Consider the following 57,671-nt stretch of genomic DNA (forward strand, 5'->3'; position numbering starts at 1 on the left):
CGCGGCGGTCACGCCCACGGTGAACCCCGCGAGGGGTCCGTGTTCTGGTCGCTGTTCTTGCTCGTCCATGGCTCTCGTCCCGCACTTCAGTCGTGGTACCTGCGTGCCGTACGCCGTATCCGGGTGCCATACGGCGGTCACCTGCATGCCGATCGAGCCTGTCAACGGTGCGTGACAGGCTCGGTTCGGCTTCATGTCGTCGGTGTTACGTCACACCTCGGCATAGCTGAGCTGCGGCTTCGCCTCGGCGCTGGCCACGACCTGGCTCCGGGCGGCCGAGCGGCGAAGGTATACGGCCCAGGTCACGGCGAAGCAGACGCCGTAGTAGGCGAGGAAGGCGACGAACGCTCCGGTGCCGGAACCGTAGGAGAGGAACGACTGCCGGAAGGCGAGGTTGATGCCGACGCCGCCGAGCGCGCCGACGGCGCCGATGAGCCCCATGGAGGCACCCGACAGCCGCCGCCCGTAGGATGCCGCCGCCTCACCGGTGAGCCCCTTGGCGCGGGCCTTGGCCTGGAAGATGCCCGGGATCATCTTGAACGTCGAGCCGTTGCCGAGCCCGGTGAGGACGAAGAGGATCACGAAGGCGACGGTGAACAGCGCGAGCGACTTCTCCATGGAGGCGGCGATGAGGACGGCGGTCGCGACGCCCATGGCGACGTAGTTGTAGAGGGTGATCCGCGCGCCGCCGTAGCGGTCGGCGAGCCAGCCGCCCAGGGGACGGATGAGGGAGCCGAGCAGCGGGCCGATGAAGGTGACGTAGGCGGCCTGGAGCGGGGTGCGGCCGAACTGGTTGGTCAGCACCTGGCCGAAGGCGAAGCTGTAGCCGATGAACGAGCCGAAGGTGCCGATGTAGAGGAAGGACATGATCCAGGTGTGGGCGTCCTTCGCGGCGTCCTTGGCGGCGCCGGTGTCGTTCTTGACGTTCTCCAGGTTGTCCATGAACAGCGCGGAGAGGACGGCGGCGACGACGACGAGCGGGATGTAGATCCCGAGCAGCAGGCGCGGCCCGCCGCTCGCCCCGATGATCGCGAGGGCGACCAGCTGGATGACGGGCACGCCGATGTTGCCGCCGCCCGCGTTGAGGCCGAGCGCCCATCCCTTCTTACGGAGCGGGAAGAAGGCGTTGATGTTGGTCATCGAGGAGGCGAAGTTGCCGCCGCCGACGCCGGCGAGCGCGCCGACGAGCAGGAAGGTGGAGAACGAGGTCCCCGGCTCCATCACCAGGAACGCGGCGACCGTCGGGACGAGCAGCAGACTCGCCGAGATGATCGTCCAGTTCCGTCCGCCGAAGATCGCGACGGCGAAGGTGTAGGGCACGCGGACGACGGCCCCGACCAGCGTCACCATCGACGTCAGCATGAACTTGTCCGCCGGGGTCAGCCCGTACTCCGGGCCCATGAAGAGCACCAGCACGGACCACATGGTCCAGACCGAGAACCCGATGTGCTCGGAGAGCACGGAGAAGAAGAGGTTCCGCCGGGCGATCTTCTCGCCCGTCTCCTGCCAGAAGGTCTCGTTCTCCGGATCCCAGTGCTGAATCCAGCGACCGCCCCTGCTCGGGGGTGCGGGGGCCGGGCTCGGGGCTGTCATGACGCCTCCACGGTGCTCGGGGCTCGGTGGTTCGGTGAGCGGTATGAGTCCCGAAGGTAGGGAGGGCGCGTTTCCTGCCTGTGGCACCGAGTGACCGGAAAGGAACTTTGCTCTCACCTCGGGCGGGGGCGGGATGAGAGGTTCCCGGCGGGGGCGGGGCGGATCAGGGCTGTGGGGGCTGTGGGTAGTGGGGGTGCCGGGCGGGCGGCGGCTCGGGCTGTGGGGGGGCGTACGGCTGCTGGGGTGGGGTGGCGGGGGTGGCGTACGGGTCTGGGGTGGGGGCCTGCTGGACCGGGGGCCGCTGCGGAGGGCAGGGAGCGTCGGGCGCGGGAGGCGCGCCGTACGCGCCAGGGGCGTACGGCCCCGTTGCCTGCTGTAACCGGCCGGGGTGGCGGGCACGCCCGGGGCCGGGCCGGGGAACCCCGCGAACGCACCGACCGCCTGGCCCCGCAACCCGGTGGACGCACCCGGCGCCCCCGCGGCCGGAGCACGGCCCGGCCGCGAAGGGGGTGCCGTGGCCCGGCTGCCGCGTCCCCGACGGCAGGTACCGCACCCGTCCGCCCTCCTCCGTCACCGCGGCGCCGGGCCTCCCCTTCTGCGTCGGGAGCCGCCACGGGTCACGCCGTTCGGCCACAGGCGCAGGGGTCGCCGGGCTGCCAGGTCCTCCATCCAGCCCGTCGCGAGGATCACCAGGGCGATCAGGGGCCAGACGAGGACGAACATCCACACCATGTAGGTCGCGTCCAGGGCGGCCACCGCGTCCTCGCTCTGCATGAACGGGAGTTCGTACAGCAGGTCGAGGATCGGGATCGTGGCCATGATGAGCATGTTGTGCCAGAGGTAGATCGTGACGGCGCGGTTGTTGGAGAGCGTGACCAGTTTGTCCCAGGCGGCCAGGCGGCCCGGCAGGGTCTGCCAGGACGGCGAGTACTGGAGCAGGATCACCACGAAGCCGAACGACCAGGCCGCCTGCGCCAGCGGAATGTCGTTGAGGTCCCAGCCGTCGGGGCCCAGGTGGCCGGAGGCCCACCACAGGCCGAAGGCCATCAGCAGGGCCGCGCAGGAGATCGCCAGGTAGCGGGGGACGCGCCGGAGCAGCCCGTCGTGATGGGCGAAGCCCAGCACCCAGCAGCCGCCGTAGGCCGCGAAGTCGGTGACGGCGTTGCCGGTCTCGCCGGGGATGGTCACCAGGCCGGTGCCGACGACCGCCGTGAGGGCGAGCGGCGCCAGCAGCGTCGGCCACGGTGCCCGGCGGAACGCCCACAGCAGCAGCGGGGAGGCGACGACGAACCACAGGTAGGCGCGCAGGTACCACAGTGGACCCGCCGCCTGCACCGCCCAGGTGTCCTCCAGCAGGCCCGACTTCGAGCCGATGTGCCAGGGGAAGGGCGGGGCGCCGATCGGGACAACGTAGTTCACCAGGTCGGCCAGGGCCCAGGCGCCGCCCTGGTACGGATCCTTCGCGGGGTTCCAGCCGGCGGCGAACAGCAGGGTCAGGACCACCGCGCTGAACACCCACAGCGGAGGCAGCAGCCGGCGGATCCGGCCCCGGATCACGCCCCACGCCGGGCGGTTCAGCGAGCGCGCCATCAGCGAACCCGCCAGCGCGAACATCACGCCCATCGACGGGAACAGCACGGTCAGCCAGGCCCAGCCGAACAGGTGGTAGACGACGACCCGGACCAGGGCGATCGAGCGCAGCAGGTCGAGGTAGCGGTCACGGCCCGGCCGCCGCGCCGGGGAGGCGGGGTCGGGGACCGAGGTCGGCCCGGGGGCCGGGTCCAGCTCCGTCGTCCGCTGGTGCGGGAAGCCGTACTCCGCGCCCGGACGGCCGGACGCCGAGTGCGGGAAGTCGTACGTCGGCTCCCCGGGGGAGCCCGGGCCCGTCCCGGAAGGGTGTCCGTACGTCATGCGACCGGCCTCCGATCAGCGGTGTCGGCCGGCACCCTGCCCGGCGCCGCGCCACCGCCGGGCGTGTCCACCACGCCGGTGCGGCGCAGCTTCTGCCAGCGCAGACGGCCGCCGGTCAGGGCGGTGATCCAGGACTGGAGCAGGACGACGTACATCAGCTGGCGGTAGAGGAGCTGTTGCAGGGGCAGCGAGATCAGGTGGGTCATGCGTTCGCGGTCCAGGCGGAAGGCGTAGGCCGCGCAGACGGCCTGGATCGCCAGGACGCCCAGCCAGGCCATGACCGTCTTCTGTGTCGGGCCGAAGACCAGCCCGTAGAGGAGGAAGACGTCGATCAGGGGGGCCAGGAGCGGGGCCACGACCATGAACAGGGACACGAAGGGCAGGCCGACGCGGCCGAAGCGGCCCGACGGGCCCTTCTCGACCAGCGCGCGGCGGTGTTTCCAGATCGCCTGCATGGTGCCGTAGGACCAGCGGTAGCGCTGGGACCACAGCTGTTGCACCGTCTCGGGTGCCTCGGTCCAGGCGCGGGCGTTCTCCGCGTACACCACGCGCCAGCCGTCCCGGTGCAGGGCCATGGTGATGTCGGTGTCCTCGGCGAGGGTGTCGTCGCTCATGCCGCCGACCCGTTCCAGGGCGGCCCGCCGGAAGGCTCCGACCGCGCCGGGGATCGTGGGCATGCAGCGCAGGACGTCGTACATGCGGCGGTCGAGGTTGAAGCCCATCACGTACTCGATGTGCTGCCATGCGCCGATGAGGCTGTCCTTGTTGCCGACCTTGGCGTTGCCCGCGACCGCGCCGACGCGCGGGTCGGCGAAGGGCTGCACCAGTTCCCTGACCGTGGACGGTTCGAAGACCGTGTCGCCGTCCATCATCACGATCAGGTCGTACCGGGCGTTGGCCACACCGCGGTTGAGCGCGGCCGGCTTGCCCGCGTTGAGCTGGCGGATCACCCGGACGTTCGGCAGGCCCATCGCCTCGACGATGCGGGCCGTGCCGTCGGAGGAGCCGTCGTCGACGACGAGGACCTCGACGGGGTGGTCGCTCGCGGCAAGCGAACGGACCGTGTTCTCGATGCACTTGGCCTCGTTGTACGCCGGGACCAGCACCGACACCGGTTCGGTGACCGGCGGTCCCCAGCTGAAGTCACGGCGGCGCACCCGGCGCGCGTGCGCCCCGGAGAGCAGCAGCATGAGCACGAAGCGGGCGATGACGAGGGTGCCGACGATCGCGAGGCCGACGACCAGCCCGTCGGTGAGGTGCTCGGATGCCTGGACCAGGACGATCCACGCCGTGCCCTTCCACAGCTCCAGGCCCGTGACCTCGGTATGCGCGCTCGGGGCGCCCAGCGCCTCGGTGAGGTTGGCGAACGCATAGCCGCGCTTCTTCAGGTCCGGCAGCATCCGGTCCAGCGCCGCGACGGTCTGCGAGCGGTCGCCGCCGGAGTCGTGCATCAGCACGATCGCGCCCTTGCCGCCCTTCGGGGTGGCCTTGCGGATGATCTCCTCCACCCCGGGCCTGCGCCAGTCCTCGCTGTCGGTGTTGTTGACGACGGTGAGGTAGCCGTGGCTTCCGATGTACTCGGTGACCGGCCAGGACTTGTTGTCCATGGCGCCGGCGAAGGAGGAGTACGGCGGACGGAACAGGGACGTACGGATGCCCGCCGCGCCGGAGAGCGCGAGCTGGTTCTGGGACAGCTCCCAGTCGATGCGCTTCTTCGACTGGTAGGACAGGTCGGGGTGGTTGAAGGTGTGCAGGCCGACCTCGTGGCCCTCTTCGACCATGCGCCGGACGAGGTCCGGGTGGCGTGAGGTCATGGTGCCGGTGACGAAGAACACCGCGTGCGCGTCGTGCTTCCTCAGGACGTCCAGGACCCTCGGCGTCCAGGTCGGGTCCGGGCCGTCGTCGAAGGTGAGGACCACGTGGCGGTCCGGCATGCGCAGGGTCTCGGTGCGGCCGCCACGGGTGTCGATGACGGGGCCGCCTTCGAGGATCTTCTGCGGCACCTTGTCGGTGGCGGCGGGCGGCCGCACGCGGTGGTCGGCCAGGATCTCGCTGTGCACGAAGCCGCGCAGCATCAGCATCGCCATCAGGGCGACCAGGACGAGCACAGGCAGCAGCAGGCGCATGGGCAGGCGGCGCCGCGGGGAGCCGTCGCGGGCTACGTTCGCGGGCCCGGGACGGCGGGTGCGGGGTGGCATCAGAGGACGTGCTCCGAGGACGGTGCGGGGGACGGGGAGGACTGCTCCGGCTGCTCGGCGGGGCTGTCGGCGACGGGCTGCGCGGTGGCCTGGCCGTCGGCGACCGTGTCGGTTCCGCCGTCGCCGTCGCCGTCGTCGCCGCCGCCGTCGTCCGTGGGCTCGGTCGGGCCGGTCGTGGGCGGGTCCGTCGGCGTCGGGTCCGGGGGCTGCGTGGTCGGCGCGTCCGTCGGCGGGGCCGGGGTCGGGACGGTGCCGCCGGTGCCCGGCGGCTTCGGGGCCGCCCGGGTCGGCGTCGGCTTCGGGGCGGTGGACCCGTCCGGCTGCTCGGGCCGGGCGGTGGTGCCGGGCTCGGTGGCGCTGATGCCCGGCGACGATGCCGTGACCTGGTCGGCCGTGGGCGCGCTGCCCGGGACGGTGGTGGCGGCGCCGTCCGTCGGCGCCGGCTCGGCGGGGCGGGGCGAGGTGTCGACCTGGCCGGCGGGCCTGTCGTCCTGCTGGCCCGGTACGGGCAGCCAGGGCGCGTCGGAGTTGCCCGACAGCACGGTCGCGGCGATGACCACGGCGTAGCCGGCGCAGACCAGGCCGACGGCCATGCCGGCCCGGCGGAAGCGGCGGCTGCGGCGACCGGTCGCGTCCACGAAGACGGGCCCGTCGGAGGGGCCGTCGTGAGCCTGGTCCGGCCCGCCCCGCGCCTGCCGCAGGACTCCGTCACCGAACTGCACGGCGTCGAGCTGGACGGTCACCTCGTGCGGGTCGTGGGTGTGCTCGGTGACACCGGTGTGCTGCCGCCAGGGGTCGCGGACGACGAGGGGTTCGTCGGCCCCGCCCTGCGAGGAGAGGACCTCTCTCTCGGCCTCGCCCTCGCTCTGCCGGGGGATGCCGCGCAGCAGTCGCTCGTCGGCGGTGGCGCTCCGCGGGACGTCCCGCGTGACTCTTCGGCCCCGCTCATCGTTAGCAACCGGGATTTCCTTGGTCGCGGACGCGACCTCGGGCCAAACGGGTTGGGCGTCTTCTGGCCAATGTTTCACGCGCGCACTTCCCCCCCACGGGACCGTTCACGGGTGCGCAGTCGGCGTGAGCACCTGCCGTCGGACCGGGCCCCCACCCGGTTCGCGCGCCCCGTTTATCACACTGTGCTCGGGCGATGAATGTAGCGCACGCGGAGGTTGTGTGTTTTCACTGTGACGATTCGTGTCACTGGCGAGACACCATGAGGACATCGTCACTGGCCGGAATCCACCCGTCGACAGGCCGCCGCAGCCACCCCTCCTCGGCCGCGAGCCGGGCCGCCGCCCTGCGCAGCGCGTCCAGTGCGGGGTGGGTCAGCCCTCGTCGCCACACCAGCGACACCGGCGACAGGGGCACGGGGTCGACCAGCGGCCGCAGCACGGTCGACGGCAGGGGCGGGAAGTCCACCACGGCGAGGACCGGGTTCCGGGTGCGGGCCATGAGCCGCTGGAACTCCTCGTCCCCGACGGCCAGCGGGGCGGGCGGCGCGACCTCGATGCCCCGCCCCTCGAACAGCCGTCGCGCGAGGTCGGTCCACTCCGGGGTCCGCGGGTTCCCGGCGCCCGCGTACACGGCCTCGCCCGCCAGGGCGGCGAGCGGCACCGCCGCCAGGGACGCCAGCCGGTGGTCCTCGGGCAGCACGACGGCCATCGGCTCGTAGCGCACCGGCTGGTGGTCGAGACCGGCCCGCAGCGCGGGGGCCAGCCCGGCGAACCGCCCGAACGACGCGTCCAGCCGGCCCGCGAGCAGCTCGCCCGCCGCCCCGGTCAGGCCGCTCTCGAAGCGGGCCATCAGCTCGTGGTCGGGGGCCAGTTCCCGGGCCAGGTGCAGCACACGGCGGGGAGTGACCAGGCCCGGGGAGTTGAGATCCACCAGGAGCGGCCGGGCCTGCCCGAAGGCGGCGAGCAGCTCGTCCTGCGCCTGGAGCACACGCCGGGCGTACGGCAGCAGCCGCTCGCCGTCGGCGGTCAGCGTCACCTGCCGGGTGGTCCGGACGAACAGCTCGGCCCCAAGGTCCCGTTCGAGGCGCCGTACGTCGCGGCTGAGCGCCTGCTGGGCGACGTACAGGCGGGCCGCGGCGCGGGTGAAGTGCAGTTCCTCGGCGACGGTGACGAAGGCGCGCAGGAGGCGGGGGTCGAGGTGGGTCGGTATCGCGGGTGTCCCGGGCATCCGGCGAACTTACAACGGCGGTGCGTGAATCGGTACGGAGAAGGTGTTGGACCTCTTGATCCACCCGGGGTGACGGTGGACGCATGCCGCAACCGCCTTCCCGAGAAGCCCTGGTGCTCACCGTCACCGCCGACACCCTCGTCGCCGCCGACTTCCGCCCCCGTACCCGCGCCCGCCGCCGCCCGCCCGGCCCGTACCGGCGTCTCCTCGCGCTCCCGGGCGCCCGTGCCTTCACGGCCGGGAACCTGATCGCCCGGCTGCCGATGGGCATGTTCAGTGTGAGCGCGGTCATCATGATCGCCGGTGCGCGGGGCTCGTACGCCCTCGCCGGAGCCGTCACGGCGACCGGGCTGGCGGCGACCGCGGTGGTCGCGCCGTGGACCGCTCGGCTCGTCGACCGGTACGGCCAGGCCCGGATCGCGGTACCCGCCACGGCGATCGCCGTGCTCGGCTCGCTCGCGCTGCTGCTGTGCGTGCGCCACGGCGCCCCCGACTGGACGCTGTTCGCCGCGTACGCCGCCACCGCCACCACGCCCAACACCGGCGGCATGTCCCGCGCCCGCTGGGCCCACCTGCTGAAAGACGACCCCGAGGCCCCCGCCGCCCTGCACACCGCGAACTCCTTCGAACAGGCCGCGGACGAGTTGTGCTTCATGCTCGGGCCGGTGCTGGCGGCCTTCTTGTGCGGCACCTTCTTCCCGGAGGCGGGCACGCTGGCCGGCGCGGTGCTGCTGATGACCGGCGTCCTGCTCTTCGCCGCGCAACGCTCGACCGAACCGCCGGCGCGGGGACGTACGGACACCGCGGGCGCACCACTGCGCGCGCCCGGCATGCCGCCGCTGCTCGCGGTGTGCCTGGCGACGGGCGCGGTGTTCGGGGCGATGGAGGTCGTGACGATCGCCTTCGCGGACGCACAGGGTCACAAGGCGGCGGCGGGCGTCGTCCTCGCCCTGCAGGCGGCCGGCTCCTGTGCGGCGGGCCTGGTGTACGGGGCCGCCGCTCCGGCCGGTCCGGCCGAGTCCCGCCTGCCGTGGTGCGTGGCCGCGATGACGGCCCTGCTGACCCTGCCGCTGCTCGCGGCGGCGCTGTCCGGCTCGCTCCTGCTGCTCGCCGGCGCGCTGCTGGCCGCCGGGATGGCCACCGCCCCGACGATGGTCACCACCATGACGCTGGTCCAGCGGCGCACCCCCGCCGGCCGTCTGAACGAGGGCATGACCCTGGCCGTGACCGGTCTGCTGGGCGGTATCGCCTGCGGCAGCGCGGTCGGCGGCTGGACGGTGGAACGCGTGTCGGCGACGGCCGGGTACGGGGTGCCGGTGACGGCTGCCGCCGTGGCCCTGATGATCTGTCTAGCCCTGGTCTCACCGACGGCATAGTCGAATCGCTTCAACGATTCTCGTACCACCCATTGACGCCGTCCGGAGGCCGGACATACCGTCGCCCGTCGAAGCGCTTCGACGCCGCGCATCGAACCCTTCGACGACCCTGCGTGGCGCCCCGACCTACCCATCCGGCTCCCCCTGGAGGCACGGGATGTTGACGGAACGAAGGCGTGTGGTGGCGGCGGCGGTGGTCCTCGCGGGTTCTCTGCTCATGACCTCCTGCGGTGACTCGGACAGCGGCTCCTCCGACGGCAGGACCCTGAAGCTGTGGCACTACGAGGGCCCGGACAGCGCGATGGGCGCGGCCTGGAACGAGGCCATCAAGGAGTTCGAGAGGACGCACCCGGGCGTGCGGGTCGAGTTCGAGGAGAAGGGCTTCGAGCAGATCCAGAAGACCGCGCCCATGGTGCTCAACTCGAGCGACGCCCCCGACCTGATGGAGTACAACAAAGGCAACGCGACGGCGGGCCTGCTCTCCCAGCAGGGCCTGCTGACCGATCTGACCGCCGAGGCGACCGAGCGCGGCTGGGACAAGAAGCTCAGCCCGGGCGTACGCACCACCAGTGTCTACGACGCCGACGGCGTGATGGGCTCCGGCAAGTGGTACGGAGTCCCCAACTACGCCGAGTACACACTGGTCTACTACAACAAGGACCTGTTCGAGAAGTACGGCATCGCCGAGCCGAAGACCTTCGCCGAACTGACCGCCGCCATGGACAGGTTCGTCGAGGAGGGCGTCACCCCGCTGGCCAACGCGGGCGCCGAGTACATGGCCCAGCAGTACCTGTACCAGCTGGCCCTGTCGAAGGCCGACCGCTCCTGGGTCGACGCGTACGAGCAGTACGAGGGCGAGACCGACTTCCACGACGCGGCCTGGACGTACGGCGCCGAGACCTTCGCCGACTGGGTGCGGAAGGGATACATCGCCAAGACCTCGTCCAGCACCAAGGCGGAGGACGCCGGTGTCTCCTTCATGCGGGGCAAGGCGCCGATCATGTTCTCGGGCAGTTGGTGGTTCGGCCGGGTCGAGGCGGAGGCGGCGTTCGACTGGGGCACGTTCCTGTGGCCCGACGCCCACCTCACCCTCGGCTCCGGCGGCAACCTGTGGGTGGTCCCCCAGGGGGCCGGGAACAAGGAGCTCGCCTACGACTTCATCGACATCACCATGTCGAAGAAGATCCAGAACCTGCTCGGCAACAAGGGCGGCGTCCCGGTCGCGGCCGACGCGCACGCCATCACCGACCCGCGGGCCAAGACGCTCATCGCCGACTTCAACGCCCTCTCCCGCCAGGACGGCCTGGCCTTCTACCCCGACTGGCCCGTCCCCGGCTTCTACGACGTCCTGGTCTCCGAGACGCAGAAGCTGATCACCGGCAGCGCGCAGCCGGACGCGTACCTCGACGCGCTGCAGGAGGCGTACGACAAGGGCGCGCCGAAGCGATGACGGTCACCGTCGACAAGCGGGTGACCGGTGGGCAGGCACCCGCCGGTCGTCCGCGCCGCCGCCCCCGCGACTCCTACGCCCTGTTCCTGCTCCCCGGTGTCCTCGCCTTCCTCGCCGTCGTCGTCGTGCCGTTCCTGATGAACACGGGCGTGAGCTTCACCGACTGGCAGGGCGTGGGCAGCCCGAGCTGGTCGGGCCTCGCCAACTACCGCGAACTGATGGACGACAGCGAGTTCTGGGCGTCCTTCCGGCACAGCCTGTTCATGGTCGTGGCGATGGCCCTCGTCCCGACGGCGATCGGCCTGGTCCTGGCCGCGGCCCTGTTCGACTACGTCGGCAAGCACGCCGGCAGCGGGTGGGCGGCCGTTCTGCGCGCCTGCTTCTACCTCCCCCAGGTGCTGCCCATCGCGGTCGCCGGCATCGTCTGGAGCTGGATCCTCGCCCCCGAGAACGGCTCCCTCAACGCCCTGTTGCGGGCCGTGGGCCTGTCGTCCTGGCAGCAGGACTGGCTCGGCGACCCCGACCTCGCGCTCTACAGCGTCATGGGCGTCATGGTCTGGGTCCAGATCGGCTTCCCGCTGGTCGTCTTCATGGCGGGCCTGCAGCGCGTCGACCCGCAGCTGTACGAGGCGGCCGAGCTGGACGGCGCCGGCTGGTGGCGCCGCTTCTGGCACATCACGCTGCCGCAGATCCGGCCGGAGACGTACGTGGTGCTCACCTGGTGCTCGATCGCCGCGCTCAAGGTGTTCGGCGCGGTGTACGTGCTGACCAAGGGCGGCCCCGGAGGCGCCACCGACGTGCCCTCCTACTTCTCCTTCACCACGTTCTTCGAGAAGACCCAGGTCGGCTACGGCGCCGCGATCTCCACCGTGCTGACCATGATCATCCTCGCCCTGGCGCTGGTCGGGCTGAAGCTCCAGACGCGGGCCGAGGACGCGGAGGAGGGGACCCGCGCATGACCGCCGTACGCCGGTACCCGGTGCTCGTCGCCCTGTGCATCGCCGCGCTCTTCATGATCGTCCCGTTCCTGATCGTGGCGGTCAACGCGGTCAAGTCCCCCGCCGAGTACGCCCGCAACGGCCCGCTCAGCCTGCCCGACGGCCTCTACCTGGACGGCCTGAAGGACTTCTGGGAGCGCGTCGACTACGGGCAGAAACTCCTCAACTCCGTGCTGATCAGCGGCGGGGTGGCCGTGTTCGCGGCGGTCCTGTCCGTCCTCAACGCGTACGCGATCGGCATCGGCCGGATCAAGGGCCGCACCTGGGTGCTGGCGTTCTTCGTGCTGGCGAACATGCTCCCGCAGGAGGCGCTGGTCTACCCGATCTACTACCTGAGCAAGGAGGTCGGCCTCTACGACACCCGGCTCAGCGTGATCATCGTGTTCACGGTGATCCAGGCGGCCTTCGGCACGTATCTGCTGTCGTCGGTGCTGGGCCGGTTCCCGCGCGAGATCATCGAGGCCGCCCGCATCGACGGGGCGGGCAGGTGGCAGGTGCTGTGGCGGATCGTGGTCCCCGTCAGCCGCCCGACCCTCGGCGTGCTCCTGGTCTTCTTCTTCATCTGGACCTGGAACGAGTTCCTGCTCCCCCTGGTCATGCTGATCTCCAACGACAACCAGACGGTGTCGGTGGCCCTCGGCGTCCTCCAGGGCCAGCGTCTGATGGACGCCACCATGACCAACGCGGCCGCCCTGCTCGGCGTCCTGCCCGCCCTCGTGTTCTTCCTCGTCTTCCAGCGGACGCTGACCCGCGGCATCGCCGTGGGCGCCGTGAAGTAAGGACCCCCCACATGAAGTTCACCGACGGTTACTGGTTGCTGCGCGAGGGCGTCACCGCGGCCCATCCGGTGCAGGTGCTCGACGTCACCGCGCAGGACGGCGCGCTGGAGATCCACGCGCCGACCCAGCCCATCCGCCATCGCGGCGACCTGCTGAAGGGACCGGTCGTGACGATCAGCGCGCACGCCCCGATGCCCGACGTCATCGGCGTCACCTTCACCCACTTCGACGGCGAGCAGCCGCGCGGCCCGGAGTTCGAGGTACACGAGGAGGACGTCCCGCCGCAGATCGCGTACGACGACGAGCACGCGACCCTGACCTCGGGCGCGCTGTCGGTCCGGGTGGCCCGCACCGGCTCCTGGCACGTCGACTTCCTCGCGCACGGCCGCACGCTCACCTCCAGCTCCACCAAGGGCATGGGCATCATGCGCGACGGGGCGGGCGCCCACTACCTGCGGGAGCAGCTCGACCTCGGCGTGGGGACGAGCGTCTACGGCCTCGGTGAGCGCTTCGGTCCGCTGGTCAAGAACGGCCAGGTCGTCGACATCTGGAACGCCGACGGCGGCACGGCCACCGAACAGGCCTACAAGAACGTCCCGTTCTACCTCACGGACGCGGGCTACGGCGTCTTCGTCGACCACCCGGGCAAGGTGTCCTTCGAGGTGGGCTCGGAGGTCGTCTCCCGGGTGCAGTTCAGCGCGGAGACCCAGCAGTTGACGTACTACGTCGTCTACGGGCCGACCCCGAAGGAGATCCTGCGCAAGTACACGGCCCTCACGGGCCGCCCGGCACTCCCGCCGCCCTGGTCCTTCGGCCTGTGGCTGTCGACGTCCTTCACCACCTCCTACGACGAGGAGACAGTCACTTCCTTCATCGAGGGCATGAAGCAGCGCGAACTCCCGCTCTCCGTCTTCCACTTCGACTGCTTCTGGATGCGCGAGTTCCACTGGTGCGACTTCCGGTGGGACCCGCGGGTCTTCCCGGACCCGGAGGGGATGCTGGCCCGGCTGAAGGCGAAGGGCCTGCGCATCTGTGTGTGGATCAACCCGTACATCGCCCAGCGCTCCCCGCTGTTCGCCGAGGGCAAGGCGCTCGGGCACCTGCTGAGGCGGCCGGACGGCAGCGTCTGGCAGTGGGACCTGTGGCAGCCCGGCATGGCGCTGGTCGACTTCACGTCGCCCGCGGCCCGCGACTGGTACGCGGCCAAGCTGGAGGCGGTGCTCGCGCAGGGCGTCGACTGCTTCAAGACCGACTTCGGCGAGCGGGTGCCTCTCGACGTGGCCTGGGCGGACGGCTCCGACCCGGAGCGGATGCACAACTACTACACGTACCTGTACAACCAGACCGTCTTCGACGTGCTGCGCAAGCACCGCGGTGAGGAGGAGGCCGTCGTCTTCGCCCGCTCGGCGACGGCCGGCAGCCAGAAGTTCCCGGTGCACTGGGGCGGCGACTGCGAGGCCACGTACGAGTCGATGGCCGAATCGCTGCGCGGCGGCCTGTCGCTCGGCCTGTCCGGCTTCGGCTACTGGAGCCATGACATCGGCGGGTTCGAGGGCACCCCCACCCCCGCGCTGTTCAAGAGGTGGATCGCCTTCGGCCTGCTGTCCTCGCACAGCCGCCTGCACGGGTCGTCGTCGTACCGCGTCCCCTGGCTGTTCGACGAGGAGGCCGTGGACGTGCTGCGGCTGTTCACCCGGCTGAAGCTGCGGCTCATGCCCTACCTCTACGGGGCCGCGCGCTCCGCCCACGCCGAGGGCGTTCCGATGATGCGGGCGATGGTGCTGGAGTTCCCGGACGACCCGGGCTGCGCGCACCTGGAACGACAGTACATGCTCGGACCGGACCTGCTGGTCGCGCCGGTGTTCTCCGACGAGGGGGACGTCACGTACTACGTGCCCGAGGGCACCTGGACCCACTTCCTGACCGGCGAGACGGTCACCGGGCCGCGCTGGGTGCGCGAGAAGCACGGCTTCCTGAGCGTGCCCCTGCTGGTCAGGCCCGGGGCCGTGCTTCCCGTCGGCGCGGTCGACGACCGTCCCGACTACGACCACGCCGACGGGGTCACCCTGCGGGCGTACGGCCTCAGGCGGGGCGAGCAGGTGACGGTGCCGGTCGGGGACGTGACCTTCACGGTCGTACGCGAAGGGGACACCCTGCGCGCCTCCTGCGGCGACCCGGCCAGGTCCTGGGGGCTGGCCGCCGGCGACCGCGAGGTGCGGGCTTCGGCCGGCACCGGGTTCCTGTCGCTGGAGCTGGGCTGATGGTGAAGATCACGGATGTGGCCCGGCGCGCCGGGGTCTCGCCCAGCACCGTGTCCTACGCGCTGAGCGGCAAGCGGCCCATCTCGGAGGAGACCCGGCGCCGTGTCGAGGCGGCCATCCGGGAACTGGGCTACCGCCCGCACGCCGGCGCCCGCGCCCTCGCCAGCAGCAAGTCCAACGTGCTGGCCCTGGTGATCCCCCTGCGGGCCGGGATCCACGTACCGGTGGCGATGCAGTTCGCGGTGTCGGTGGTGACGGCGGCCCGCCGGTACGACCACGACGTGCTGCTGCTCACCCAGGAGGAGGGCGAGGACGGGCTGCGCCGGGTGGCGGACACGGCCCTGGTGGACGCCCTGCTCGTCATGGACGTCCAGCTCCACGACCCGCGCCTGCCGCTGCTGCGCTCCCTGGACCGGCCGTCCGTACTGATCGGCTTCCCCGCCGAACCGGACGGCCTGACCTGCATCGACCTGGACTTCAAGGCGGCCGGTGAGGCGTGCGTGGAGCATCTGGTGCGGCTTGGTCACCGGGTGGTCGCCCTGGTCGGCTCGCCACCGGAGGTCTACGTCCGCCGCACCGCGTTCGCGCAGCGTCTCGTGCAGGGCTTCACCGCCGCCGCCGACCGGCACCGGCTGGCCTCCGCCGTGCACCCGTGCGAGACCGGTGCCGACGCGGCCCGCCGGATCGCCGAGCACCTGCTGCGCGAGCAGCCGGCGCTGACCGGCGTCGTGGTCCACAACGAACCCCTCCTGGAGCCACTGATCGACGCCTTCGAGGAGCTGGGCCTCCGGGTCCCCGGCGACCTGTCGGTGATCGCTCTGTGCCCCGACGAGGTCGCCGCGGCGCTGCGCGTTCCCGTCACGTCCGTGGCACTGCCGTCGGCGGAGGTGGGGGCGCGGGCGGTGGAGCTGCTGATGAAGAAACTGGACGGCGCGACCGTACCGGACGCAACCCTGCTGGCCCCACGTCTGACGGAGCGGGCGAGCACGGCACGGAGAGCGGTGGTCTGACGTGTTGACCCACCAGGTGCAACCCCGGCGCCTGGTGGTCATCAGGACACGGGCCCAGACCTGGCGCACGGACCGACGCCGGTCAGCTCGTACCTGTCGGGGTTGATGACCTCGGTCGCGAAGCATGCGAACCCCCATGTCCCGTTACCGGTGCAGAAGAGTGTCGTTCCAGCAGGGCCGTTCGGAGATGACGAAGGCCCCGCCGCTCCGAGCGGCGGGGCCTTCGCCCACATGGGTGAGGAGGTCCGGGGACCTCCCGATCGTGGAGATGGCGGGAATCGAACCCGCGTCCAACGGTGCAGAACCAGGGCTTCTCCGTGTGCAGTCCGCTGTGCTTTTCTCGGCCCCGGAGATCACGCGGACAAGTCTCCGACGGGCCCAGTCACTGTGTGGTTTCCCTCTTCACCCCGTGACCGGGATCGAGGTTTAGTTCCCTAGATGATGCCAGGACCCGGGTCGGGAACTTCCCCGGACTGACACTCCCTTTGGTAGGGGAGCTGCGCTCGCGGCCTTAGATCAGGCAGCGAGGGCGAGCTCGCCCTGGGAGAGCTTTGCCTTGGAATTGGCAGTTATTTTTTTCGGCCTGTGGTTTACGAGATCATGGCCGCTTCCTCGACACGCTTCCCCTGCTTCGACATCCGCTGTCGAAACCGATCATCCCCATGTTGATTTCTCAAGGTGCGCACCTCCTGGGAGGTGCCCGCGCACCGGCTGTGCGGTGCAGGTGCCATCGTACGAGATCAACGCCCGCGGACGCCACCGTATTCCTCGGCGGTCGCCCCGCCGGGGTACCGGGTTCCACGCGGCCCGGCACCGCAACCCTGCCCCGGCGGCCAGGGCCTGCCGGACGGCGACAGGCCCTACGCCCGGGCCTTGCGGCGTACGGCCGACATCACGCGCTCGGCCTCGCGCCGGTCCTGCTTCTCGCGGAGCGTCTGGCGCTTGTCGTACTCCTTCTTGCCCTTCGCCAGCGCGATCTCGATCTTGGCGCGGCCGTCCCTGAAGTAGAGGGACAGCGGCACGATCGTGTGGCCGGTCTCCTGCGCCTTCGCCTCCAGCTTGTCCAGCTCGGCGCGGTGCAGCAGCAGCTTCCGCTTGCGGCGGGCGCTGTGGTTGGTCCAGGTGCCCTGGCTGTACTCCGGCACGTGCACGTTGTGCAGCCACGCCTCGTGCCCGTCCATCTGGACGAAGCCCTCGACCAGCGACGCCCGCCCCTGGCGCAGCGACTTCACCTCGGTACCCGTGAGGACCAGTCCGGCCTCGTAGGTGTCGATGATGTGGTAGTCGTGCCGCGCCTTCTTGTTCTGCGCGATCAGCTTGCGCCCTTTTTCCTTAGCCATAGTGCCGCCCATTTTCGCACCACGGAGGGGGTGCGCGGGAAGTCGATTAACGGCGTGGTCGGCGGGGCTCGCCGAGGCCGCTCAGGACCGTCTCGGCCTGCCGCAGGGCTCCCTCGTCCGCCTCGAGGTCGGGCGTGATGCCTCGGCCGTCGACGCTGCGGCCGGAGGGGGTGCGGTAGTGCCCGACGGTCAGCTCGGCGACGGAGCCGTCGGGCAGCCGGCTCGGCATCTGCACCGAGCCCTTGCCGAAGGTGCGGGAGCCGACGACGACGGCCCGGCCGCGGTCCTGCAGGGCGCCGGTCAGCAGCTCGGCCGCGCTCATCGTGCCTCCGTCGACGAGCGCGACCAGGGGCCTGGCCGTGTCGCCGCCGGTCTCGGCGTGCAGGGCCCGCTGCTCGCCCTCGACGTCGTAGGTGGCGACCAGGCCGCCGTCGAGGAAGGCGGAGGCGGCGGTGACGGCCTCGCCGACCAGGCCGCCGGAGTTGCCGCGCAGGTCGAGGACGACGCCCGCGCCGTCCGGTGCCTGCCGTACGGCCTCGCGCACCTGGTCGCCGGCGCCCTTGGTGAACGCGGCGACCTCGATGACGGTGACGCCGCCGGCGAGTTCTCGAACAGTGACCGAGTCCGCGGACAGGCGCGCCCGGCGCAGTGTCTCGGTCCACGCGCGCGTGCCGCGCTCCAGGCCGAGGCGGACGGTCGTACCGGCCTGCGCGTCGGTCGCGTCGCCGCGCAGTAAGGAGACGACCTCGGTGACGGGCCGCCCGTCGACCCGGTGCCCGTCGACGCTGCGCAGCCGGTCGCCCGCGCGGATCCCGGCGTCGGCGGCGGGCGATCCGGCCCGCACCTTGGTCACCTCGATCCGGCCGTCGGTCTCGCGCCGCGCCCACAGCCCGACACCGGTGTACCGGCCGTCGAGGGCCTCCTCGAACTCCTCGTACTCACCCGGGGAGTAGACGGCGGCCCACCGGTCGCCGCTGCGGCTGACGGCGCGTCGAGCGGCCTCCATGGGGGACTTGCCGTCGGCCGCGGCCTCCTCGGCCGCCCTGGCGACGTCCGCGTGATGCCCGGCGGGAGCGGCCGAACGGGCGTCCTCCGCAGCGGTCTTGCGGTCGGTCCCGGGCAGGGACCCGGTGGCGGCACCTGCGGCGAGCACGCTCGCGAACACCAAGGTCAGGGCGGCCCCGCGGCGGATGCGACGGGGCTGACAGAACAGGTCACGACCTGACATGCCGGTGAGTCTAGGACAAGGCAAAGGGCCGTACGGTCCGTTGACCGCACGGCCCTCGTTGGTATGCGTCACACCTTCAAGTACTTGCGCAGCGCGAAGAACGCGGCCAACGCGGGCATCAGAAGGCTCGTGGCGAGGATGAGCGGCAGCTTCGTCAACACGGCGTCCCAGCCGATGAAGTTGATCAGTGTCAGCTGGTCGGCCAGGGCCAGTCCGTGGTCGATGAGGAAGTACCGGGCGATCAGCAGGAAGCCGCACGCGAGCGTGCCGCCGATGAGTCCGGCGACCGCTGCCTCCATGATGAACGGCGCCTGGATGTAGAAGCCCGAGGCGCCGACCAGGCGCATGATGCCCGTCTCGCGCCGCCGGCTGAACGCCGAGACGCGCACGGTGTTGACGATCAGCATCAGCGCGACGACCAGCATGAGTGCCATCACCGCCCGCGCGGCCCAGTTCATGCCGTTCAGCAGTTTGAAGAGGTTGTCCAGGATGCCCTTTTGGTCCTGCACGGACTGCACGCCGTCCCGGCCGTTGAAGGCGGTGGCGATGACCTGGTACTTCTCCGGGTCCTTCAGCTTGATGCGGTACGACTCCTGCATCTGGTCCGGCGTGAGGGAGGCGGCCAGCGGGGAGTCGCCGAACTGCTCCTTGTAGTGCTTGTAGGCCTCGTCCTGCGACTCGTACGTGACCTTCTGAACGACCGACATCTTCGCCAGGTCGGCCTTGATCTGTTTCTTCTGGTCGTCGGTGACCGCGCCCTTGGCGCAGTTGGGGTCGGACTCGGCGTCGCTCTTGTTGCAGAGGAAGATCGAGACGTTGACCTTGTCGTACCAGTAGCCCTTCATGGTGTTGACCTGGTCGCTCATCAGGAGCGACCCGCCGAACAGGGCGAGCGACAGGGCGACGGAGACGATGACGGCGAAGGTCATCGTCAGATTGCGGCGGAGACCCACACCGATCTCCGACAGGACGAACTGGGCACGCATGGCGTCTGGTCAAGCCTTTCCGTGGAGCGTCTGCAGACGGCGGTCAGTGCTGGTAGCCGTAGACGCCGCGTGCCTGGTCGCGGACGAGTCGGCCCTTCTCCAGCTCGATGACGCGCTTGCGCATCTGGTCCACGATGTTCTGGTCGTGCGTCGCCATCACCACGGTCGTGCCGGTCCGGTTGATGCGGTCCAGCAGCTTCATGATGCCGACGGAGGTCTGCGGGTCGAGGTTGCCGGTCGGCTCGTCGGCGATGAGCAGTTTGGGCCGGTTGACGAAGGCCCGCGCGATGGCGACGCGCTGCTGCTCGCCGCCGGACAGCTCGCCGGGCATCCGGTCCTCCTTTCCGCCGAGCCCGACGAGGTCGAGCACCTGGGGGACGGACTTGCGGATCTCGCCGCGCGACTTGCCGATGACCTCCTGCGCGAAGGCGACGTTCTCGGCGACCGTCTTGTTCGGCAGGAGACGGAAGTCCTGGAACACCGTCCCCAGCTGGCGCCGCATCTGCGGCACCTTCCAGTTGGAGAGGCGCGCGAGGTCCTTGCCCAGGACGTGCACCTGCCCGTGACTGCACCGCTCCTCGCGGAGGATCAGCCGCAGGAAGGTGGACTTTCCGGAGCCGGAGGACCCCACGAGGAACACGAACTCGCCCTTCTCGACCTCCAGGGAGACATCCCTGAGGGCGGGGCGGTTCTGCTTGGGGTAGACCTTGGAGACGTTGTCGAATCGGATCACGGATGCACCACGGGTCGCCGGGGGTAGATGAGCGTGACCTTACGCGAACCGGGTATGGGACCGCAGTCACCGGTTGGGGTTGCGTGAGGGTTGTGCGCATTTGTGTCAGGACAGACCGTCCCCGCGCTGGCTAAGCGCCCCTTGGACAGCGCCCCGCGCACCGTCCGGAGGAACCTGGCACAGTGGAGGGGGAACGTTCGCGGCGGCGTGAGCGTTGAGATACATGGAACCGGTGCGAGGAGGGCGAGCGCATGACGTACGACCGGCTGGTGTGCGCGAACTGCGCGGCGCCCGTGAGCGAGGGCCGGTGCCCTGTGTGCCGTGCGAACCGCGAGCGGCTGCAGCAGGAGAACTTCTTCTCGGGACTCACTCCGATGACGCTGATCGCGCTGCTGGCGGTGCTGATCGCGGCGGTGGCCCTGCTGGCGCACCAGACCGCGTAGAGCGCGTACGGCCCGCCCGACCAGGCGGCGTAGGGCCCCCGGCCCGCACCACCCACGAGCAGGCCTGGCGAGCCGGGCAGGCCCACGAGCAAGGGCCCGGAGCATGACGCTCCGGGCCCCTCGCCGTGTACCGCGGGTACGCGGACGGCTACCGTCAGGCGGCCGCTCCGCCGCTGCCGCCCATCAGGCGCGGAAGGACACGGAAGCCGATACCGCCGGCGATCATCGTGGCGGCGCCGACCAGCAGGAACGTGGTCTGCGCGGCACCGGTCTCGGCGAGCTCCTCGCCGCTGCCCTGGACGGACGGCGCCGGGGTGTTGTCCGAGCCGGTGTCGGTGAGGGCCGAGGAGCCCTGCTCCTGGGTGGAGGTACCGGAGCCGCCGTCGGGGTCGGCCGCGTTGCCGCCGCCGTTGCCGTTCCCGTTGCCATTGCCGTTCCCGTTGCCCGGGTTGGTGGGCTCCTCCGGGTTGGCGGTCGGGACCGGGTCCTCGGTGGGCTCGGTCGGCTCCAGCGTCGGCTCGGTGGGCTCCTCGGGCTCGGTCGGGATGCCCGGGTCCGTCGGCAGCGTGGGGTCGTTGGGCTCCGTCGGGATGCCCGGGTCCGTCGGGTCGGTCGGGACCGGCGGGTCGGTCGGGTCGTCGACGCACAGTACGCCGAGCAGGCAGTCGTCGGCCTCCGCGGCGGATGCGGCGCCCGCCGCGGTCAGCGAGGCACCGGCGGCGATCACGGCACCGGCCGCGATACGCGCGACGCGGATCCGCGTCTTCTTGGTCATGTGGTTGCTACCCCCAGTAGCTGAATCGTCAGTGTGGCGCGCTCGGGGCCGTGATCGACGGAGGTAGCTGCAGTGAAGCCCCCCGGTTCACATGCGCCCCAGAGATAACGCATGCCACGCTTCACCCTTCCGATTTTTCAAAGCAACGTCAAGGCCGTTCCATGCGCGATGTCCAAGTACGCACGTTTTACGGGAACTTGAAGCCTGTGAGTGTGATGTAAAACCCAGACATCCGGGACCGTGTGCAGGCGCGGAACGGAAACGCAAAAGGCAACTGCCGCCCGGGAGGCGGCAGTTGCCTTGTCGACAAAGCGCTGTTCGCGCCTCGCGTTACTTCTGCTGCTGCTTGCGCCAGCGAATCCCGGCCTCCAGGAAACCGTCGATCTCACCGTTGAACACGGCTTCCGGGTTGCCGACTTCGTAGTCCGTGCGCAGGTCCTTGACCATCTGGTACGGGTGCAGCACGTAGGAGCGCATCTGGTTGCCCCAGGAGTTGCCGCCGTCGCCCTTGAGGGCGTCCATCTTGGCCTGCTCCTCCTGACGACGCCGCTCCAGCAGCTTGGCCTGGAGGACGTTCATCGCCGTGGCCTTGTTCTGGATCTGCGAGCGCTCGTTCTGGCAGGAGACGACGATGCCGGTGGGGAGGTGGGTGATCCGCACGGCGGAGTCGGTGGTGTTGACGCCCTGGCCGCCGGGCCCGGAGGACCGGTAGACGTCGATCCGCAGATCGGACTCGTCGATGTCGACGTGATCGGACTGCTCGACGACGGGAAGGACTTCCACACCCGCGAAGGAGGTCTGCCGGCGCCCCTGGTTGTCGAAGGGGGAGATCCGCACGAGCCGGTGGGTGCCCTGCTCGACGGAGAGGGTCCCGTAGGCGTAGGGCGCCTGCACGGCGAAGGTGGTGGACTTGATCCCGGCCTCTTCGGCGTACGACGTCTCGTAGACCTCGGTCTTGTAACCGCGCTGCTCGGCCCACCGCAGGTACATGCGCTGGAGCTTCTCGGCGAAGTCGGCGGCGTCGACGCCGCCGGCCTCGGCGCGGATGTTCACGAGCGCCTCACGGGCGTCGTACTCCCCGCTGAGGAGGGTGCGCACCTCCATCTCGTCGAGCGCCTTCTTCACGGCGGTGAGCTCGGCCTCGGCCTCGGCCCGGGTGTCCGGGTCGTCCTCCTCCTCGGCCATCTCGAACAGCACGGCGAGATCGTCGATCCGCCCGCGCAGTGCCTCCGCCTTCCTGACCTCGGCCTGGAGGTGGGAGAGCTTGCTGGTGATCTTCTGCGCCTCGTCCGGGTTGTCCCACAGGGACGGCGCGGCCGCCTGCTCCTCGAGCACGGCGATGTCTGCCCTCATCCTGTCGAGGTCCAGAACGGCCTCGATCGACTCCATGGTCGAGGAGAGGGACTTGAGCTCTTCGGATACATCGACGACTGCCACGCATCCAGCGTAACGGCTCCGCCAAGCGGCGAACGCAGGGCGACCACGGTGACCGCTGTGGGGGCCACCACGCGGCGGGCGGGAGGGGCAAGCACCCGGAGTGCAGGGGCGGAGCCCCGGGGTAAACCCGGCCTCCCCCACCGAATCACGCGGGTGAGCCAGGCTCCGGGCCCTGGGCGCAGGGTGGGGGCCTCTTGGTCGGGCGAGTCCGGTGGGCGGGCGGGGCAAGCTTCTGGAGTGCAGGAACGGAGCCCCGGGCGGCCCCTTGGCCGGCTGCATCAGGCGGGCTGGAGGGGCAAGCCACCGGAGTGCAGGGGCGGAGCCCTGGGCGCAGGGTGGGGGCCTCTTGGTCGGGCGAGTCCGGTGGGCGGCGGGTGGGCAAAGGTCCGGGCCGTGGCAGACAGGCCGCGGTGGCGCAGGGCCGGGTCAGGGGTGCGGTGGGGCCGAGTTTTTCGTGTCCTGGGGGGTCGCGCCCGCGTCGTCCCCGGACGTGGCCAGCCATGTGCCGATGCCGACCGCGGCGACCAGCGCCAGCGCCCCGGCGCCCAGCGCCACCCGGCGTCGCCGCGCCGCCGCGCGGTTGCGTGCCGAGCCGGGGCGTGGCGCCCCCGCGGCCCGTGGCGCCCGGGCCGTGCCCCGTGCGCCCCCGGCCAGCTCGTCCGGCCCGGGCACCCGCATCGAGGTGTGGGTGTCACGGTTGGAGTCGGCCGGCTTGGCCCCCGGCACCAGCGGTACCGCCCCGCGCCGCCGTACCGGTTCCCCGGCCGGTGCCGGGCCGGCCGGGGCCTCCTGCCGGGCGGCCTCCTCCGCCGACTGCGTGTCCGGTTCGTCCACGTCCAGCGGCGGTATCCCCGCCAGCAGCGGCAGCAGCTCCCGCAGCCGCGCCGCCAGCTCCGAGGCCCGCAGCCGGGAGGCCGGTGCCTTCGCCAGGCACTGCACGAGCAGCTGCCACAGCTCGTCCGGGATGCCGGGCAGCGGGACGACCGTCTCGGTGACATGCCGCCGCAGCACCGCGCCGGGGTGCCCGCCACCGAACGGAGTGAAGCCCGCCAGCAGCTCGTACAGGACCGTGGCCAGCGCGTAGATGTCCACCGACGCCCGGGGCGGCAGGCCCTCGACGATCTCCGGCGCCAGATAGTCCGGCGTGCCGATGATCTTCGTCGCGCGGGTCCGCCTCGGCGTGTCGATGAGTTTCGCCACACCGAAGTCCGTCAGGAGCGCCCGGTGGGAGCCGCCGGGGCCCAGCGGGCCCTGCATGTCCAGCAGGACGTTCTCCGGCTTGACGTCCCGGTGCACGACCCCGGCCGCGTGCGCCGCCGCCAGCCCGTCCGCGACGTCCGCGACGATCGCCGCCGCCGCCTCGGGCGCGAGGCGCCGCTCCCGCTCCAGCCGGGTGCGCAGATCCGTACCGCGCACGAGGTCCATGACCAGCGCCAGGTCGTTGCCGTCGACCACGAGGTCGCGCACGGACACGACGTTGGGGTGCTCCAGGCCGAGCAGGGCCGTGCGCTCCTGGACGAAGCGTCCGACGAGTTCCTCGTCGGACGCGAGGTCCTCGCGCAGCAGCTTGATGGCGACGGGGCCCTCGGGTCCCTCGCCCAGCCACACCGTGCCGGCGCTGCCCCGCCCCAGGATCTGATGGGCGGTGTACCGGCTGCCGATCTTCCGTGCCAAGGCTGCTCCTACCGACGCGTGTTGTCGTTAAAACTACGCGTCCGGTGAGCCAACCTTCACCGCCGAGGCGGAAATCACCCGCCAGGTGTCGACAAATCAGCAGACCGGCAACGGCCTTCGGGCGGCCTCAGCCGGTGCCCGAGCTCCCGCCCAGCTGCTCGAACCAGTTGGTCACCTGGCCGAACCAGTCGCTGAGCTGCTGCCAGTAGCCCTTGGTCGTGCCGATCCACTCCTGCAGCGGGCTCAGTTCCCAGATCAGCCATCCCGCGACGAACAGGATGACGATCGTGAACAGACAGCCCTTCAGGCAGCCGAGCCCGGGGATCCGCATCGGGTTGGCGCTGCGCTGCCGCTGCCGGGGCTCACGCACCGGCCGCTGGGGCTCCGGCGGGGCCGGCGGGGCGTACCGCTGCGGCTGTTGGGGCCGCGGCGGCGCGTACGGCTGCGGCTGATGCTGCTGCGGGTGGCCGTACCCGGGGCCGGGAGGCGGGGGCTGCTGCCGCCGCTGCTGCTGGGGCTGGCGCGGCTGCTGCTGGGGCCGGGCGACCTGCCGCTGGGGGCGACGGCGCAGCGGGTCCTCGTTGGGGTCGAGGTACTGCACCTGAGTCTGCTCGTTGCGGTCGCGGGCCGCCCGCAGCTGGTTCTGCCAGGGGTGCGGGTCCTGCTGCCCCGGCGGGCCCTGCTGGCCGGGCTGTCCGGGCTGGCCCGGCGGTACCGGCGGCATGACGGCCGTCGGGTCGGCCGCTCCCCGATGGGGCAGCACCGCGGTCGGGTCGGCGGCGCCGGAGGTGTGCGGCAGGACGCTGGTCGCGGCGTTCGGGTCGTACGACCCCGCGCCCTGCGGCAGCACCTGCGTCGGGTCGGCGTCGCCGGACGCGCCCGGCGTGCCGGGCACGGGCGCGGGCGCCGGGTCGGGTACGAGGAGCGCGCCGACGCTCTCGGCGGCGGCGATCTGCGCGGAGTTCGCGTGCACGCCGATGCCCTCGGCGACGACCCTGAGGCCGCGGGCGAGGTTGACGGCGCTGGGCCGCTCGTCCGGGTTCTTGCGCAGGCAGCGCTCGATGACCGTCCACAGCGGGTCGGGAACGGTGGAGGGGCGGCGCGGTTCGGCGCTCAGGTGCTGGTGCAGGACTTCGAGGGCCGAGCCGCCGGAGAAGGGCGGGCGGCCGGTGACCAGCTCGTAGAGCAGGATGCCGGCGCCGTAGATGTCGACGGCCGAGGTCTGCGGGCGGCCTTCGGCCGACTCGGGGGCGACGTACGCGGGCGTGCCCACGAACTCGTGGGTGCGGGTGAGTCCCGGCGAGTCCGCCAGCCGGGCGATGCCGAAGTCGGTCAGCATCGGGTGCAGCTGGCCGCCGTCCTGCCTGAGCAGCACGTTGGCGGGCTTGAGGTCGCGGTGCACGACGCCGTCGGCGTGGCTGGCGGCCAGCGCGTCGGCGATCTGGGCGGTGAGCAGGGCGGCGGCGACAGGGGTGAAAGGCCCGTTCTCGCGCAGGTGGCGGTGCAGGTCGGGGCCCTCGACGAGATCCATGACAAGCGCCAGCAGATCGCCCTCGACGACCAGGTCGCGGACCCGGACGATGTTGGGGTGGGTGAGCCGCAGCAGCACGGACCGCTCCCGCAGGAAGCGCATCACGACGTCGGCGTCGTTGGCGAGCTCCTCCTTCAGGACCTTGATCGCCACGGTCTCGCCGGGCTGTCCGGGCACGGCCGCCTCGGCGCCCGCGGTCTCCCGCTGGCGGGCCCGCCAGACGGTGCCCGTGGCGCCGCGTCCGAGCGGCTCCTCGAGCAGGTACTTGCTGCCGACTGGCCGCACGTCACGCGCTCCCTGCTGCTTGCCTTGCCTGCTTGCCTGTGTTCCGACCCACTGTAGTGCCGCGTACCGAAGAGCGGACTGTCGTCTTTCTGTGGGTCCTACGTATGGGCTCCCGCACATGTTCGAAGGAAAGACGCTCGCCTCGGTCTCCAGGTTGCCGAATGCCGACGTGACCGATCTCAAGCGGTCGTCCGTGTGTCATCTGTCAGGCACTTTTGCGGGCAGAGCCGACCAATCAAGATCACTTGTCACCGAGTGGCGGGCGTGTTGTCGGTGACAGGTGCGAGGATGCCTGACGTACTGGCCGATGTGCTCGTGTGGGGTGGGGGGAAATCCGCGCCCGCGCAGAAGGGACCGCTGACGGCGATGCAGATCCGGCTGACCGTCGTAGACCCGCTGGGCCCGCCCGACCGGGCGCGGGACCGCGCCGCGAGCTGCGACGTGCTGGTGACGGCACCCGCCGGTACGGCTCTGGCCGCGGTGGCGAACGCCCTGGCCTCGGCGGTCGCCGGCGAAGGCGGCACCGGCCGCGACACCGGCTCGGGCTCGGCCGTGCTGTACGCCGGTGCCGAGCGCCTGGACGCCCAGCGCTGCACGCTCGGCGAGCCCCCGCTGACCGACGGTGCCGTGCTGTACGTGGGTGCCCCGGGCGAGCCCGAACCGCACCCCGAGCTGGACGACGCACCGGCCCAGCTCCAGGTCGTCGCCGGCCCCGACGCGGGCGGCGTCCATCTTCTGCACGGCGGCGAGATCCGTATCGGCCGCTCCGCCGAGGCCGACGTCCCCCTCGACGACCCGGACGTCTCGCGGGTGCACTGCGCGGTGACGGTGGCCGCCGACGGCCGCGTCTCTGTCGCCGACCTGGACTCCACCAACGGCACGACACTGGACGGCAGGCGCGTCGGCCCCCGCCCGGTCCGCTTCGCCCCGGGCGCGCTGCTGCGGATCGGCGAGTCGGCCCTGCGGCTGGCCCCGGCCGGTGGCCCCGGGGCCCGGGTCGAGACGGCCCCGGACGGCGAGGGCCACGTACGCGTGCCGGACCCCGGCGGCCAGGCGGCCCCCATACCCGCCGGCTCCTCCGGGGCCACCCACCACTCCTACGGCTCGGCGGCCCGGGACGGCACCGGCAGGGGCCACGACTCGGGCGAACCGGCCCTGGTGCCCGAGCAGGGCGGGGCACCGCGGATCGAGAGCCGGGGCGCCGGGGACGCACAGGGGGGTTCCCTCCGGGACAAGGGGCCGCGTACGGCTTCCCCCGGGGGCACGGCTCCCCGGGCGGATTCCCCTCAGCACACGGCACCGGGAGACGCGGCCTCGCGCACGGGCTCCCCCAGGGACGCGGCACCCGCGACCGCACACGAGGCCGTGCGCCGTGTCCCCCGCGGGCACGGCGGGCCCCCGCCGGTCTCGGGGGACGGTGACACACACGCGGGGCGTTCGGGAGTCGGGGTCCCGGGCGGAGCCGTCGGCGGCGGAGGCCCGGATCGAACGGCCGCGCCCGCCTGGCCGGCCGACGGGACAGCGCCTCGCACGGCGCCCCCCGGCGTTCCGGCCGCCCGTGCCCACGAAAACATCGCCGGCACCGTCCCCGACGGCATCCCTGACGACGGCGTGGTTCCCTCGGCCACGGCCTTCGACGACCGGTCCTCTCCCACCGGCCTGGAGACCAGCCGCAAGGGCACCCCGCTGCGCGGCACCGACCTGCCGCAGGGCGGTGGTCGTCGGCGGGGCGGGCTCACCGCGTGGGCGCGGCGGCTGGCCGGGGGGCGTGGCGAGCCGGGGGCGGCCGGGCGGAGCGCGGGGTACGAGGGGGAACCGGCCGGTGCGGTGGCCGGGCCCCCGGCCGTCACGGCGCCGGTGCGGGAGACCTGGCCGGACGCGGCCACACTGCTGCTGACGGCGCTCGGCCCGGGGCCACGGCTGTGGGAGCGCGGGCCGGGGCACCCGGAGGCGCTGGCGGTGCGGCTCGGCACGGCCGACCGGCCCGCGCCGGACGGCTCGGGCCTGCTGCCCGCCGTCCCGGTGACCGCCGGACTGCGCGAGGTCGGGGCGCTGGGCCTGGCCGGTCCGCGTGACCGGCTCGCCGGGCTGGCCCGCGCGGTGCTGGCGCAGCTTACGGCGCTGCACTCCCCCGACACCCTGGAGATCGTGCTGCTCAGCGCGGACCGCTCCCGCCCCCTTGAGGAGCGCACCGCCGAGTGGTCCTGGCTGGGCTGGCTGCCGCACGTCCGCCCGGGGCACGGCCAGGACTGCCGTCTCCTGCTCGCCTACGACCGCGAACAGGCCACCGCCCGCACCGACGAACTGCTGCGCCGTCTGGAGGACTTCGCGTCGGACGCGGGTGCCGGTGCGCGGCCGGCCCCCGTGCGGGCGCCGCGCGACCAGGGCCCCGCCCGGCGTCCCTCCTGGGCCCTCGACGACGACGGCACCGACGCGGAGGACGGCTTCGCGGGTCCGTACACCGTGCTCGTCGTGGACGGGGACCCCGGTGGTGCGGGCGTGCGCGAGGCGGTGGCACGGCTGGCCTCGGAGGGGTCGCGGGCCGGGATCCACGTGGTGTGCCTCGCCGAGACGCCGGCCGCCTCCCCGGTGTCCCCGGTGACGGTGACGTACGAGGCGGCCTGCGCGGTGTCACCGACGTTCCGGGAGTGCGGTGCCGTCGCGCTGCTCAGCGGTGACGTGGCGACGGCCCTGCGGCTGATGCGCGTGGCCCGCACCGCGCCCGGCGCCGACCCGGGCACCGGGGTGGGAGTCACCGTCCCCGGCCCGATCAACCACGGCACCGTCGCCACCGTCGACGCCGTCTCCCTGCCCTGGGCGGAGCGGTTCGCCCGGGCCCTGGCGCCGCTGCGCCCGGACAGCGCCGCCGGGGAGCGGCACACGCGCGTGTCCGCCCCGCTGCCCCAGGCGGCACGGCTGCTCGACGAGCTCGGGCTCGCCCGGGCCACCCCGGCGTCGCTGATGGCGCGCTGGGCGGACGCCGCCGACGACCCGGAGGCGCTCGGCGGGCGGGTGTGCGCCGTGCTGGGGGCCGGGCCGCGCGGCCCGGTCGGCGTGGACCTCGCGGCCGACGGACCGCATCTGCTGATCGAGGGACCGGCGGGCAGCGGCCGCACGGAGCTGCTGCGGGCGATCGTCGCCTCGCTGGCCGCGGCCGAGCGGCCCGACCGGCTCGGCCTCGTGCTGGTGGACGGCCGGGGCGGCACCGGCGCGGGCGGCGGGGCCGGGGACGGCCTGCGGGTGTGCACGGACGTGCCGCACGTGACGACCCATCTCACCACCAACGACCCCGTGCGCATGCGGGAGTTCGCGCAGTCCCTGAGCGCCGAGCTGAAGCGGCGTGCCGAGCTGCTGGGCCGGTCCGACTTCGCCGAGTGGCACACCGGCCGGGAGCTGTCGGGCCGTATGGTCACGCAGCGCACGGCGGCGGCGCGCGGCACCGCGACGGCCGCGGACCACACCGGTGACCTGGACGCCCCGCCGAGTGCGACGATCCGGCTCCGGCCGGGGGCGTCGCGCCGGAAGACCGAGGCCGCGCCGCCGCTGCCCCGGCTCGTCGTGGTCGTGGACGACCTGGACGCGCTGGTCTCCCCCGCGCTCGGCTCACCCGGACGGCCCGCGGCCGGATCGGTGATGCGGGCACTGGAAGCGGTGGCCCGGGAGGGTGAGCGGCTGGGCGTGCATCTGGTGGCGGCCGGCGGGCCGTGCGCCCGTACGGCGCAGACCGAGCCGGTGCGGCGGGCCACCCTGCGCGTCGTCCTCGACGCGCCCGCGCCCGGCCCGGACGAACCGGCCCCCGGCCGGGGGCGGCTGACCTACGCGGACGGGCGGGTCACCCCGTTCCAGGGCGGGCGGGTCACCGGCCGTATCCCGCGGACGGCGACCCTGCGTCCCACGGTGGTGCCGTTGGAGTGGCACCGCATGGGCGATCCGCCCACCCGCCGCCCGGTGCGGGAGCTCGGCAACGGGCCCACGGACCTGGCGTTGCTCGCCAGTGCGCTGGAGCGCGCGGCGCGCGAGGTCTCGGCGGTCAAGGTGCCGTCGCTGCTGTAGTGCAGAAGACTGTGGCCGGGGAGACGGTCGCGCACGGCTGCTCCCGGCCGGCCGCGTCACGACGCGGTCACGATCTCCGCCTTGACAGCCGACGCGCTCTTGCCGACCCGACCCCCCAGGCGTAGACCAGATCGCACGGGACAGCGCTCGACGTTCGACGAGGAACGAAGAACGGGGCAGTGATGCGCAGGACGAGCAGCACCATCCGGAAACGCAGGTCTCCCAGGCACCCGAGGACGGGCAGAGCCGCGGCCGCCCTTGCCGCGGGCGCACTGGCGCTCTCGCTCTCCGCCTGCGGCGGGGGCGGCGACGGCGGCGGGAACGACCCGGGCGGCGGCACCCAGGGAACCGGCTCCACCGTCACCCTCCCCGAGCTGAACGGTCAGAGCATCGAGGTCGCCGCCGTGTGGACCGGCACCGAGCAGGCCAACTTCAAGAAGGTCCTCGCCGAGTTCGAGAAGCGCACGGGCGCCAAGGTGACGTTCGTGCCCGCCCAGGACCCGATCATCAACTTCCTCGGCTCGAAGATCGCGGGCGGCCAGCCGCCGGACGTCGCGCTGCTGCCGCAGCCGGGCGCGATCAAGCAGGCCGTGGACCGCAAGTGGGCCAAGCCGCTGGGCGCGGAGGCCGTCAAGGAACTCCAGGAGAACTACTCGCAGGGCTGGCAGGACATCGGCAAGGTCGACGGCCGGCAGTACGGCGCCTACTACAAGGCCGCCAACAAGTCGCTGATCTGGTACAACGCCCAGGTCTTCGAGAACGCCGGGGCGAGCGAGCCCAAGACCTGGAAGGAACTGCTGACCACCGCGCAGACGGTGTACGACTCCGGCGTGACCCCGTTCTCGATCGGCGGCGCCGACGGCTGGACGCTGACCGACTGGTTCGAGAACGTCTACCTGTCCCAGGCGGGCCCGGAGAAGTACGACCAGCTGGCCCAGCACGAGATCAAGTGGACGGACCAGTCCGTCGCGGACGCACTGAAGACCCTGGCGGAGATCTGGGGCAAGAAGGACTACATCGCGGGCGGCGCGAACGGCGCGCTGCAGACCGAGTTCCCGGCCTCCGTGACGCAGACCTTCACCGGCGGCGACCAGCCGAAGGCGGCCATGGTCTTCGAGGGCGACTTCGTCCAGGTCAACATCGGTGAGACCGAGGCGAAGGTGGGGACGGAGGCCAAGGTGTTCCCGTTCCCGGCGGTGGGTGAGACCGCGCCGGTGGTCTCCGGCGGCGACGCGGCGGTGATCCTGGAGGACTCCGAGGCGGCGCAGGCCCTGGTCACCTTCCTCGCCTCCCCGGACGCGGCGACGATCCAGGCCAAGCTGGGCGGTTACCTCTCGCCGAACAAGAACGTGGAGAACTCCGCGTACCCCAACGACGTGCAGCGCAAGATCGCCAAGGCGCTGGTCGACGCCGGGGACGACTTCCGCTTCGACATGTCCGACCAGGCCCCGCAGGCCTTCGGCGGCACGCCCGGCAAGGGCGAGTGGAAGATCCTGCAGGACTTCCTGAAGAACCCGCAGGACGTCGCGGGCACGCAACGGAAGCTGGAGGCCGAAGCGGCCGCCGCGTACGGAGGCTGACGTCATGGCGTCGGCCACGGCGGGAGGGGTCCCTTCGGTCCCTCCCGCTCCCAAGTCGCGCAAGAGTGTGACGGGCACCCGCAAGACGGTGGCGGCGCTGTTCCTGCTGCCCGCCCTGGTGCTGCTCGGCGCGCTCGTGGTGTACCCGATCGGGTACTCGGTCGTGCGCAGCTTCTACGACCAATCCGGCGACGGCCTCGCCGGATTCGACAACTACGAGGCCCTGTTCACCGACGAGGGCATCCGCACCGCCCTGAAGAACAACGTCATCTGGGTGGTGTTCGCGCCGACGGTGGCCACCGCGCTCGGCCTGATCTTCGCGGTGCTGACCGAACGGGTGCGCTGGGGCACCGCGTTCAAGCTGGTCGTCTTCATGCCGATGGCGATCTCGATGCTGGCGGCGGGCATCATCTTCCGCCTGGTCTACGACCAGGACCCGGACAAGGGCGTCGCCAACGCGGTGTGGGTCGGCGTCCACGACACCTTCGCTCAGGCGTCGGCGTTCCCGAAGGCGCACCCGGGCCGCGAGTCGCCGCTCCAGGCGGCCGGCGGCGGCGCCTTCGTCACCAAGTCGCCGGTCCGCGCGGGCGAGGTCGTCAACCTGCCCCTGGTGGGCGTGGCCCCCGACCAGATGCCCGGTGACGCGAAGAACGCCGCGGCGGCGAAGCCCGAACCGGACAAGATCACCGGCACGACGTGGCAGGACTTCACACGCGGCAAGGGCGTCGGCAGGCTCAACGAGGTCGACGCCTCGGAGCTGGGCTACGCCGGCATGAGGATCGAGGCCGTCAAGGACGGCAGGGTCGTGGAGACGGCCACGGCCGGCGACGACGGCACCTTCACCCTCTCCGCCAAGGCCGACGGGGCCCAACTGCGGCTGCCCCCGAGCAACTTCAAGGAGCCCTACAACGGCCTGGACTGGCTCGGCCCGTCCCTGGTGACGCCCGCGATCATCGGCGCGTACATCTGGATGTGGGCGGGTTTCGCGATGGTGCTGATCGCGGCCGGACTCGCGGGCGTGCCCCGGGAGTTGCTGGAGGCCGCCCGGGTCGACGGGGCGAACGAGTGGCAGGTGTTCAGACGGGTCACGGTGCCGCTCCTGGCGCCGGTCCTCGCGGTCGTCACCGTCACCCTGATGATCAACGTGCTGAAGATCTTCGACCTGGTCTTCATCATCGCGCCGGGCTCCTCCCAGGACGACGCGAACGTCCTCGCGCTGGAGCTGTACCGCAAGGGCTTCTCCGAGAACCAGCCGGGCATCGCGAGCGCGATCGCGGTGTTCCTGCTTCTGCTGGTGATTCCCGTGATGTGGTTCAACGTCCGTAGGCTCAGGCGGGAGGTGCGGCGATGACCGCGGACGCCGCAGGTGTCACCAAGGCGGCACCGCCGCCCGTCACCACCGTCAGGGCCAGGCAGTCGCTGGGCTCCCGGCTCGCCGAGGGCGTCAGCGGCGGTCTGGTCCGCGTGTTCCTGATCGTCGTCGGCCTGTTCTGGCTGGTGCCGACGGTCGGTCTGCTGCTGGCCAGTCTGCGCACCCCGGAGGACATGGCGGCGGACGGCTGGTGGAACGTGCTCGCCGAGCCGTCGCAGCTCACCTTCGACGCCTACCGGAGGCTGCTGGAGAACGACGACATCACCGGCTCCCTGCTGAACACGGTCTACATCACCGTCCCGGCGACCGTCCTGGTCGTGGTGATCGGCTCCCTGGCGGGGTATGCCTTCGCCTGGATGGAGTTCCCGGGCCGCGACTGGTGGTTCCTGGGCGTGGTCGGGCTGCTGGTGGTGCCGGTGCAGGTGGCGCTGATCCCGATCGCGGAACTCTTCGGCACGATCGGCATCTTCGGGTCGCTGGTCGGCGTGGTCCTCTTCCACGTCGGCTTCGGCCTGCCCTTCGCGGTGTTCCTGCTGCGGAACTTCTTCGCGGAGATCCCCCGGGAGCTGCTGGAGGCGGCCCGGCTGGACGGGGCCGGTGAACTGCGGCTGTTCGCGCGGGTCGTGATGCCGCTGGCCGCACCGGCGATCGCCTCGCTCGCCATCTTCCAGTTCCTGTGGGTGTGGAACGACATGCTGGTGGCTCTGATCTTCACCGACTCCGGGAGCCAGCCGATCACGGTCGCCCTGCAGACGCAGGTACGGCAGTTCGGCAACAACATCGACGTGCTGGCCCCGGGCGCGTTCATCTCCATGGTGATCCCGCTGGCCGTGTTCTTCGCGTTCCAACGGCAGTTCGTGTCCGGCGTGATGGCGGGCGCGGTGAAGTAGCCCGTGCGACACGGGCATTGAGGGGGCGGACCCGGGCCGGGTCCGCCCCTTCGGCGTTCCCCCGGATGCAGCAGCCGCCGTAACCGGGACGGCGCATCGGCCGTTCCCGGGCCGAACGCCCGCGCCGACCGATGGATGCCTCTTGCCCAGGTTCAGTGTCATTGTCCCCGCGTACCAGGTTCAGGCGTACCTGCACGAGTGCCTGGAGTCGGTGCTCAACCAGTCGTATCCCGATCTCGAACTGATCGCGGTGGACGACCGCTCGCCGGACGCCTGCGGCGCGATCATCGACGAGTTCGCCGCCCGTGACGCGCGGGTCCGGGCCGTGCACCTGCCGAAGAACGTCGGGCTCGGTCCCGCCCGCAACGCCGGCATGGCCGAGGCCACGGGCGACTACCTGCTCTTCCTCGACAGCGACGACACCCTCACCCCGGACGCGCTGCGCTGCCTCGCCGACCGGCTGAAGGAGACCGGCGAACCGGACGTCCTGGTCTACGACTACGCGCGCACGTACTGGTCGGGCGAGGCCGTGCGCAACCAGGCCGCCGCGCAGCTCACCGAGCGGGGCCCGGCACCGTTCCGCCTGGAGGACCGGCCCGGCCTGCTGCGGCTGCTCATGGTGGCCTGGAACAAGGCCTACCGGCGGGAGTTCGTCGAACGGGAGGGCTTCGCCTTCCCGCCCGGCTACTACGAGGACACGCCGTGGACGTATCCGGTCCTGATGACGGCGGAGTCGATCGCGACCCTGGACCGGGTGTGCGTGCACTACCGGCAGCGCCGGCGGGGCGGCATCCTGCGCACCACCACCGACCGGCACTTCGACGTCTTCGAGCAGTACGACCGGGTCTTCGCGTTCCTGGCGGAGCGGCCCGAACTGGTCCGGTGGAAGCCGGTGTTGTTCGGCCGCATGGTCGACCACCTGGTGACGGTGTACACCCGGCCGGACCGGTTGCCGCGCGGCTCCCGCGCCGCCTTCCTGCGCCGGGCCCGCGCCCACTACCGCCGCTACCGTGCCCCGGGCGCGTCCGTCGCGCCGCGCGCCCGCGTCCACCACACCCTGATCCGCTGCGGCCTGCACCGGACCTACGAGGCCCTCCGGCTGGCGTCGGCCCTGCGGCGCCGGGTGGCCCGGTACGGCCGGCAACTCCTGCGGGGCGTCCGCCGCGTGCTGCTGCGGTCCCACTACCGGCTCCAGCGGTGTCTGCCCCTGCGCGCCGACCACGCCGTGTTCGCCGCGTACGGGGGCCGGGGCCACGGCTGCAACCCGGGCGCGCTGGAGCAGGCGTTCCGCACGTTCGCCCCGCACGTCCGCACGGCGTGGGCGGCGCGCCCCGAGCACCACCACACGATCCCGCCGGGCCCCCGCCGCCTGACGCCGGGAACCGCCGCGTACTGGACGGCCCTGGCCCGCTCCAAGTACCTGGTGCACAACACCGACTTCGACCCCCGCCTGGTCAAGCGCCCCGGCCAGGTCCTCGTCCAGACGCAGCACGGCACCCCGCTCAAGCACATGGGCCTCGACCTCCAGGAGCGCCCGGCGGCCGGCGGCGGCACCGACTTCGCGCGGCTGCTCCAGGGCGTCGACCAGTGGGACTACGTGCTGTCCGCCAACCGCCACTCGACCCTGACCTGGGAGCGGGTGTACCCGGGCCGCTACACGACGCTGGAGTACGGCCATCCCCGCAACGACGTGTTCCACACGGCGGGCCCGCGGGACGTGGCCAGGCTGCGCGAGTCGCTCGGCATCCCCGAGGGCACGGTGGCGATCCTGTACGCGCCGACCCACCGTGACTACCGCCGCGGCCAGTCCCCCGCCCTGGACCTGCAACGCGTGGTGCGCCGCCTGGGCCCGCGCTTCGTCGTCCTGGCCCGCGCCCACCACCGGCACGGCGGCCCGCTGACCGTCACCTCCGGCCGGGTCGTCGACGTCAGCGACCACCCGAGCGTCGAGTCGCTGTGCCTGGCCTCGGACGCCCTGGTCACCGACTACTCGTCCCTGATGTTCGACTACGCCAGCCTCGACCGGCCGATCGTGATCCACGCCGACGACTGGGAGGCGTACGAGGCGGCCCGCGGCACCTACTTCGACCTGCGTGCCTGCCCGCCGGGCGCGGTCGCGCGCAGCGAGGACGAGCTGATCGACATCTTCGCCACCGGCCACTGGCGCGGCTCGCGCTCCACCCAGCTGCGCACGGCGTTCCGCCGCCGGTTCTGCCCGTACGACGACGGGCACGCCGCCGAGCGCGTCGTCCGTCATGTCGTGCTCGGCGAGCGGGACGTGCCACCGGTCGTGCCGCTCGACGAACGGCGTCCGGTGCCGTCGTGCGACGCCTCGCGGGAGCATCCGCCGCTCGCGACCGTGGCCCAGCAGCCCGGCGGCGCCCTCACCGGCCCCGACCTGAACTGACACCGCCGTATCCACTTCCGGGAGTTCGTATGCCACCCAGCTCGTCGCGGCCCACGCCGACCCGGCCGCCCACCTTGCGGCCGGCGGGGCGGCCCGGCCGCCTTCCCCTGGCCTGAGAGCAGCCGTACGACACGGAGAGAGCAGAATGCCCCGCTTCAGCATCATCGTCCCGTCGCATGGGGTCGCGGGCCGGCTGTCCCAGGCGCTGGACTCGGTCCTCGTGCAGTCCTTCGGCGATTTCGAGCTGATCCCGGTCTGCGACAGCCCCGACTGTCCCGCGGCGGACGTGGCCGCGCGGTACGCCGAGCGGGACTGCCGGGTGGCTCCCGTGCACGCGCCGCCGTCGGCCGGTCTGGCCGGGGCGCGCAACACCGGGACGCGGGCCGCGACCGGCGCGTATCTGTTGTTCCTCGACGGCGACGACGTCCTGGTCCCGGGCGCGCTCGCGGCACTGGACGCGCGCCTGAGGCGGACGGGTGACGTCGACGTGCTGCACTTCGAGCACGAGCGCACCCCCTGGTGGGAGGGCGAGCCGTCCAACCCGGCCGCTCCCCTGCTGGCGGGGGCACCCGACGGGGCGTTCGGCCCGGACCGGGCGCCCCGGCTGACGGGCGTGCGGCTGCCGGCGTGGAGCGCGGCCTGTCGCCGGGCGTTCGTCGCCGAGCACCGTCTCGCCTTCCCCGACGGCCACTTCACCGACGTCGGCTGGGGCGGTCTGGCCGTGCTGCGGGCCGAGCGGATGGCGGTGCTGCGCTCGGTGGTCGTACGGCATCTGGTGCGCCGGCAGGGCAGCCGGCTGCACCAGCCGGGCGAGCACCACACCGAACTGCTGGACCAGGCCGAACTGGTGCTCACCCGTGCCGCCGAGCAGGGACTGTCGCCGGAACGGTCGCACCCGCTGTTCGAGCAGCTGTTCGCCGTGATCCTGAGGACGGCCGCCCACCCGCAGTGGCTGCCCGCCGGACACCGGGACTTCTTCCGCCGGGCCGGCGCGCTGTACCGCCGCCACCGCCCGGCCGGCTTCCAGCCCCCCGGCGGCAGGCTCGGCGTGCAGCACCGGCTGCTGGCGGCCGGCTCGTACGCGGCGTTCCGCGCCCTGCGCGAGGCCAACCGGACCGTGTCGAGGGCCGTCGAGCGGCTGCCCGGCACCCACGGGGCGCGCACCCGCCTGCGGTACCGGGCCCAGCTGCGCCGCCCTCTCGACCCGAACCTCGCCGTGTACTGCGCGTACTGGGGCCGCGGCTACGCCTGCAACCCGGCGGCCATCCACGCCAAGGCCCGTGAACTCGCCCCCCACATCCGGTCCATGTTCCTCGTGGAGCCCGGCCAGGCGCACACCGTGCCGCCGGACGTCGAGTACGCCGTGATCGGCAGCCGCCGGTACTGGGAGGTGCTGGCCCGCGCGAAGTACCTGGTCAACAACGCCAACTTCGCGGAGGGCGTGGTCAAGCGCCCCGGCAGCGTGCACCTGCAGACCCAGCACGGCACGCCGCTGAAGACGATGGGCGTCGACCAGTCGACGTACCCGGTGGTAGCCGCCACGACCGGCAGCTTCGCCAGACTGCTGGGCCGCGTGGACCGCTGGGACTACAACCTCTCCGCCAACCGCCACTCCACCCAGATGTGGGAGCGCGCCTTCCCGGGGTCGTACGAGCACCTGGAGTACGGCTATCCGCGCAACGACGTGTACTACACGGCGACCGCCGACGACGTGGCCCGCGTCCGCAGAAAGCTGGGCGTCCCGCCGGGCGCGACGGCCGTCCTGTACGCCCCCACCCACCGCGACTACCGCACCGGCTTCGAGACCGGCGGCCTGGACCTGGAGGCGTTCTGCGAGGAGGCCGGCGACGACGTCGTGGTGCTGCTGCGCGCCCACTACTTCTACGACCGGGGCGGGCGCGCGAGCAGCGGCCGGGTCATCGACGTGACCGGGCACCGCTCCTCGGAGGACGTGTGCCTGGCCGCCGACGCGCTGGTCACCGACTACTCGTCGATCATGTTCGACTACGCCAACCTGGACCGGCCGATCGTGGTGTACGCCGACGACTGGGACGTCTACCGGGAGACGAGGGGCGTCTACTTCGACCTGATGGCGCAGCCGCCGGGCCCGGTGGCGCGGACGCCGGAAGAGCTGGCGCGGGTGTTCCGCGACGGGGCGTACGCGGGCGGCGAGTCCCGGCGGCTGAGAGCCGCCTTCCGCGAACGGTTCTGCGAGTTCGACGACGGGCGGGCCGCCGAGCGCGTCGTGCGCCGGGTGTTCCTCGGCGAGCCGCCCGAGGCGATCGAGCCGGTGATCCCCCTGGCCGAGCGGGTCCCCGCACCCGCCGCGACGACCCTCGTGAGGAGCTGACGTGCCGCGCTTCAGCGTCATCATCCCCTGCTTCCGGGTGCAGGGCTTCCTGCGGGAGTGCGTGGACTCGGTGCTGGAGCAGTCGTACCGGGACATCGAGGTGATCGCCGTGGACGACTGCTCGCCGGACGGCTGCGGGGCGATCCTCGACGAGTACGGGGCGCGCGACGAGCGGGTGCGCGTGCTGCACCTGACGGAGAACGTCGGCCTGGGCCGGGCCCGCAACGCCGGCCTGCCGCACGCCACCGGCGACTACGTCCTCTTCCTGGACAGTGACGACACCCTCACCCCGGGCGCGCTGCGCGCGATGGCCGACCGCCTCGACGAGACCGGGGACCCGGACGTGCTGGTCTTCGACTACGCCCGCACGTACTGGTGGGGCGGCACGAGAAGGAACGTCCTCGCGCACGTGCTCGCCGAGGCGGGCGAGGGCACGTTCACCGCCGCCGAACGTCCGGAGATCCTCGACCTGCTGATGGTCGTGTGGAACAAGGCCTACCGGCGTGACTTCGTCGAACGGGAGGGCTTCGCCTTCCCGCCCGGCTACTACGAGGACACGCCGTGGACGTTCCCGGTGCTGCTCAGCGCCGGGCGCATCGCCACGCTGGACCGGATCTGCCTGTACTACCGCCAGCGCCGGCAGGGCAACATCCTGTCCACCACCAGCCGCAAGCACTTCGACATCCACGCGCAGTACGAGCGGGTGTTCGCGTTCGTCGACTCCCGCCCGGCGCTGGCGGGCTGGCGGCCGTATCTGCACGCCAAGATGGGCGAGCACTGTCTGGACATCCTCGCCAAGCCGGACCGGCTGCCCCCGTCCGCCAAGGGCGAGTTCTTCCGCCGTACCGCCGAGATGTTCCGCGCATACCGGCCGGAGGGTGCCGAGGTGCCCGCCGAACTGCGGGTGCTGGAGGGCGCTTACGCGGCCTACGTCGTCCGGCGGCAGGCGGGTCGGGCGGCCCGGGAGCTGGGACGGCGGGCACAGCGGGCGCGGGGCGCAGCGGTCGCGCGCGCCGGCCGGGCCCGCTCGGCGCTCACCCTGTGCCGCCCGCTGGACGAGAACCTCGCCGTGTACTCGGCGTTCTCGCACCGGGGCGTGCTCGGCGACCCGGCGGCGATCTACCACAAGGCGCGCGAACTCGCCCCGCACATCCGGGGGGTGTGGGTGCTGGCCGACCAGGAGCAGGCGGCGGGCCTGCCGGCGGACGTGGAGCACGTGATCCTGGGCTCCGCCGCCTACCGCCGGGTCACGGAGCGGGCCACGTTCTTCGTCAACAACGTCAACTGGCCCGGCACGCTGGTCAAACGCCCCGGCAGCGTGCACGTCCACACCCACCAGGGCACCCCGCTGAAGTACATGGGCGCCGACCTGCTGGACAAGCCCGGCGCCCGGCACGGCCTGGACGTGCCGCAGATGCTGCGCCGCGCCGACCGCTGGGACTACAGCCTGGTCGCCAACCGGTACTCCGAGCTGGTGTGGGAGCGGGCGTACCCCTGCCACTTCAGCTCGCTGCGGACCGGCAGCCCGCGCAACGACGTCCTGGTCGACGCGGCGCCCGGGCACGGGGCGGCGGTCCGGGCCCGGCTGGGCATCCCCGGGGACCACACGGTCGTGCTGTACGCGCCGACCCGCCGGGACCACCGCAGGGGCGGGTACGTGGAGCGGATCGACCTGGCGCGGTTCGCGGCGGACCTGGGCGAGGGCCACACCCTCGTCGTCCGGCTGCACCCGTCGCTGGCCACCGGCCCGGCGCGCGGCCTGGGCCTGAGCGAGCTGCACCGGCGGGGCGTGCTCGTCGACGCGACGGACGAGCCGCACGTGGAGGACGTGCTGCTCGCCTCCGACGTGCTGGTCACCGACTATTCGGCCCTGATGTTCGACTACGCCAACCTGGACCGGCCGATCGTCGTGCACGCCGACGACTGGGGCGCGTACGCCGCCGCCCGGGGAGCCTACTTCGACGTCACGGCCGAGCCGCCGGGCCATGTCTCGCGCTCCTACCGGGAGCTGGCCTGGCTGTTCGCCTCGGGAACGTGGCGGGACGAGGAGGCGGCGCGGCTGCGGTCCGCCTTCCGGGACCGGTTCTGCGAGTTCGACGACGGGCGGGCCGCCGAGCGGGTCGTCCGTCTTCTCCTGCTGGGGGAACGGGAGCGCGTGCCGCTGCCGGCGCCCCGCCGGTCCCCTGCGGTGCGCACCCGGTCCGAGGAGCTGATCCAGCGATGACGACGCCCGCCACGCCAGGGACCGCGCCCGCCCTGCCGGCCCAGCGGGGCCCGTGGCAGCGGCTGCCGGCCTCCGCCGGGCGGCTGCGCCGGACCGCGCGGTGGTGGCCCGCGGCGCTGGTCGCCGTGCCCACCGCGGTGCTGTTCGCGCTGGGCTACCGGCGTCGCTGGATCTGCGACGACGGCCTCATCTACCTGCGCCCCGTCCGGCAGATCGTGGCGGGCAACGGACCGGTGTTCAACGTCGGTGAGCGCGCGGAGAGTTCGACGGGCACGCTGTGGCAGTGGCTGCTCGCGCTCGTCACCTGGGTCACCGGCGCGGATCCCGCGTTCCTCGCGGTCGGGTCGGGGCTGCTGCTGAGCACGGCGGGTTTCGCGTGCGCGCTGTACGCCACCTGCCGTCTGCACCGTGGCGGGCGGCTGCTGCTCCCGGCGGGCGTGCTGGTGCTGACGGCCGTGCCGCCGGTGTGGTCGTACATGACGTCGGGCCTGGAGAGCGGGCTCGGCACGTGCTGGACGGGCCTGTCGTGGTGGCTGCTGACGCGCGTCCGACGGGGGCAGCGGGCCCGCGCCGCGTACGGCGCCGCCTTCGTGTTCGGGCTGGGTCCGCTGGTGCGTCCGGACCTGACGGTCGTCACGGTGTGCTTCCTGGCCGCGCAATGGTGGGTGCTGCGCCCGCCCGCGCGGGGCTGCGTGAGGGCGATCGCGGCGGCCGGGGCGCTTCCCCTCGCGTACGAGGTCTTCCGGGCGGGGTACTACGGGGTCCTCGTGCCCCTGCCCGGCATCGCCAAGGAGGCGGGCGCCAGCGCCTGGGCCCGGGGCGCCGGATACGTGCAGGAGACACTCGGCCCCTACTGGCTGTGGCCGGCGCTCCTGGTGCTCGCCGGGGTGACCGGCCTGCTGGCGCGGGGCGTCCGCCGGCAGCGGCGGGCCGGGGAGCCCGGGCGGGTCTCGCTCGCGGTGCTGCTGGCACCGTGCGTCGCGGGCCTGCTGCTGGCCTGCTACGTGATGCGCGTCGGCGGTGACTACATGCACGCGCGGATGATCCTGCCCGCCCTGCTGCTGGTGCTGCTGCCGGTCCTCGTCGTCCCCGCGAGCCGGGTGACCGCGGCCGCGAGCGGACTGCTCCTGGTGTGGCTGTGCGCGGCGGTCAGCCCGCTGCGGCAACCGTTCGACGTGCGGAGCACGCCCATGTCCTTCAACGTGCGCAGTTCCGACGTGGCCAGTCTCGGCGACCACAACCCGGTGCGCACCGCCGCCTGGGTGGAGAACTGGCCGGCGCTTCCCGAGGCGCGCGGGATGCTGGCCGAGGCCGTGGACGCACCGCGGCCCACGCTGCTGTACTTCGACGGCGAACGGCGGCTGCACGCCACGCCGATGCGCGCCGACGCGCCCTACCATGTGGTGATGGTGGGACGCCATCTCGGGGTCACGGGGGCCGCGGCGCCGCTCGACACGTACGTCAACGACGCCTGGGGACTGGCCAGCCCCGTCGGTGCGCATCTGGCGCTGGAGCGGTGGAGCTGGCCCGGTCACGAGAAGTTCCTGCGCAACCACTGGATCTTCGCCGAGTGGGCGGTGCAGGAACCGCCCGAGGCCGACCTGCTGCGGGCCGGGACCTCACGGGAGGACGTCGCGGCGGCCCGTGCCGCCCTGGAGTGCGGCCGGCTCGCCGAGCTGAGGGAGTCGGTCCGGGCTCCCCTGACCGCCGAGCGCTTCTGGCGGAACCTGACAGGGGCCCTGGAGCGCACCGCGTTCCGGTTCCCCCGCTCGCCCGCCGCCGCGGAGCGCGAACTCTGCGGCAAATGAGGCCGGCCCTCAACCGCGAGGGACCCTCCCTGGCGTACCGCCTCACTCGATGAAGTGGCGCCCGGTCATGGCGTCGCCGTGGGCGGGAACAGTCGGCCCATGGCCAAGACGCTTCCTCTGCCCACCGCACGATGACCGCCGGGCTCCTCCCCCGGCTGTCGTCGGGCGGCGTGACGGCGCTGCGCGGCGGCCGGACCCGGCGCCCCACCCCGTACCTGGTCCTCGGTCTCGCCTTCTGGCTGCTGATGTGCCTGGCGTACTGGCGTGTGCCGCTGTGCTGTGACGCCGGCCAGCACGCGGCGGTCGTCGAACGCCTCAGGGCGGACCTGCTCCACCCACGCCACCCGACGGCGGACCTGCCGGGAGCGGGCAGCCCCTACTACTCGCCGTACGCCGTCGCGCAGGGCGTGTTCGCCCGGCTGACGGGGCTGACCGGCTGGGAGGTCGTGAGACTCGCCGGGCCGGTGAACCTGCTGGTGCTGCTGACGGGCCTGGGCCGCTTCGTCCGCGTGCTGACCCCGCGGCCGTGGGCGCCGGTGCTCGCGCTGGGCGCGATGACGCTGCTGTGGGGCACCGAACGGGCCTGGTGGAGCGGCTATCTGGGCCTGATGTCGATGACGGGCACGCTCGGCTATCCGTCGGCGTGCGCGATCGGGCTCACCCTGTGGGCGTGGGCGCTGACGGGCGCGCGGGCGCGGGACGCGGGACCGGTGCGGTACGTGGGGCCGAGCGGGCTGCGGGGGCTGGCCGGGTACGCGGGGCTCGGCGCGCTCTACGGGCTGATCCTGCTGGTCCATCCGATCACGGCGGTGGCGGCGGGGCTGGGAGCCCTCGCCCTGGTCGCCGGGTGGCAGCGCGGCTGGCGGACCGCGGTCGCCGGGCGCTGGGCGGTGACGGCCCTGTCGGCCCTGCTGGTGGCCGGGTCGTGGCCGTACTTCGACGTGTTCGCCCTGGCCGGGGACGGCAGCGTCGACGCGATGCACCGGCGGCTGTACGAGGATTTCGGCGGGCGGTTCTGGCTGGTCCTGCTGGGGCTGCCGGCGCTGTGGCTGCGGGCCCGGCGCGGCGCGTGGCGGGACCCGCTCGTGCTGATGTTCGCCCTGTTCTGCTTGGTGGTGGCGTACGGCTGGGTCAGCGGGCACTACACCTACGGCCGGATGCTCGGGCTCGCGGTGCTGCCGCCGCAGTGCGCGCTGGCGGTGGAGCTGGCCGCGCCCCGGCCGTGGCCCCGCTGGCGGCGGCTGCTGGGCGGGGCCGCGGCGGCGGGCGCCTGCGCCGGGTTCCTCACGGTCCACGCGGGGGCGGTGGTGCCGCGCCCGCTGGACCCGGTGGGCTTCGAGCAGCCGCCGCGGTGGCCGTCGTACGACTGGGCGGCGCGGTACGTCCGGCCCGGCGAGGTGGTGATCACCGACGGCTACTACGCCGTCCACGCGATCGCCGGGCACGGCCCGAACCTGGCCGCGCCCGCCTGGCCGGACCCGGCGCTGGACGAGCGGGAGCGGCAGCGCCGGCTCGCCGACGTCCGCGCCTACCTGGCCCCGGAGTCGACCCGCGCCGAGCGCGCCGCCATCGCCCGCCGGTACCGCGTGCGCTGGCTGCTGCTGACGCGCTGGCACCCGGTGCCCGAGGAGGCGGTGGTGGTGGCGTGGAGCCGGCGGACGGGGGAGGTGCTGGCGCGGGTCGGGGGGTGACCCCGCTCGTCGGTTCGGATGAGCCCGGCGCCTACTCGATGACGAGGTCGACGGGGATGTTGCCGCGCGTGGCGTGGGAGTACGGGCAGACCTGGTGGGCCTGCTCGACCAGCTTGCGGCCGGTGGCCTCGTCGACGCTGTCGGGCAGTTCGACGCGGAGGGTGACGGCGAGCGCGAAGCCCTCGCCCTGCTTGCCTATGCCGACCTCGGCGGTCACGGCGGCGTCGCTGACGTCGACCTTCGCCTGCCGGCCGACCAGGCCGAGGGCGCTGCCGAAGCAGGCGGCGTACCCGGCGGCGAACAGCTGCTCCGGGTTGGTGCCCTGGCCGTTGCCGCCCAGCTCCACGGGCATGCCCAGGGCGAGGTCCAGGGTGCCGTCGGAGCTGACGGCGCGGCCCTCGCGGCCGTGGGTGGCGGTGGCGACAGCGGTGTAGAGCGCGTCCATGGAAAACCATCCCTGTGTGAGGAGACGAGTCGTTGACGCCGACGATTAGAGCACACAATTAAGTTGTGCACAACTAGATAGCGAGCGCAGCGCTATCCTGGAGGCATGACCACGCCCACAGCGGACTGGCTCCGGCTGGACCAGCAGATCTGCTTCTCACTGAACGCCGCTTCGCGGGCCTTCGGCGGCGTCTACCGAGTGATCCTCAAGGACCTGGGGCTCACGTACCCGCAGTACCTGGTGATGCTGGTGCTCTGGGAGCACGGCACGCTGCCCGTGAAGAAGCTGGGCGAACACCTGCGTCTCGACTCCGGCACGCTGTCCCCGCTGCTCAAGCGGCTGGAGGCGGCCGGCCTGGTGCGCCGGGAGCGCAGCGCGCGCGACGAGCGCTCGGTGGAGGTCCGGCTGACCGAGGAGGGCACCGCCCTGCGGGAGCGGGCCCTGGAGGTGCCGCGCCGGATAGCCGCCGCGACCGGCTTCGACCTGGACGAGATCCGCGCACTGCGCGCCCGCCTGGACCAGCTCACCAGGGCACTGGACGCGGCCGCGTCGGAGCAGGCGTAGGCACGACCCGCGGCCGACGGCAACCGGGAAGGACCGATCGGCCCCTGTAGGCGAGCTCTTACCGTCCTATGGCGGTGTATTAGCGCTCTGACGGCATTCGTCCGACTTACGATCCGCCGTGATGAGACGTCGCTTCCTCGCCCTCGCCGCCGCCTGGCTGACGACCCGCGCCCTGATGCTGGTGCTGCTCGCGTTCAGCGGCCTCCCCCTGCTCGGCGGCGGCGCGGCGGCGCGCGAGGTGTGGCACCTCTACCACCACTGGTACGGCGTCCTGGCCGACGGCGCCTTTCCGGCGCAGGACCCTCGGTGGCAGTACCCGCCGGGCGCGGGACCGGTGCTGCTGTCGCCCGCGCTGCTGCCGTGGCTGACGTACTTCCAGGCGTTCGTCGTCCTCACCCTCCTCGCCGACGCCGCGGTCACCGCCGCGCTCGCCCGCGCGGGGACCCGCCCCGGTCACAGCCTGCGGGGCGCCGCCCTGTGGACGGGCGGCCTCCCGCTGCTGCTGCACGTCCCGCTCGTCCGCTACGACGTACAGGTCACGGCGCTCGCGGTGTTCTCCCTGCTGGCGACGTCCCGCCGGCCCCGCGCCGGTGGCGTGTTCGCGGCGCTGGGCGCGCTGGTGAAGGTGTGGCCCGCGCTGGTGCTGCTGGGCACGCCCAGGGGAGGCGTGACGCGCTCGGCGTGGACGTGGGCGGCGGCCACCGGGGCGCTGACCGTGCTACTGCTGTCGGCCGTCTTCGCCGACCCCCTCTCCTTCCTGCGCCAGCAGGGCCGCCGGGGCGTGCAGATCGAGTCGCTCGGCGGGACGGTGCTCTCCTTCGCCACACACGCCGGCTGGCCCGGGACGGTCGGCTACCGCTACGGGGCGCTGGAGTTCACCGGGCCCCACGTACGGACCGTCGCGGACGTCTCCCTCGTGCTCACGGTGGTCGCCTTCGGGCTGCTGGCGCTGTGGCGGCTGCGGGCGCGGCACTGGACGCCGGCGACACCGTACGACGCCGCGCTGAGCGCGGTGCTGCTGTTCACCGTCACCAGCCGGGTGATCAGCCCGCAGTACATGATCTGGCTGCTGGGGCTGGCCGCGGTGTGCCTGACCTCGCGGCACACCGCGCAGCGGCCGGTCGTGGTGCTGGTCGTGGCGGCGACGGCGGTCAGCGCCGTGGTGTACCCGCTGCTGTACCACGAGGTCCAGGACCGCACCTGGACGGGCTGCGCGCTGATGCTGCTGCGCAACGGGCTGCTGGTCGCGGCCGCCGTGCTGTCCTTCTCCCGCCTGTGGCGTGCGAGCAGACCCCGGCCGGGAAACACGGCCGCCGGGAGTGAACCGGAGCCCGGCGGGGACCGTCTTCCCCAAGGGGTACCAAGTACCTCGTAACGGGGCTAACCATGAACACCTCTGTCAATCCGGCACATGGACGCACATGAACGATCCTCTGGACCAGGTCGCCGCCGTGGCCGTCGTCGTCATCGGCTACGACGACGCCGCCCATGTGACGGACGCCGTGCGCTCGGCGCTGGCGCAGGGCCCCGCCGTGCGCGAGGTCGTCGCCGTCGACGACTGCTCGACGGACGGCAGCGCCGGCCTCCTCGCCCGCCTGGCCGCGACCGAGCCGCGCCTGACGGTGGTCCGGCGCCGGGTCAACAGCGGCGGCTGCGGCAGCCCGCGCAACACCGGGCTCGACGCGGTGTCCGCGCCGTACGTGATGTTCCTGGACAGCGACGACGTGCTGCCGCCGGGCGCGGTGGACGCGCTGCTCGGGGCGGCCGAGCGGGAGCGGGCGCAGGTCGCGAGCGGGCTGTGCGTGCGCCGGGAGCTGCCCTCGGGGCGCGAGACGCCGTGGGAGGAGCGCCTGTACGCGGAGCACGCCGTCATCGCACAACCCGCGCTGCGCCCACGCCTGGTCCACGACACGCTGTGCGTCAACAAGCTCTACCGCACCGGCTTCCTGCGCGAGCACGGCATCCGCTTCCCCGAGGGGCGGTTCCGCTACGAGGACGTGGTCTTCACCGCCCGGGTGCTGGCCGCCGGGCCGCGCATCGCGCTCGTCCCCGACCGGGTGTACGTATGGCACGTGCGCCGGTCCGCCGAACGGCTGTCGATCTCGCTGGACCGCGCGGGCGTCGACAACTGGCGGGCACGCACCCACGCGTGCCGACTGGCGTACGACACCCTGCTGGCTGCCGGGCAGAAGCAGCTCGCGCGGGCGGCGCGCGCCAAGTTCCTCGACCACGACCTGCGCATGTACGCGCGCGAGCTGGGGCTGCGCGACGCGCCCTACCGGCGCTCCTGGTGGGAGCTCACGCGGGCGCACCTCGCGGAGTACGACGCGGCCGACTGGGCGCGGAACCCGGTCGCGCCCGGCCGCCTGATCGGCCGGGTCGTCCTGGCCTCCCCCGAGCCACGCGACCTGCCCCGGCTGCGCGACCTCGCGGCGCGCCCGGCCCGCCTGCTGCCGCCCTACGCGCGGACCGCCGACGGCACGCCCGTCTGGTCGGACGACCTGCCCCGGATCACCCTGGACGCCCTGCTGACCCGCCCGGTCCGCCTGCTGCCCCTGGCCGTCGACGCGGAACTGCGGCACCGGGCGGGGGGCGCCCGGCTGCGGCTGCGCCTGCACGAGCTGTACGGCCGGCTGGCGGAGGCGGGCCCCCGGGCGGTGGACGTGGAGTGGCGCCGACGGGAGGACGGGCGGGCGGGACCCCGCCGCACGACGGCGCTCGTACGGACCGACGGCACGGATGACACCGACGGTATGGCTGACGTCGGCCGCACGGATGACACCGGCCGCACAGATGGCACCGGCCGCACAGATGGCACCGGCCGCACGGATGGGGCCGACGGCTGCGAGGGCACCTGGTCGGCCGAGACGACCGTGGACCTCGCCGAGCTGGCCGCCGCCGGCAGCGGCACGTGGGACCTGCGGCTGCACGTCCGCTTCCGCGACGGCGCGAGCCGCGAGGTCACGGCGCACGCGCGGGCGGGCGCCGGGCTGCTGCGCCGCCGCGCCGTCCCGAGCGCCCGGCACGGGGTGGTCCTCGTGCAGCCGTACGCCACTCACTCCGGCTCCCTGGCGCTCCGTGTGGCGTCCGGCGTGCGCGGAGTGCTGTCCGTCGCACGCGGAAGGCTGCGGCGCCTGCTTCACTGATATCCGGGACACTCCCGGCACGCACCCGCACGCAGCAGCACCAGCACCGGCACCCGCACCACCCGGCCACCTGACGAGGGGACGACCGCACATGACCTGGTTGATCACCGGCGGCGCCGGCTACATCGGGGCGCACGTCGTACGGGCGATGACCGAGGCGGGGGAACGGGCGGTGGTGTACGACGACCTGTCCACCGGCATCGCGGAGCGCGTGCCGGACGGGGTGCCGCTGGTGGTGGGCTCGACCCTGGACGGCGACCGGATCGCCCGCGCCCTCACGGACCACGGCGTCACCGGCGTCGTCCACCTCGCGGCGAAGAAGCAGGTGGGCGAGTCGGTGGACCTGCCGCTGCACTACTACCGGGAGAACGTCGAGGGCCTGCGCGTTCTGCTGGAGGAGGTGACGGCGGCCGAGGTCCCGTCCTTCGTCTTCTCGTCCTCGGCGGCGGTGTACGGCATGCCGGACGTGGACCTGGTGACGGAGGACACGCCGTGCGTGCCGATGTCGCCGTACGGCGAGACAAAGCTGGCCGGCGAGTGGCTGGTCCGCGCCACGGGCCGGGCGACGGGCCTGTCCACGGCGTCCCTGCGCTACTTCAACGTGGCGGGCGCGGCACGTCCGGAGCTGGCGGACGTCGGCGTCTTCAACCTCATCCCCATGGTCTTCGAGAAGCTGACGGAGAACGCGCCCCCGCGCATCTTCGGCGACGACTACCCGACCCCGGACGGCACCTGCGTACGGGACTACATCCACGTCGTCGACCTGGCCGAGGCCCATGTGGCCGCGGCCCGCGCGCTGCGCGCCGCCCCCGGCCGCGACCTGACCCTGAACATCGGCCGGGGCGAGGGCGTCTCCGTCCGCGAGATGATCGACCGCATCAACGCGATCACCGGCCACGACCGACCGCCCACCATCACCCCGCGCCGCCCCGGCGACCCGGCCCGCGTCGTCGCCTCCGCCGACCGGGCCGCCACGGAACTGGGCTGGAAGGTCCGCCACGACGTCCAGGACATGATCACCTCGGCCTGGGAGGGCTGGCTCCGCCTCCACCCGGAGGCGGCCCGGGCCTAGGGCCTGTTCTGACGGGATCACGGGAGGGCTGGCAGGCTGCGTAACCAGAGGACGGATCCGCGCAGGTGGAGCCCGGCGGCGTAGCTCTCGGGTGTCTTGTCGTAGCGGGTGGCCAGCCCCCGCCGCTCCTTGAACTTGTTGATGGCTCGCTCGACGGTGTTGCGATCTTTGTAGAGCGTGGCGTCGTGGCTGACCGGGCGGCCGCCGGAGTGTCCCTTCTTCTTGCGGTTGGCGGCCTGGTCGGCCTTCTGCGGGATCACCGCCTTGATGTTGCGTCTGCGCAGGTGGGCGCGGTTGGCGCGGGAGGAGTAAGCCTTGTCGCCGGCCACTGCGTCCGGCCTGGTCCTGGGACGGCCGACCCGGCCGCGGACCTTGATCTTCTTGAGGACGGGGATGAAGCGCGGGCTGTCCGCGGCCTGACCGGGGGTGAGGATGATGGACAGCGGACGGCAGCGCCGCTCCACGGCGAGGTGGACCTTGCTGGTCAGCCCGCCCCGGGAGCGGCCCAGTTCGGCGGCCCGCAGCCGGGCCCTGCGGCGTCGGCGCACGGCCCAACGCTGGTCCCGCTCGGGATCCTCCATGTCCGCGGACCCCTCTCCTACGGGGTCGTTTTGCCCCTTTGCTGCAGCCCCTTTTCCTCCGCCACGGCCTTCTCCAGATCCTCAAGGAGTTCCGGGTCGACCACCATGCCCGCCGCATGGTGATGCGCGCGGACAACCGTCGAGTCCACACTGGCCAGGCTGAGATCGACATCGTCGCGGAACGCCCCCAGCGGCAGGTGCGGCTCGATCAACTCCCACTCGGCATCGGTCAGGTCACCACGAGTCACGCGACCGGTCTACCGCAGCCAGCACCCTCCTGGAGCGGGAATGTGCGGGGAACTGCGCGAGCGGCCACGACGCGGGCGCACTCGTACGAACAAGGCGAACCCCAGGCAGCTGGGCGGGAGGCCGGGCCTACTGGAGCATGCCCCAGATGAGTTCGGTGTCGGCGTCGGTCACACCGGTCGTGGTGACGCCGGACGACGTGCCGGGGAAGCGCAGCGAGCCGTTGATGGCGCCGACGTAGAGGTCGGCCTTGCCGTCGCGGTTGGTGTCGCGGAGGCGGACCGGCTCGCCGAAGCAGTCGTTCCATGCGACGTCGCCGGGGACGCCGGCGGTGTTGCGGGCGAGCCACTGGGAGTTGGTGCCGGTGATCCCGCCCGCGCTGCCGCGCAGGACGTGGACGCCGCCCTCGGTCGTCTCCTGGCTGATCTTCTCTCCGTAGACGCCGATCGCGAGGTCCTTGTAGCCGTCGCCGTTGATGTCGGCGGCCGAGACGGAGGAGCCGAACAGGTCGCCGGACTCTGGGGTGCCGGCGACGTTGGTGGTGGCCTGCGTGATACGGACGGCGGTAGCGGGGCCGGTGGAGGAGCCGTACCAGATGGACACCCGGCCCTGGTTGTCGTTGTACATCTGGCTGCCCGCCGCGAGGTCCCCGTAGCCGTCCTTGTTGAAGTCGGCGATCACCGCCTCGCTGGGGTCGCCGTAGTTCGTGACGAGGCGCAGGGTCTTGCCCGCGCTGAGCGGGGAGCCGCCCTTGATGAACCACGCGTCCGTGCCGAAGTTGTCGGGCCCGTCGGTGATTCCGATGATCACCAGATCGGTCTTGGAGTCCCCGTTCATGTTGCCCGAGACCAGGGACGTGGGCGCGAATTTCGTCGTCTTGTCGTGGCTGGTGACCGAGCCTGCCACACCGGTGCGCGTGATGCTGCGGTAGACGTAGGCCTTGCTCCCGCTGATCGCGGCCAGGTCCTTCTTGCCGTCCCCGTTGAAATCCCCGGCGGCGAGGTCGCGGCCGAAGCGGGCGTTCGACACCTTGGCGCCGGCGTTGGGGATCGCGGTGCCACCCGAGAGGCCGGCCGCGCTTCCCCACAGGATGACGACGCCGCCCTCGTCCGTGCGTCCGTCGACGTCCTCGCGCGACACCGACACGGCGAGGTCCCCGTATCCGTCGGCGTTGAAGTCGGCGGGCACCCGGACATCGCCGAACTGGTCCTCCGTCTCGTCGGCGCCGGGGACACCGGGGCTGTCCTGGGTGATCAACTGGGTCTGGGTGCCGGGTCCGGAGGCGGTACCGAAGGTGATTTGGACGCCGCCGCCCTTGCTGTACTGCTCGTAGGTGTAGCTGGCGTAGTCGCGGTAGCCGTCGCCGTTGAAGTCGTCCGCGTACCTGGCCGCCGCCGCGCTGGCGGGAGGTGCCGTGAGGACCGGGGCGAGGGACGCCACGAGGAGTGCCGCGCAGGCTGCGGGGCGAATGCGCATGAAGTGTCTCCTGATGATTCTGTGCGACCGCTCCTGTGCCGATCGATTTCTCAGGGACCACAGAGACAGGAGCGGTTGATGATCAGGAGACAGTCGGACGGGGGCAAAGGTTGCAGGCGGATAGCTACGGAGGTCAGGGATCGGTCCGAACGCCCCCAGCGGCAGGGCTCGATCAACTCCACTCGGGCGGCCAGGGACCGTCGCCCTCCTCGGCGACGATCCGGCCGGGGCCGTACGGCCGGGAGGATTGAGCACGCGACCTTCCGCCGATCTCCTCGGAATCAGGAGCCCCCTCGATGCGCGCTCGCCGCCGCGCCATCCTCGCCGCCTCCCTCACCCTCGCCCTGGCCCCCGGCGCGCCGGCCGCCCCCGCCTTCGCCTCGCCCGCCCCGGCGGCCGGCGCGCACCGCCCGGAGGGGCCGAACGCCACCACGCTGGGCGAGGCGCTCGCCGGGCTGCCCGACGCGGAGGCGACGGCCGCGCTCGTCCGGGTCGGCGGCACCGCCGGCACCTGGCACGGCAGCGCGGGCGTGCACCACCTGGACAGCGGCCGGGCGGCGGACCCGCACGCCCGCTTCCGGGCCGGTTCGACGACGAAGGCGGTGACGGCGGCGGTCGTCCTGCAACTCACCGCGGAAGGCCGAGTCGGCCTGGACACACCGGTGCAGCGCTATCTGCCCGGACTGCTCGGCCGGGACTTCCGGCCCGTCACCGTAGGGCAGTTGCTGAACCACACCAGCGGCATCCCGGCGGGCGACGGCTTCGGGAACTCCTTCGAGGAGCAGTACGCCCACCGCTTCGACCCCGTCCACGACGGCTCGGGACCGCCGCCAGGGCCACGAGGCGGGTGGCTTGCCGGAAGGACCTACGGAGCCGACTGGACCGAAGGGGTTAAGCCGCCGCCCAGCGGAGCCGGACCGATGGGGCGAAGCCGCGGCCCGGCGAAGCCGATGAGGACCACAGGACCCACGGGGCCACGAAGCCCGGGGCCAGCCGAACGGGCCGAGCGGGCCGCCCGGGCCCACCGCGCCGACGGCGGCAGTTTCCAGCCCAGCGTCGTAGACCGCACCGGAGCACCACAGAAACCCACCCCGTCACCCACCCCCCTCACACCGCCTTGAGCGCCTCCGCCGTAGCCCGCGCCAGTGCTCCCAGATAGCCCTTCGGCAGCCTCGGGCTGCGGATGACCACCGAGCGCCAGTACAGGGGGCCCGAGATCAGGTCGAGAGCCAGGTCGTGGTCGATTCCCGGCCGCACCTCGCCACGCCGTTCCGCCGCCGTCACGATGCCGCTCGCAACCCCGTCCTGCCCCTCCCGCAGGGCCTTCTGCAGCGCCTCGGCGATGTCGGGGTTACGGGCCGCCTCGGCCTGGAGGTCCGGGATGATCTGCGAGGCGACGGGGTGGCGCAGGGCGCGGGAGGTCACCTCGTACAGCAGCCGCAGATCGCCCTCCAGGGAGCCGGTGTCCGGCGCGGGCAGCCCCTGCACCGCGAGCGCCGAGACGATGTCCAGGACCAGGTGCAGCTTGGACCGCCAGCGGCGGTACACCGCCGTCTTGCCGACGCCCGCCCGGCGCGCGATGCCCTCGATGGACATCCGCGCGTAGCCGACGGCCGCGAGCTCCTCGAAGACGGCCGCGCGAATGGCCTCCGTCACGTCCTCCCGCAGCACCGCCGCCCCGGCGGGGGCCCGGCGGCGCGGACGCGGCTGGGGCTCGTCGGCGTTCGTCGTCATGCCGACCAGCATAGGCCGTAAGGACGAAACGGTTGCGTCCCGACGTGGATCCGGCTTACGCTCGCGTTGCGACGATACGGTCCCGTCCCGACGTAAGAAGACGTGAGGAGTCGCGTAAGACACCGCGAAGGAAACGCCGGACGACGGGCGCGGAAGCCGCGCACCCCCCTCCCCCCGAACGAAAGCAGCGGATGTGAGCCAGGTCCTCCACACACCGCCCCCGACGACGGTCCCGGCCGACGACGACCTCGCGACCCTCGCCGCCCGCCACGGCCTGACGGTCAGCGGCGCCCGCCCCTCGCTGCCCGAGTACGTCCGCCGACTGTGGGCACGACGCCACTTCATCAGCGCGTTCGCCACCGCCAAGCTCACCGCCCAGTACAGCCAGGCCAAGCTCGGCCAGGTCTGGCAGGTGATGACGCCGCTGCTGAACGCGGCGGTCTACTACTTCATCTTCGGCGTGCTGCTCGGCACCAAGCACGGCGTCCCGGACTACATCCCGTTCCTGGTCACGGGCGTGTTCATCTGGACGTTCACGCAGAGCTCGATCATGGCCGGCACGCGCGCGATCTCCGGCAACCTCGGTCTCGTACGGGCCCTGCACTTCCCGCGCGCCGCGCTGCCGATCTCCTTCTGCCTCCAGCAGCTCCAGCAGCTGATGTTCTCGATGGGCGCCCTGGTGGTGATCCTGCTGTGCTTCGGGGTGCCGGTCGGCGTGTCCTGGCTGCTGGCGGTGCCCGCGCTGGTGCTCCAGTTCACCTTCAACGCGGGCGTGTCGATGGTCATGGCCCGGCTGGGCGCGAAGACACCGGACATCGCCCAGCTGATGCCGTTCGTGCTGCGCACCTGGATGTACGTCTCGGGCGTCATGTGGAGCATCGACAAGCTGGCCGAGAAGGACAGCCTGCCCCACGTCGTGACGGTCGCCCTGGAGACCAACCCGGCCGCCGTCTACATCGACCTGATGCGCTTCGCCCTGATCGACAGCTTCCACGCGAGCCAGCTCCCGGCCCACGTGTGGGCGATCGCCACCGGCTGGGCGCTGCTCGCCGGCGTCGGCGGCTTCATCTACTTCTGGAAGGCTGAGGAGACGTACGGCCGTGGCTGACACCAACGACCTCACGAGCGAGAAGATCCCCACCGTCGTCGCCGACGGCGTCGACATCGTCTACCGGGTCAACGGCACCGGCGCCGGCCCGGGTTCCGCGACCGCCGCCCTCAACCGCATCCTGCGCCGCAGGCAGACCGAGAAGGCGGCCGGCGTGCGCCGGGTGCACGCCGTGAAGAACGTGTCCTTCGTCGCGTACCGGGGCGAGGCGATCGGGCTGATCGGCACCAACGGCTCCGGCAAGTCGACCCTGCTGAAGGCTGTCGCGGGCCTGCTGCCGGTGGAGAACGGCAAGATCTACACCGACGGCCAGCCCTCGCTGCTGGGAGTCAACGCGGCCCTGATGAACGACCTGACCGGGGAACGCAACGTGCACCTCGGCGGCCTGGCCATGGGGATGAGCCGCGAGCAGATCAGGGAGCGCTACGAGGAGATCGTCGACTTCTCCGGCATCAACGACAAGGGCGACTTCATCACGCTGCCGATGCGGACGTACTCCTCCGGCATGGCGGCCCGGCTGCGCTTTTCCATCGCCGCCGCCAAGGATCACGACGTCCTCCTCATCGACGAGGCGCTGGCGACCGGCGACCGCTCCTTCCAGAAGCGCTCCGAGGACCGCATCCGCGAGCTGCGCAAGCACGCGGGCACGGTCTTCCTGGTCAGCCACAACAACAAGTCGATCCGGGACACCTGCGACCGCGTGCTGTGGCTGGAGCGCGGCGAGCTGCGCATGGACGGCCCTACGGACGAGGTGCTGAAGGAGTACGAGGCGTTCACCGGGGACAAGTCCGCCAAGCCGAAGCCCAGGAACCCGGCCCCCAAGCCGAAGCCCAAGAGCTCCGCCCCCAAGCCGGCACATAGGGAACCCGAGGGGACGAAGGTGCCTCTTCCCTCATGAGGCGCACCCCGGTCGGCCCGATCATCACATTGGTGACACTATGACCGAATAGGTGCGTCTGGAGCGACGACGAGACGAAGGAGTCCCCGCGATGCCCGAGCTCAGCGTCATCGTCCACGGGCCCAACACCCAGGACCACCTGACCGGACTGCTGGACTCCCTCGCCGCCCACCCCCTGCCGGACATTGAGGTGATCGTGGCGGCGGTCGGCGACTGGGCCCGCGAGACGGCCGAGCGGCACACGCCGGACCTCCAGGTGCTGCCCCTGCCGGACGGGACCTGCGACGCCGAGGCCCGCGCGGCCGGGGCGGCCCGGGCCACCGGGCGCTGGCTGCACTTCGTGCACGCGAAGGACGGGCTGCCCGCCGGCGCCCCGCGCACCGTCGCCGAGCGCGCCGCCGAACTCCCCGACACCGTCGACGTCCTGCTCCTGGACCACGTCCGCAGCACCTGGCGCGCCTGCGGCCTGCCCTCCCCGGACGGCCCCCTCCTCGCCCGGGCCGGCCGCGCCGACCTGACCCTCGACGACTGCGTGCCGCTGCTGCGGCTGACCCCGCTGCTCGGCACCCGCGCGATACGCGCCGGCTTCTGGCGGGCCCACGAGCAACACCTCCACACCGACGACGAGGCGTTCGCCGCGTACGCCGTCCTGCTGCTCGCCGACCGCGTCGCCTGCCTGCCCCACCCGGCCTACGAGGACCGCCGCCTGCGGCCCGCGAGCCTGCCCCCGGTGACACCCGAGCAGCGCTACGCCCTCGTCGACCGCTACGAGAGGCTCCTGGACCTGACCCGGGACCGCCCGGCCGCGCAGGCCGTGCTCTACGACGTCATGGTCCGCGACTGCCTGCGCACCTTCGCCCGCGGCGGCATGCCGGAGGAGGTCGCGCGCGAGTTCTTCCGGCGGGCCTCGCTCGCGGCCCTGCGCCGCCGCCCCGAGACATACCGGCGCCCCGCCGGCCTGGAAGGGATCCGCCGCTCACTGCTCGAAGAGGGCGCCTACGGCAGGTACCGCGCCTTCCAGGCCGCCAACCGCACCCGCCGCGCCGCCCGGTCGGCCGTACGGACCCGTAAACGCCAGGTCGGCGCCAAGCTCCGCGACCACCAGTACCGCCGGGCGCTGAACCGCCCGGTCGACCCCCACCTGGCCGTCTTCGCCGCGTACTGGAACCGGGGCGTGGCCTGCAACCCGGCCGCCATCGCCGCCAAGCTCGCCGAACTCGCCCCGCAGATCCACCCGGTGTGGGTGGTGACGGCGGACAACGCGGCCCTGCTCCCGCCCGGCACGGACCACGTCGTGCCCGGCACCCGCCGCTACTGGGAGGTCCTGGCCACCGCCAAGTACCTGGTCAACAACGTCAACTTCCCCAACGAGGTGGTCAAACGACCCGACGCGGTCCACCTCCAGACCCACCACGGCACGCCCCTGAAACGCATGGGCCTGGACCAGATGCGGTTCCCGGCCGCCGCCCAGGGCCTGGACTTCCAGGCTTTGCTGGAACGCGTCGACAAGTGGGACTACAGCGTCTCCGCCAACAGCCACACCACCCGCATGTGGGAGCGGGCGTACCCGTCCCGTTTCGTCTCCCTCGACCACGGCTATCCGCGCAACGACGTCTACTACACGGCCGGCGCCGACCACGTCCGCGCCGTGCGCGACCGCCTCGGCATCGCGCCGGGCCGCCGGGCGGTCCTCTACGCGCCCACGCACCGCGACTACGAGGCCGGCTGGACCCCCCGCCTGGACCTGGCCGCGCTCGCCGACCGCCTCGGCGAGGACACCGTCCTGCTGGTCCGCGGCCACTACTTCTACGACAGCGCGGTCTCCCCGCTGACCGGCCTG

Annotated in this window: 40 protein-coding genes, 1 other RNA gene and 2 pseudogenes (2 of these 43 cut by a window edge); 24 read left to right on the top strand and 19 right to left on the bottom strand. The window is 72.4% G+C overall.

All coding sequences use genetic code 11. From position 1 onward, the window contains the following. The 6 genes from ACFPZJ_RS03850 to ACFPZJ_RS03875 form a co-directional block, all read right to left on the bottom strand. Positions 1–69, bottom strand: partial view of a uroporphyrinogen-III synthase gene (locus tag ACFPZJ_RS03850; protein WP_381017094.1) — the start only. Its footprint begins 1,095 nt before the window's first position; the window shows 69 of its 1,164 coding nt (coding positions 1–69); it begins with the start codon at positions 67–69; the stop codon falls past the left edge of the window. A gap of 141 nt (positions 70–210) precedes the next feature. After that, positions 211–1,593: a nitrate/nitrite transporter gene (locus ACFPZJ_RS03855; protein WP_381017097.1), complete on the bottom strand. Its 1,383-nt coding sequence runs from the start codon at positions 1,591–1,593 to the stop codon at positions 211–213. A gap of 570 nt (positions 1,594–2,163) precedes the next feature. Then, on the bottom strand, positions 2,164–3,504 hold the full coding sequence (locus ACFPZJ_RS03860) for an acyltransferase family protein (protein WP_381017100.1): 1,341 nt from the start codon (positions 3,502–3,504) through the stop codon (positions 2,164–2,166). Next, entirely contained in the window at positions 3,501–5,702 is a 2,202-nt protein-coding gene (locus ACFPZJ_RS03865) for a bifunctional polysaccharide deacetylase/glycosyltransferase family 2 protein (RefSeq protein ID WP_381017102.1), read from the bottom strand. The genes ACFPZJ_RS03860 and ACFPZJ_RS03865 overlap by 4 nt, the downstream gene beginning before the upstream one ends. Next, the gene (locus ACFPZJ_RS03870) at positions 5,702–6,730 is read right to left on the bottom strand and encodes a hypothetical protein (RefSeq protein WP_381017105.1); all 1,029 of its coding nucleotides are present in this window, start codon (positions 6,728–6,730) and stop codon (positions 5,702–5,704) included. Before ACFPZJ_RS03870 ends, ACFPZJ_RS03865 begins: the two co-directional genes overlap by 1 nt. A gap of 166 nt (positions 6,731–6,896) precedes the next feature. Beyond that, complete coding sequence (locus tag ACFPZJ_RS03875; protein ID WP_381017106.1) at positions 6,897–7,880, bottom strand: LysR family transcriptional regulator; 984 nt, start codon at positions 7,878–7,880, stop codon at positions 6,897–6,899. A gap of 83 nt (positions 7,881–7,963) precedes the next feature. On the opposite strand from ACFPZJ_RS03875, the gene ACFPZJ_RS03880 reads away from it, so the two are divergent. The 6 genes from ACFPZJ_RS03880 to ACFPZJ_RS03905 all read left to right on the top strand — a co-directional run bounded on the left by ACFPZJ_RS03880 (position 7,964) and on the right by ACFPZJ_RS03905 (position 15,754). Next, positions 7,964–9,256, top strand: coding sequence for an MFS transporter (locus ACFPZJ_RS03880; protein WP_381017109.1), 1,293 nt, complete (start codon positions 7,964–7,966; stop codon positions 9,254–9,256). 157 nt (positions 9,257–9,413) lie between these two features. After that, positions 9,414–10,706 carry an ABC transporter substrate-binding protein gene (locus ACFPZJ_RS03885; protein ID WP_381017112.1) on the top strand — a complete coding sequence of 431 codons (1,293 nt, stop codon included), beginning with the start codon at positions 9,414–9,416 and terminating at the stop codon, positions 10,704–10,706. Next, entirely contained in the window at positions 10,703–11,665 is a 963-nt protein-coding gene (locus ACFPZJ_RS03890) for a carbohydrate ABC transporter permease (RefSeq protein ID WP_381017114.1), read from the top strand. Before ACFPZJ_RS03885 ends, ACFPZJ_RS03890 begins: the two co-directional genes overlap by 4 nt. Next, positions 11,662–12,483, top strand: coding sequence for a carbohydrate ABC transporter permease (locus ACFPZJ_RS03895; RefSeq protein WP_381017117.1), 822 nt, complete (start codon positions 11,662–11,664; stop codon positions 12,481–12,483). Before ACFPZJ_RS03890 ends, ACFPZJ_RS03895 begins: the two co-directional genes overlap by 4 nt. A gap of 11 nt (positions 12,484–12,494) precedes the next feature. Continuing rightward, complete coding sequence (gene yicI, locus ACFPZJ_RS03900; protein WP_381017119.1) at positions 12,495–14,744, top strand: alpha-xylosidase; 2,250 nt, start codon at positions 12,495–12,497, stop codon at positions 14,742–14,744. Further along, positions 14,744–15,754 carry a LacI family DNA-binding transcriptional regulator gene (locus ACFPZJ_RS03905; RefSeq protein WP_381017122.1) on the top strand — a complete coding sequence of 337 codons (1,011 nt, stop codon included), beginning with the start codon at positions 14,744–14,746 and terminating at the stop codon, positions 15,752–15,754. Before yicI ends, ACFPZJ_RS03905 begins: the two co-directional genes overlap by 1 nt. A gap of 260 nt (positions 15,755–16,014) precedes the next feature. Here the strand turns inward: ACFPZJ_RS03905 and ssrA are convergent. The 5 genes from ssrA to ftsE form a co-directional block, all read right to left on the bottom strand. After that, positions 16,015–16,416: a transfer-messenger RNA gene (ssrA, locus tag ACFPZJ_RS03910) on the bottom strand. A 198-nt stretch (positions 16,417–16,614) separates the two neighbouring features. Then, the gene (gene smpB / locus ACFPZJ_RS03915) at positions 16,615–17,094 is read right to left on the bottom strand and encodes an SsrA-binding protein SmpB (protein WP_381017125.1); all 480 of its coding nucleotides are present in this window, start codon (positions 17,092–17,094) and stop codon (positions 16,615–16,617) included. A 46-nt stretch (positions 17,095–17,140) separates the two neighbouring features. Continuing rightward, positions 17,141–18,322 carry a S41 family peptidase gene (locus ACFPZJ_RS03920; protein WP_381017128.1) on the bottom strand — a complete coding sequence of 394 codons (1,182 nt, stop codon included), beginning with the start codon at positions 18,320–18,322 and terminating at the stop codon, positions 17,141–17,143. A 68-nt stretch (positions 18,323–18,390) separates the two neighbouring features. Further along, positions 18,391–19,308, bottom strand: coding sequence for a permease-like cell division protein FtsX (gene ftsX / locus ACFPZJ_RS03925; RefSeq protein WP_381017131.1), 918 nt, complete (start codon positions 19,306–19,308; stop codon positions 18,391–18,393). A 43-nt stretch (positions 19,309–19,351) separates the two neighbouring features. Then, a complete protein-coding gene (gene ftsE / locus ACFPZJ_RS03930) occupies positions 19,352–20,041 on the bottom strand; it encodes a cell division ATP-binding protein FtsE (protein ID WP_030051349.1) in 690 nt (229 codons plus the stop codon). A 251-nt stretch (positions 20,042–20,292) separates the two neighbouring features. Here ftsE and ACFPZJ_RS03935 point away from each other — a divergent pair, with 251 nt between their 5' ends. Continuing rightward, a complete protein-coding gene (locus tag ACFPZJ_RS03935) occupies positions 20,293–20,484 on the top strand; it encodes a hypothetical protein (protein ID WP_381017133.1) in 192 nt (63 codons plus the stop codon). 154 nt (positions 20,485–20,638) lie between these two features. Here ACFPZJ_RS03935 and ACFPZJ_RS03940 read toward each other — a convergent pair whose 3' ends face one another. The 4 genes from ACFPZJ_RS03940 to ACFPZJ_RS03955 all read right to left on the bottom strand — a co-directional run bounded on the left by ACFPZJ_RS03940 (position 20,639) and on the right by ACFPZJ_RS03955 (position 26,186). After that, entirely contained in the window at positions 20,639–21,259 is a 621-nt protein-coding gene (locus ACFPZJ_RS03940) for an LPXTG cell wall anchor domain-containing protein (RefSeq protein ID WP_381017135.1), read from the bottom strand. A 330-nt stretch (positions 21,260–21,589) separates the two neighbouring features. Beyond that, positions 21,590–22,696, bottom strand: a complete 1,107-nt coding sequence (prfB, locus tag ACFPZJ_RS03945; RefSeq protein WP_381017137.1) for a peptide chain release factor 2 — start codon at positions 22,694–22,696, stop codon at positions 21,590–21,592. 426 nt (positions 22,697–23,122) lie between these two features. Further along, a complete protein-coding gene (locus ACFPZJ_RS03950) occupies positions 23,123–24,370 on the bottom strand; it encodes a serine/threonine-protein kinase (RefSeq protein WP_381017139.1) in 1,248 nt (415 codons plus the stop codon). 127 nt (positions 24,371–24,497) lie between these two features. Further along, positions 24,498–26,186 (bottom strand): serine/threonine-protein kinase, encoded by a 1,689-nt coding sequence (locus ACFPZJ_RS03955; RefSeq protein WP_381017141.1) that lies wholly within the window; start codon positions 26,184–26,186, stop codon positions 24,498–24,500. A gap of 366 nt (positions 26,187–26,552) precedes the next feature. On the opposite strand from ACFPZJ_RS03955, the gene ACFPZJ_RS03960 reads away from it, so the two are divergent. From ACFPZJ_RS03960 to ACFPZJ_RS04000, 9 genes are all read left to right on the top strand, one after another. Further along, positions 26,553–30,239, top strand: coding sequence for an FHA domain-containing protein (locus ACFPZJ_RS03960; protein ID WP_381017336.1), 3,687 nt, complete (start codon positions 26,553–26,555; stop codon positions 30,237–30,239). A gap of 182 nt (positions 30,240–30,421) precedes the next feature. Beyond that, a complete protein-coding gene (locus ACFPZJ_RS03965; RefSeq protein WP_381017143.1) occupies positions 30,422–31,819 on the top strand; it encodes an ABC transporter substrate-binding protein in 1,398 nt (465 codons plus the stop codon). A gap of 4 nt (positions 31,820–31,823) precedes the next feature. Then, on the top strand, positions 31,824–33,170 hold the full coding sequence (locus ACFPZJ_RS03970) for a carbohydrate ABC transporter permease (protein WP_381017146.1): 1,347 nt from the start codon (positions 31,824–31,826) through the stop codon (positions 33,168–33,170). Further along, the gene (locus tag ACFPZJ_RS03975) at positions 33,167–34,081 is read left to right on the top strand and encodes a carbohydrate ABC transporter permease (protein ID WP_381017149.1); all 915 of its coding nucleotides are present in this window, start codon (positions 33,167–33,169) and stop codon (positions 34,079–34,081) included. Before ACFPZJ_RS03970 ends, ACFPZJ_RS03975 begins: the two co-directional genes overlap by 4 nt. 142 nt (positions 34,082–34,223) lie before the next feature. Continuing rightward, positions 34,224–36,488 carry a bifunctional glycosyltransferase/CDP-glycerol:glycerophosphate glycerophosphotransferase gene (locus ACFPZJ_RS03980; protein WP_381017151.1) on the top strand — a complete coding sequence of 755 codons (2,265 nt, stop codon included), beginning with the start codon at positions 34,224–34,226 and terminating at the stop codon, positions 36,486–36,488. 145 nt (positions 36,489–36,633) lie between these two features. Then, positions 36,634–38,838 carry a CDP-glycerol glycerophosphotransferase family protein gene (locus tag ACFPZJ_RS03985; protein ID WP_381017154.1) on the top strand — a complete coding sequence of 735 codons (2,205 nt, stop codon included), beginning with the start codon at positions 36,634–36,636 and terminating at the stop codon, positions 38,836–38,838. A 1-nt stretch (position 38,839) separates the two neighbouring features. After that, on the top strand, positions 38,840–41,062 hold the full coding sequence (locus tag ACFPZJ_RS03990) for a bifunctional glycosyltransferase/CDP-glycerol:glycerophosphate glycerophosphotransferase (protein WP_381017157.1): 2,223 nt from the start codon (positions 38,840–38,842) through the stop codon (positions 41,060–41,062). Then, positions 41,059–42,870: an arabinofuranosyltransferase AftB family protein gene (locus ACFPZJ_RS03995; protein WP_381017160.1), complete on the top strand. Its 1,812-nt coding sequence runs from the start codon at positions 41,059–41,061 to the stop codon at positions 42,868–42,870. The genes ACFPZJ_RS03990 and ACFPZJ_RS03995 overlap by 4 nt, the downstream gene beginning before the upstream one ends. Positions 42,871–43,001: 131 nt before the next feature. Continuing rightward, positions 43,002–44,561 (top strand): hypothetical protein, encoded by a 1,560-nt coding sequence (locus tag ACFPZJ_RS04000; protein WP_381017163.1) that lies wholly within the window; start codon positions 43,002–43,004, stop codon positions 44,559–44,561. A 31-nt stretch (positions 44,562–44,592) separates the two neighbouring features. On the opposite strand, the gene ACFPZJ_RS04005 is transcribed toward ACFPZJ_RS04000, so the two are convergent. Continuing rightward, positions 44,593–45,006 carry an organic hydroperoxide resistance protein gene (locus tag ACFPZJ_RS04005; protein WP_381017164.1) on the bottom strand — a complete coding sequence of 138 codons (414 nt, stop codon included), beginning with the start codon at positions 45,004–45,006 and terminating at the stop codon, positions 44,593–44,595. 105 nt (positions 45,007–45,111) lie between these two features. Between ACFPZJ_RS04005 and ACFPZJ_RS04010 the strand changes: the two genes are divergently transcribed. The 4 genes from ACFPZJ_RS04010 to galE all read left to right on the top strand — a co-directional run bounded on the left by ACFPZJ_RS04010 (position 45,112) and on the right by galE (position 49,788). After that, the gene (locus ACFPZJ_RS04010) at positions 45,112–45,570 is read left to right on the top strand and encodes a MarR family winged helix-turn-helix transcriptional regulator (RefSeq protein WP_381017166.1); all 459 of its coding nucleotides are present in this window, start codon (positions 45,112–45,114) and stop codon (positions 45,568–45,570) included. A 121-nt stretch (positions 45,571–45,691) separates the two neighbouring features. Continuing rightward, positions 45,692–46,945: a glycosyltransferase 87 family protein gene (locus ACFPZJ_RS04015; RefSeq protein ID WP_381017169.1), complete on the top strand. Its 1,254-nt coding sequence runs from the start codon at positions 45,692–45,694 to the stop codon at positions 46,943–46,945. Positions 46,946–46,991: 46 nt separating this feature from the next. Then, on the top strand, positions 46,992–48,716 hold the full coding sequence (locus ACFPZJ_RS04020; RefSeq protein WP_381017172.1) for a glycosyltransferase: 1,725 nt from the start codon (positions 46,992–46,994) through the stop codon (positions 48,714–48,716). 91 nt (positions 48,717–48,807) lie between these two features. Beyond that, the gene (galE, locus tag ACFPZJ_RS04025) at positions 48,808–49,788 is read left to right on the top strand and encodes a UDP-glucose 4-epimerase GalE (protein ID WP_381017175.1); all 981 of its coding nucleotides are present in this window, start codon (positions 48,808–48,810) and stop codon (positions 49,786–49,788) included. A 17-nt stretch (positions 49,789–49,805) separates the two neighbouring features. Here the strand turns inward: galE and ACFPZJ_RS04030 are convergent. Together ACFPZJ_RS04030 and ACFPZJ_RS04035 are read right to left on the bottom strand one after the other, a co-directional pair. Next, positions 49,806–50,581, bottom strand: a pseudogene (locus ACFPZJ_RS04030) (IS5 family transposase); the annotation flags it as partial. 163 nt (positions 50,582–50,744) lie between these two features. After that, a complete protein-coding gene (locus ACFPZJ_RS04035) occupies positions 50,745–52,091 on the bottom strand; it encodes an FG-GAP and VCBS repeat-containing protein (RefSeq protein WP_381017178.1) in 1,347 nt (448 codons plus the stop codon). 296 nt (positions 52,092–52,387) lie between these two features. On the opposite strand from ACFPZJ_RS04035, the pseudogene ACFPZJ_RS39840 reads away from it, so the two are divergent. Continuing rightward, positions 52,388–52,894: pseudogene (locus ACFPZJ_RS39840) on the top strand (serine hydrolase domain-containing protein); the annotation flags it as partial. Positions 52,895–53,198: 304 nt separating this feature from the next. Here ACFPZJ_RS39840 and ACFPZJ_RS04045 read toward each other — a convergent pair. After that, a complete protein-coding gene (locus ACFPZJ_RS04045; protein WP_381017182.1) occupies positions 53,199–53,825 on the bottom strand; it encodes a TetR/AcrR family transcriptional regulator in 627 nt (208 codons plus the stop codon). Between the two features lie 193 nt (positions 53,826–54,018). Here ACFPZJ_RS04045 and ACFPZJ_RS04050 point away from each other — a divergent pair, with 193 nt between their 5' ends. From ACFPZJ_RS04050 to ACFPZJ_RS04060, 3 genes are all read left to right on the top strand, one after another. Then, complete coding sequence (locus tag ACFPZJ_RS04050; RefSeq protein WP_381017185.1) at positions 54,019–54,933, top strand: ABC transporter permease; 915 nt, start codon at positions 54,019–54,021, stop codon at positions 54,931–54,933. Then, entirely contained in the window at positions 54,926–55,831 is a 906-nt protein-coding gene (locus ACFPZJ_RS04055) for an ABC transporter ATP-binding protein (protein ID WP_381017187.1), read from the top strand. Before ACFPZJ_RS04050 ends, ACFPZJ_RS04055 begins: the two co-directional genes overlap by 8 nt. A 91-nt stretch (positions 55,832–55,922) precedes the next feature. Then, positions 55,923–57,671, top strand: partial view of a CDP-glycerol glycerophosphotransferase family protein gene (locus tag ACFPZJ_RS04060; protein WP_381017189.1) — the 5' portion only. Its footprint extends 447 nt past the window's final position; only the first 1,749 of its 2,196 coding nucleotides appear in the window; it begins with the start codon at positions 55,923–55,925; its stop codon lies beyond the right edge, outside the window.

Origin of the sequence: Streptomyces bullii, assembly GCF_042657145.1 — a bacterium.
Taxonomy (GTDB): Bacteria; Actinomycetota; Actinomycetes; order Streptomycetales; family Streptomycetaceae; genus Streptomyces; species Streptomyces bullii.

Coding starts and splice junctions, on each gene's coding strand:
- ACFPZJ_RS03855 (WP_381017097.1), bottom strand. CDS start 1,593: ATGACAGCCCCGAGCCCGGCCCCCGCACCCCCGAGCAGGGGCGGTCGC.
- ACFPZJ_RS03860 (WP_381017100.1), bottom strand. CDS start 3,504: ATGACGTACGGACACCCTTCCGGGACGGGCCCGGGCTCCCCCGGGGAG.
- ACFPZJ_RS03865 (WP_381017102.1), bottom strand. CDS start 5,702: ATGCCACCCCGCACCCGCCGTCCCGGGCCCGCGAACGTAGCCCGCGAC.
- ACFPZJ_RS03875 (WP_381017106.1), bottom strand. CDS start 7,880: ATGCCCGGGACACCCGCGATACCGACCCACCTCGACCCCCGCCTCCTG.
- ACFPZJ_RS03880 (WP_381017109.1), top strand. CDS start 7,964: ATGCCGCAACCGCCTTCCCGAGAAGCCCTGGTGCTCACCGTCACCGCC.
- ACFPZJ_RS03885 (WP_381017112.1), top strand. CDS start 9,414: ATGTTGACGGAACGAAGGCGTGTGGTGGCGGCGGCGGTGGTCCTCGCG.
- ACFPZJ_RS03890 (WP_381017114.1), top strand. CDS start 10,703: ATGACGGTCACCGTCGACAAGCGGGTGACCGGTGGGCAGGCACCCGCC.
- ACFPZJ_RS03895 (WP_381017117.1), top strand. CDS start 11,662: ATGACCGCCGTACGCCGGTACCCGGTGCTCGTCGCCCTGTGCATCGCC.
- yicI (WP_381017119.1), top strand. CDS start 12,495: ATGAAGTTCACCGACGGTTACTGGTTGCTGCGCGAGGGCGTCACCGCG.
- ACFPZJ_RS03905 (WP_381017122.1), top strand. CDS start 14,744: ATGGTGAAGATCACGGATGTGGCCCGGCGCGCCGGGGTCTCGCCCAGC.
- smpB (WP_381017125.1), bottom strand. CDS start 17,094: ATGGCTAAGGAAAAAGGGCGCAAGCTGATCGCGCAGAACAAGAAGGCG.
- ACFPZJ_RS03920 (WP_381017128.1), bottom strand. CDS start 18,322: ATGTCAGGTCGTGACCTGTTCTGTCAGCCCCGTCGCATCCGCCGCGGG.
- ftsX (WP_381017131.1), bottom strand. CDS start 19,308: ATGCGTGCCCAGTTCGTCCTGTCGGAGATCGGTGTGGGTCTCCGCCGC.
- ACFPZJ_RS03935 (WP_381017133.1), top strand. CDS start 20,293: ATGACGTACGACCGGCTGGTGTGCGCGAACTGCGCGGCGCCCGTGAGC.
- ACFPZJ_RS03940 (WP_381017135.1), bottom strand. CDS start 21,259: ATGACCAAGAAGACGCGGATCCGCGTCGCGCGTATCGCGGCCGGTGCC.
- ACFPZJ_RS03960 (WP_381017336.1), top strand. CDS start 26,553: ATGCAGATCCGGCTGACCGTCGTAGACCCGCTGGGCCCGCCCGACCGG.
- ACFPZJ_RS03965 (WP_381017143.1), top strand. CDS start 30,422: ATGCGCAGGACGAGCAGCACCATCCGGAAACGCAGGTCTCCCAGGCAC.
- ACFPZJ_RS03970 (WP_381017146.1), top strand. CDS start 31,824: ATGGCGTCGGCCACGGCGGGAGGGGTCCCTTCGGTCCCTCCCGCTCCC.
- ACFPZJ_RS03975 (WP_381017149.1), top strand. CDS start 33,167: ATGACCGCGGACGCCGCAGGTGTCACCAAGGCGGCACCGCCGCCCGTC.
- ACFPZJ_RS03985 (WP_381017154.1), top strand. CDS start 36,634: ATGCCCCGCTTCAGCATCATCGTCCCGTCGCATGGGGTCGCGGGCCGG.
- ACFPZJ_RS03995 (WP_381017160.1), top strand. CDS start 41,059: ATGACGACGCCCGCCACGCCAGGGACCGCGCCCGCCCTGCCGGCCCAG.
- ACFPZJ_RS04000 (WP_381017163.1), top strand. CDS start 43,002: ATGACCGCCGGGCTCCTCCCCCGGCTGTCGTCGGGCGGCGTGACGGCG.
- ACFPZJ_RS04005 (WP_381017164.1), bottom strand. CDS start 45,006: ATGGACGCGCTCTACACCGCTGTCGCCACCGCCACCCACGGCCGCGAG.
- ACFPZJ_RS04010 (WP_381017166.1), top strand. CDS start 45,112: ATGACCACGCCCACAGCGGACTGGCTCCGGCTGGACCAGCAGATCTGC.
- ACFPZJ_RS04015 (WP_381017169.1), top strand. CDS start 45,692: ATGAGACGTCGCTTCCTCGCCCTCGCCGCCGCCTGGCTGACGACCCGC.
- ACFPZJ_RS04020 (WP_381017172.1), top strand. CDS start 46,992: ATGAACGATCCTCTGGACCAGGTCGCCGCCGTGGCCGTCGTCGTCATC.
- galE (WP_381017175.1), top strand. CDS start 48,808: ATGACCTGGTTGATCACCGGCGGCGCCGGCTACATCGGGGCGCACGTC.
- ACFPZJ_RS04035 (WP_381017178.1), bottom strand. CDS start 52,091: ATGCGCATTCGCCCCGCAGCCTGCGCGGCACTCCTCGTGGCGTCCCTC.
- ACFPZJ_RS04045 (WP_381017182.1), bottom strand. CDS start 53,825: ATGACGACGAACGCCGACGAGCCCCAGCCGCGTCCGCGCCGCCGGGCC.